This is a genomic window from Brucella sp. (assembly GCF_032066345.1).
GTDB lineage: Bacteria > Pseudomonadota > Alphaproteobacteria > Rhizobiales > Rhizobiaceae > Brucella > Brucella pseudogrignonensis.
The window spans coordinates 57,353-115,023 of record NZ_DAMBKZ010000011.1 but is presented as its reverse complement, the minus strand read 5'-3'; the positions used below and the strand labels follow the sequence as shown (position 1 = coordinate 115,023).

Here is a 57,671-nt window from a genome sequence, read left to right as displayed (position 1 = left end):
GACGATCAGGAATACAAAGCCATCGGCGAAGTCGCTCCTTGGGGTCTGACACCCGCCAATTCCTTTGCTGGCATCACCATGCGCCTTACCTCTGACCGGCGCATACTGGTTCGGCAGAACGTGCATTTCTGCCCGTCGCTGCGCCAGTCGGATGCACGGCGCCAAACAATCAAGCGTGAGCACAAACGGCTGTTCGACGAGCGTTTCCCGATGCTTTCAAACGTCGATATGGAACACACATGGACCGGCTTCATCTGCCTGTCACGCAATGGCGCTCCGGGTTTTGGGCAGATCGCCAAGAATGTTTACACCTCGCTTTGCCAGAACGGCGTCGGCATCACCAAAGGCACGATTGGCGGCATTCTTGCAGCCGACATGGCCTGCGATATCGACAATCCGCTGATCGACGACATGCTGAAGCTCGGCAGCCCGACCGAACTGCCACCACGACCATTCCTCGACATTGGCGTCCGCGCACGATTTGCCTGGGAGCTATGGCGGGCACGCGGCGAAGTATGAGCGAAACCGAGTGAGCTGAATGTTGTAACAGGCGCACAGACTGGTGCTTTTTGGCGCATTTGCAGCGATAATGCTTGCTTATTGGAGCTTTTGGGTTGTATCGGGAAAAAGACAGAGCCAGAACAATCGCAAGCAATAAAATTGCGCATGAAAAACCGGGGAATGGTTCCAAAGGCAAATGTGTTTGGAACAAACTCAAATCAAAACCGGTCGTGATTGAAACAGGTCTTTCGGACATAAGAAGGCAAATGCCTGAATGTGCGAAAGCCAGTGAATCTATGTGCCTTGAATGGTGCGTTTTCATTTTCAATGACGGCAAAGAACAAGGAATCTCAATGTGAGTCAGATCGCCTTCTGGGGTGCGGTCGAATTGGGCCTCGTCTTCTCTTTTGTCGCCATCGGCGTCTATCTGGCTTTCCGCGTGCTCGATTTCCCCGATCTGACCGTGGATGGCTCGTTTCCGCTTGGTGCGGCCGTAACAGGCGTTCTGATCCTTGCTGGCTGGAATCCATGGCTTTCCGCCGGTGTTGCGATGATTGCAGGCTCGATTGCCGGTCTGGTGACAGCGACACTCAACGTGCGCTTCAAGATCCTCAACCTGCTGGCTTCCATTCTGACGATGATTGCACTGTTCTCGGTCAATCTGCGCGTCATGGGTCGTCCGAATATCGCACTGATTAATCAGGATACGATGCTGTCTCCGTTCTTCGGTCACGGCATTCCTGAATATTATGTGCGTCCGGCCTTCCTGTTTGTGCTGGTTGCCATCACGGTATTCCTGGTCTGGCGCTTCCTCGAAAGCGACATGGGCCTTGCGATGCGTGCAACTGGCGCCAATCCGAAAATGGCCCGCGCACAGGGCGTACGCACTGATCGCCAGATTTACCTTGGTATGGCACTCTCCAATGCTCTCGTAGCGCTTGGTGGCTCGCTTTTCGCCCAGACAAACGGCTTTGCAGACGTGACCTCCGGCGTGGGTACAATCGTTGTCGGCCTTGCTGCTGTGATCATCGGCGAAACATTGCTGCGCTCACGTCTCATCCTCGTCATTCTCATTGGCTGTGTTGCCGGTTCGATCATCTACCGCATCGCTATCCAGCTCGCGCTTTCCAATGGCAGCATTGTCGGGCTTCAGGCTTCTGACCTCAACATTGCGACGGCACTTCTTGTTACCTTCGCGCTGATATTGCCGCGCCTGCGCCGCGGAGGAGCATCATCATGATCGAAGTATCCAACCTTGAGGTCATCTTCGGTCGTGGAACACCGCTGGAAAAGCAGGTGCTCAACAAGATCAATCTGACGATGGAGCAAGGCTCGTTCGTCACCGTGATCGGTTCCAACGGCGCTGGCAAATCGACAATGCTGGGCGTGCTTGCAGGCGATGTCATCCCGACCGCTGGCAAGGTTGTGATCAGCGGACAGGATGTGACCCGCAAATCCACTGCCGAGCGTGCTGGTCTTGTGGCGCGCGTGTTTCAGGACCCGCTTGCAGGCAGCTGCGGCACGCTGACGATTGAAGAAAACCTGGCACTGGCTGCATCGCGTGGAACACGCCGTGGCCTTACCCACGCGCTTAATTCCAAGCGCCGTGAGTGGTTCCGCGAACGCGTGGCAAGCCTCAATCTCGGCCTCGAAAACCGCATGCAGGATCGCATGGAGCTTCTCTCCGGCGGTCAGCGTCAGGCGCTCTCGCTAATCATGGCAACATTGGCGGGTTCAGAAGTGCTGCTGCTTGATGAGCATACGGCAGCACTTGATCCCGGCATGGCTGAATTCGTCATGGAACTGACCCGCACGCTGATTGCTGAAAACAAGCTGACAGCACTGATGGTCACGCATTCCATGCGTCAGGCGCTCGATTATGGCGACCGCACCATCATGCTGCATGGCGGCAAGATTCTGCTCGACGTAACCGGTGACAAACGCAAGACGCTCGGCGTTGAAGACCTCATCGAAATGTTCCGCAAAGTGCGCGGACAGACACTCGATGACGATGCTTTGCTGATCGAATAATATTACAAACAGCTTTGTTTCACAGCCGCCGTTCAGTTTGACCGGCGGCTGTTTCGTTTGAAAACGAATTGCGCTACTTAATCCTAATGGCGCAAAAGAAAGCACACGAAGTCGATCAGTTTATTGGAAAGCCGAGCAGCTCGTTTCCGGTTGTGCTGCTCTACGGCCCTGATAAGGGGCTGGTGAGCGAACGTGCGCGTCGATACGCGCAGGCGACCAAGCTTCCGCTCGACGATCCCTTTGCCGTCATCCGCATGGAAGCCGATGAAATCGATGCCGATCCTTCAAAGCTCGCAGACGAAGCGCGGACAATTTCGATGTTCGGCGGCGAGCGCCTCATCTGGATCAAGAATGCAGCCGGGCAAAAGAAGCTCGCGGATGCCGTGAAACTTCTGGTGAGCGAGCCGCCGCGTGAAACCTATATTCTGGTTGAAGCAGGCGATCTTAAGAAAGGCGCAGGCCTTCGCAGTGCTGTAGAGAACGGTTCTGCCGGCATGGCGTTGCCCTGCTATTCAGACGATGCGCGCGGCATAGACGGGGTGATTGACGACGTTCTAGCCGAATGGAAAATGCAGATCACCATGGACGGGCGCCAGCTGTTGCGGGCGAGCCTTGGCGGCGATCGTCTTGCCACGCGTGGCGAGCTGGAAAAGCTCTGCCTTTATGCGCGCGGCAAGGAACGAATTGACATAGATGATGTGCGGGAAGCCGTTGGCGATGTGGCCGGGCTTTCGACCGACGAAGTGGTGGATGCTGTCCTAAACGGCGATCTGTCACGTTTTGAGATGACATTTGACCGCGTCGTAAAATCAGGCACAGCACCCTTTTTGGTGCTCAACACAGCGACTCGTCAGTTCCAACAGATACAGACCCTACGCCATATCGCAGACACTGAGCGCAAAAGTGCCTCAATTGTTGTTGCATCAGCACGGCCTCCGATCTTCTTCAACCGCAAAAAGCTGATTGAAAACGCCGTCGGCCGCTGGAATGCCGACAGTCTTTCCCGTGTGATGGAGCGTCTGCAACGCGCGGTTTTGGAAAGCCGTCAGAATGCGGCATTGGCTGTGCCGATCATCCGCCAATGCTTGCTGGCGATTTCGGTAGAAGCCGTGAAACTCTCGCGCCGATAGAATTCTAACCAAGCTTATAGCATTTCCAGCAAAAGTGCGAAGCGGTTTTGCGTCGGATAATGCGTAAAAACAAACAGTTACAGCGGTTCCAACGATTCTTTCTTAACTGGAACCGCTGTAAGCTGCGGGCTTTCCTGATACTTGCGCCACAGCGAGACCAACCAGCCGCCAAAATAACCCGCTGACGCGCCAGATACGACGGCTGTAATCAATGTAAGGGATGCGTGCTCTCCCGGATAAAACGCGTTCAGCACTGCCAGCGCATATTGAGAGCAGAAGAAAATCAGATTTCTGATCAGCGGCAAAATCGTGCCTGCACGCTCGATAGTTTTGTTCTCACGATCAACCGCCAGAATGCGCGGTCCCGTGAAATATCCGACAGGTGCCAGCACAAACAGGCCCACAAACCAGGCCATCAGAAACGTGCTGAACTGATCTGAATTGCTGTCGAAATGCAAAAAGCCAACAGCGATGAAAATCACCGGCACAAACAGCATTCGCCAAACGGTCACCGTTCGTGTTTCACGCCCTTTGATCCCCGTTATGATGAGATAAGCAAGCAGGCCCCAAACATAGACAGGCGTATGAATGATAATTTGCGTCAGCATTTCCATAGAAGTGGTATCTCCCAAGCCCGGCGATCAGAAAGCAGTGTCTAAATACTACACGACTTACAAGCGCTTCGATAGAAACCGGGTACACGGACCCATTGATGACATTTCAGGACTTACAGCGGTTCCAGTTAGAAATAAATCGTTGGAACCACTGTAACTATTTGTTTTTACGCATTATCCGACGCAAAACCGCTTCGCACTTTTGCTGGAAATGCTATAATCAACAGCCTGTGAGTACCCTCACCCAATCTTGAGTTCATCACACTGCTCAATAATATTAGCTTTATTGGAAGAAACGAAATCGCAAGATTCCGGTCCCTACATATAGTTATAACTTATTGGAATAAAACAATGATTGGCTGCATTCCCCCGATTCTTCTGCTCATGCTCGGCGCAATGCTTGGCTGGCTGATCGGTGGCAATTATGGTGCGGTCTGGGGAAGCTCAATCGGCGTGATCATCGGCATCGTCCTGATGATTATCATTGTCTTTTCGCTCATCAAAGCCCGAGGTCGCTGAAGCATGTGCTGGAAAAGTTGAGGCCGTCTTCGCCGGGATTTCTATAGACTCGACTGGTTTTTTTCCCGCTACGATCCGACAACGAAGTGTCGAAAACAAAGAGATGGAACGAGCTGAGTGGACAGAATTAATCGCGACACGCTTTAACGAAAAAAACCGTGAAACAGATGATGTTTCACGGTCTCAAATACCAAGTGTCAGACGAAATAGGATCAGCTCTGCAGGCGACGGCAAATCTCGTCCAGCTGTTCGAGCGAGCTGTAGCGAATTTTGACATCGCCACCACGTTCGCGATGATTGATCTCAACCTTCATTCCAGTGACATCGGACAGCAGCTTTTCAAGCGCTTTAGTGTCAGCATCTTTCTCGATGGGCACACTCTTGCCCGGCTTTGGCTCGGTACCGTTGCGTGCCTGAGACAAGGCCTCAACCTGACGCACAGACAGGCCCTCTTTCACAACCCGCTCAGCCAGAGCGGTCGGATCTTCCATCGTGATCAGGCTACGGGCATGACCAGCCGACAAAGCGCCATCAGAGATAAAATCCTGTACGCGTTGTGGCAGTTTTAAAAGACGCAGCGTATTGGCCACATGGCTGCGGCTTTTGCCGATAACCTGGGCCAGATCGTTCTGCGTATAATCGTGATTGTCGATAAGCTGTTGATATCCCATAGCTTCTTCGACCGCGTTGAGGTCAGCACGCTGTACGTTTTCAACGATTGCAATCTCAAGCGCCACGCGATCATCAACATCGCGGATGATCACCGGGATGCTGTCGACGCCCGCGCGCTGCGATGCGCGCCAGCGACGTTCACCAGCGATCAGCTCAAAGCGATCCGGCTCGCCTGGCGCCGGACGAACCACGATTGGCTGAACGACACCGTGTTCCTTGATCGACTGCGCCAGATCTTCAAGTTCGACTTCCGAAAACATGCGACGCGGATTGCGCGGATTGCGTGTTACGAACTCAATCGGAACATTACGCTCGCTTGAAATCGGCACCTTGCGTTCTTCCGCCGGGCGGTCGATTTCACCGATCAGGGCGGCCAAGCCGCGGCCAAGGCGCTTTTTTGAAGGATCGTCGTTCATCGTCGGCAGTTCCTGCAATTGTTACGTAGTCGAATCGATAAAGTATCGCTTATCCGATACTCGCTTATTATTATGCGGCCTGAAGCTGCCGCTCACGCTGAATAACTTCGGAAGCAAGCTGTAGATAGGCCTGGCTGCCTGCACATTTCAGATCATACAGAATAGCTGGCTTGCCATGCGATGGCGCTTCCGAAACACGCACATTGCGTGGAATAACAGTACGATAGACCTTCTCGCCCATGAAAGCGCGAACGTCTTCAACAACCTGCGAAGCGAGGTTGTTGCGGCTATCGAACATGGTGAGCACGATGCCCTGAATAGTCAGTTCAGGATTAATCGTCGACCGAACCTGATTGACCGTCTGGAGCAACTGGCTGAGACCTTCAAGCGCGAAGAACTCACACTGCAGCGGAACCATGACAGAATCTGCTGCTGCCATCGCATTAAGCGTCAGAAGATTGAGTGATGGCGGGCAATCCACCAGCACATAAGAAAATTTCTCTGCAACAGCTGAATCAAAACGCAGCGCATCACGCAAGCGGCGCGTACGATCCGGCGCCTGTGCGATTTCCATTTCGATACCGAGCAAATCGAGTGTTGACGGAACGATGTACAGATTTGGAACATCGCTCTGCATGGCGGCTTCATTCACGGAAGCTTCCTGCGTCAGCACGTCATAAGACGATAATGGACGGTTCTGCCGGTCAATACCAAGCCCGGTACTCGCGTTACCCTGCGGATCAAGATCGACAATCAGCACAGTTTCGCCAATGGCGGCCAATGCGGTAGCCAGATTAATGGCAGTCGTTGTCTTGCCAACGCCGCCCTTCTGGTTCGCAATGGTTATGATCCTGGATCTCTTGTTCATACCGTCGCCCTGCTGCTTTCTGCTCTGAGATAACGAATTAATCTGCAATGCGTCGAAGATTGCTGATTTCGAGTATCACCGAAGCTTTATCGATAGCACTTTCATGTTGTACCAGATCGAAACGCCAGCCGACACGGCTTTCATCGATTTCTCTCTGGTAATCCCGACCTTTTTGAAAAAGAGCCTTTGAACCCTTGGTAAGCCAAGGCTCAGCGAGTTCGAAAAGATCGGTCAACGAGGCGAGTGCGCGGGCTGTTACGACATCCGGCACGTCAATTCTATCCCACATCGCTTCAATGCGGGCAGAGTGAATGCGCGCTGGCACAGCCAGATGGCCTGCAGCTGTACGAAGAAACGCAGCCTTTTTTCCCGCACTTTCGACCAGATCAATCGAAGCACCCTGAACTTCCTTCAGAAAGCATGCGGTTACGATACCGGGAAAGCCGCCGCCAGATCCGAGATCAAGCCATCGCTTAGCGTCGGGAGCGAGCGGAAATATCTGCGCACTGTCGAGAATATGACGGCTCCACAGGTCCGCAAGGGTAGAAGGTGACGCCAGATTAATGGCCGAAGACCACTTGCGAAACAGCTCTTCAAAGGCAATCAGCCGCTCATTTGTTTCACGTGAAACACCCGGAACAATAGTTTTCAAGCTTGAATAACGGCTATCCACAGTCATGCTACGCTTTTCCCGGCGTTTAGTTCAGCAGCAGCACGCTCACGCGCGCTATGCTTCTTAATATGCGTGATAAGCAAAGCAAGGGCTGCAGGTGTAATACCTTCAACGCGCTGCGCTTCTGCAATTGTCTCCGGCTTACGCTGCTTCAGCTTGAATTTGAGCTCGTTTGACAGGCCGGAAATAGCATCAAAGTCCAATGACGCAGGAATGAAGAGACGCTCTTCCCGCTCCATCACAGCAATATCGCTTTGCTGGCGATCCATATAGACCGAGTATTGAGCTTCGATTTCCAACGCTTCCCGCGTAATCGAATCAATGGTGTTCAGCTCTGGCCAGATAGCCTGCAGCTTCTGTAGATCAATATCCGGATAGGATAGAAGATCATAAGCCGAACGACGCACGCCATCCTGATTAAGATGGAGCTCATAACGACTTGCCTGGTTTGGTGTAATCGTGAGTTCCTTGGTCAAATCGCGCGCTGCCGACAATGCGTCCTGCCGTGCTGCGAACTTCTCGCGTCGCTCCGACCCAAGAATGCCGAGCTGATCGGCCAAAGGCGTGAGCCTTTGATCAGCATTGTCAGCACGCAAAGACAGACGGAATTCGGCGCGGGAGGTGAACATGCGATAAGGCTCGCTTACACCACGCGATGTCAGATCATCGACCATAACACCAATATAGGCTTCCGTGCGCTGAATAATAACTGGCTCGCTGCCCTCTGCCCGCTTTGCAGCATTCAGACCAGCAAGCAGACCTTGTGCGCCTGCTTCTTCATAACCGGTCGTGCCATTAATCTGGCCAGCTAGGAAAAGACCAGTCACGCGGCGCGTTTCCAGACTACGCTTCAATTCGCGCGGATCGATGAAGTCATATTCAATGGCGTAGCCAGGCTGCAACATACTCGCCTTTTCAAGACCGGGTATAGTCTTGAGATAAGCAAGCTGTACTTCCTCCGGCAGAGATGTCGAAATGCCGTTTGGATATACGGTATGATCGTCCAACCCTTCCGGCTCCAAAAATATCTGATGTCCATCGCGATCACCAAATTTGACGATCTTGTCTTCAACGGATGGGCAATAGCGCGGGCCGACCCCTTCGATAGAACCGGAATACATTGCAGATCGATGAAGATTAGCGCGAATGATTGCGTGCGTTTCAGGTGTCGTACGCGTGATACCACAATCAATCTGTGGAGTGGTGATCTTGTCGGTCATCAACGAGAATGGGACCGGGTCTTCATCTGCCGACTGCATATCGAGGCTCTGCCAGTCAATCGTTCGACCGTCGAGACGCGGTGGTGTCCCTGTCTTGAGGCGCCCGACAGCAAAACCTAAACCGCGCAAAGTATCCGACAGTCCGAGCGCCGGGTTCTCACCCATACGGCCGGCCGGGATTTTCTTCTCACCAATATGAATAAGGCCGTTCAGGAATGTACCGGTTGTCAGGACCACAGCCGCACAAGTCAGCGCGCGACCGTCACCGAGAATAACCCCGGTGATAGTTCCGTCAGTTACGCGAATATCTGAAGCGCCGCCCTCAACAACCGTCAGATTATCCTGCGCAGAAATAAGATCCTGCATCGCAAGCCGATAAAGCTTTCGGTCAGCCTGTGTGCGGGGACCACGAACGGCTGGTCCTTTACGACGATTGAGCAAACGGAACTGAATGCCCGCCTTATCTGCAACACGCCCCATCAAGCCATCAAGCGCGTCGATCTCGCGAACAAGATGGCCTTTGCCCAGACCACCAATCGCAGGATTGCAGGACATCACGCCAATTGTATCGAAGCGATGCGTGACGAGAGCGGTGCGCGCGCCTGCGCGCGCGGAAGCTGCTGCAGCTTCGCAGCCTGCATGTCCACCACCAATGACGATAACATCAAAAGCTGTCGCTTCGGCAGAACCTATGTTGTTCATACTGATGCTTCCGAATCCAATCTAGGCATTCCCAGCAAAAGTGCCATGCAGCTTTGCGTTGGATAATGCGTAAGGCAAAGAGGGAGAGCGTATCAGAAAATGTCGCCAATCGGAATCGCTCTGGAAAGCTGTCTCTTTGACATGTTTATGCTTTCAACGGAAGGGGTAACCCGACTGAGGTGCGATCAACTCTTTGATAAATTTGATACGAAACTCGACTCACGGATGAGAACGGGAGTCAATAAGCCTATGCAGATTCCACAGATGTTTCACGTGAAACATTTCTTGGGGTCGCAAGCGCTCCTCCCACTGTTTCACGTGAATCACTCATTTTCCGATGCAAAATTGCGAAAAGATAACGTCCAATATTTCCTCAACGTCGACATCGCCGGTAATGCGTCCGAGATATTGCGATGCGCGGCGCATGTTTTCAGCGCGCAATTCTAGCGGAAGATCATCTCGCTCTGCCGCTATTGAGATTTCAGAGATTGTCGATTTCAACAAATTGATATGTCTCTGGCGCGTTGGTACTGCGTCATTGATCAAGCCTATCCGTTCCTCGGCAAAGGATTGCAGGGCGTTCAACAATTGATCAAGGCCATCAGCCGTCTTGGTGGAAATTTCAAACTGCCAATCCGCAGAACCAGCAGCATTGCCAAGGTCAGCTTTGGTTCCCACGGTCCAGATATCCGCACTACCCTCTTCCAAAGTTACTGCAATCGGATTCTGCATATCCTCAAGCAATAGAACCAGATCAGCCTCGGCCGCGCGTTCGCGGGCTCGCTCAATCCCGATACGCTCGACCTGACTGGTCGTCTCACGCAATCCCGCTGTGTCCGTCACATAGACCGGGATGCCGCCGAGATTGAGTTTAACTTCAAGCAGATCGCGTGTTGTACCCGCCTCTTCCGAGATAATTGCGATCTCCCGACCGGCAAGGAAGTTGAGCAGGCTCGACTTGCCGGCATTGGGTGCACCAGCAATGACGACATGCAAACCATCCCGCAACATGGCGGCTCGTTTGCCGCTTTCAATATGGCGGGTAATTTCACTCTGCAGAGACTTGAGTTGCTCCCATACCTGCCCCGAAACGGAACCAGGTACATCGCTTTCATCAGCGAAGTCGAGTTCAGCCTCAATCAATGCGCGGGAGCGAATAAGCTTCTGACGCCACTCTGTATAAAGCTGACGCTGCGCTCCAGACGCGACCTGCAATGCAAGGCGACGCTGGCCTTCCGTCTCCGCCGCAATCAGATCGGCCAAACCTTCAGCAATCGTCAGATCCATCTTGCCATTAGTGAATGCGCGACGGGTAAATTCACCCGCTTCAGCCATTCGGGAATTCGGGAAAGTGCTGAGTTCTTCCAAGAGCTTTTCGACCACTGCAATGCCGCCATGCAGATGAAACTCCGCGCAATCCTCGCCGGTAAAGCTGTTCGGGCCCGGAAAGAAAAGTGCCAAGCCCTTATCGATCGCGTCGCCAGCGCGCGTTAGAAAAGTCTTATACGCAGCGTATCTCGGTTCAATGGTCTTTCCAAGAATCGTTTCGAGAACGAATCGAACTTGTGGGCCGGATATGCGTACCACCGCCACACCAGAAGGCAGGCGTCCACTCGACAAGGCGAAAATCGTGTCCTGAAGATGTTGCGGCTCGCTCATTTGATTTCCCGTTCTATATAGATGACTACGTGATATTCATTCGTGTCAGGAAAGAAAAGGCTTATGACTGATATCAGCAGCAACAGGCTCGGCAGAGAGCCAAGCGCTTATCTTCGTCAACATGCCGATAATCCGGTTCACTGGCAGCCATGGAGCAAACAAGCGCTGGATGCTGCACGCGAATTGAACCGCCCTATCCTGCTTTCTGTCGGTTATGCGGCATGTCACTGGTGCCATGTGATGGCGCATGAGTCTTTCGAGAACCCGGAAATCGCGGAAGTCATGAACGCGCTTTTCGTAAATGTAAAAGTCGACCGCGAAGAACGACCGGATATCGACCAAATTTATATGGCCGCTTTAAGCGCCATGGGACAGCAGGGCGGCTGGCCGCTTACCATGTTCCTGCGCCCCGACGGTAAGCCTTTCTGGGGTGGAACTTATTTCCCGCCGAGGGCGCGGCATAACATGCCCGGCTTCGTTGATGTGCTCAACGCCGTCAACAATCTCTGGCAGGGAAATAAAGAAAAAATTAACCATAATGCCGAGGCTGTATTCAATCATCTGGAAGCCCAGTTGGCCGCTCAAAGCGAAGCGCGCGCCAATGAAGTGACACGCTTTAACGAAGTCGCAGACCGCATCCATGCCATGTTTGATCCGGTACGTGGCGGCATAGATAATGCGCCCAAGTTTCCCAATGCACCCTTCATGGATGCCTTATGGCTGTCCTGGCTTTATAATCGCGAAGTTTCACATCGCGACGCGTTTCTGCTTTCTCTCAAAACAATGTTGCAAGGTGGCATTTACGATCATCTGGGTGGCGGGCTTTGCCGCTATAGCGTCGATGCCGATTGGCTGGTGCCGCATTTCGAAAAGATGCTGTATGACAATGCGCAGGTCATTCGCCATGCGACCTACGCCTATGCGGAAACGCAAGATGATTTGTTCCGCCTCCGAATCGAAGATGTTATCGATTGGTTGATGCTCGAAATGCGCCTGCCCGACGGAAGTTTTGCATCCAGTCTGGATGCTGATAGCGAGGGTGAGGAAGGCAAGTTTTATATATTCACCGATAGCGAGATTGATGCCGTCCTCGGTGATCAGGCTGAAAGATTCAAATCCTGGTATGGCGTGAAGCCCACAGGCAATTTTGAAGGCAGCAACATTCTCAATCGCATTCACGCTGTCGGCGAACCGGCAATGCTCCCGCCGGATATAGAAGCTTCGAAACAGAAGCTATTGGCTTATCGCAGCCAACGCGTCCGCCCAGGACGAGATGAAAAGGCACTCACAGACTGGAACGCTCTGGCAATTCGCGCACTGGCTGAAGCTGGGCGCAGTTTTCAAAGGCAGGACTGGATTGAATATGCCGTCACCGCTTATCGTTCAATAGGGTCATCTTTTCAGAATGGTCGCATGGCGCATTGCCGGATGGATGACGTGTTACTCTACCCTGCCCTCTCCACCGATTACGCAGCGATGATTAATGCTGCCCTGTCACTCTTTGAAGCGACAGGAGATCGAACATTCATCGTTGATGCTGTGGCACTTAAAGATGCACTAGATGCAGCCAATCGCGATGCATCAGGCAACTATCGGCTTTCGGCGCTTGATGCGGAAGATGTCATTCTCCATGCCTATGGCGATTATGACGAAGCGATCCCCAGTGCTACAAGCCAGATCATCGAAGCTTTCACGCGCCTGTTTCTCGTGACCGGTGATCTGCATCTTTATAATCAGAATGAGCGTCTGGTTGAACAAGCCATGGGCCGCGCTCTTGTCCAGCAATATGGTCAGATTGGTATTTTGAACGCTGCCCGCTTTGCAGCCGAACCCATGTCTTTAGTGATTGCCGAGGAAAGCAGTGAAGGCGAACTAAGCTTGATCGCTCAACACAATCCCGATCCACGGCGGGTCGATAAGTTCGTTCCGTTTGAAGCCGGCAAAGCGATTGAACTTCCAACAGGCGGCACCGCACACACTGATAAACCTTCAGCGTGGCTCTGTAAGGGGCAAGTGTGCCTTGCACCGGTAGAGACCCCGGCTGCACTCGAAATCCTCCTCAGAGGCCATTCTTGAGGTATTATAGCATTTCCAGCAAAAGTGCGAAGCGGTTTTGCGTCGGATAATGCGTAAAAACAGATAGTTGCAGCGGTTCCAACGATTTAATCCTAACTGGAACCGCTGTATTGATGAAACAAAAACGCCGCGCTGATTTCTCAACGCGGCGTTTTCTATTAATTGCAATCTTTGGATTACGTGTTCATCGAGTCGAAGAACTCGCCATTGCTCTTTGTCTGCTTGAGCTTGTCGATGAGGAATTCGATCGCGTCGGTTGTTCCCATCGGTGCAAGGATACGGCGCAGAACGAAAATCTTCTGAAGATCGGCGCGTGGGACGAGCAGGTCTTCCTTACGCGTACCGGACTTGAGAATATCCATGGCCGGGAAGATACGCTTGTCTGCAACCTTGCGGTCGAGGACGATTTCCGAGTTACCGGTGCCCTTGAATTCTTCAAAGATCACTTCGTCCATGCGCGAGCCGGTGTCGATCAGCGCCGTTGCGATGATGGTGAGCGAGCCACCCTCTTCGATGTTACGGGCTGCACCGAAGAAGCGCTTCGGACGCTGCAATGCGTTTGCATCCACACCACCGGTCAGAACCTTACCCGATGACGGCACAACGGTATTGTAGGCGCGTCCCAGACGGGTGATGGAGTCGAGAAGGATCACAACGTCACGGCCATGCTCGACCAGACGCTTGGCCTTTTCGATAACCATTTCAGCAACCTGAACGTGGCGCGATGCCGGTTCATCGAAGGTCGAAGAAACAACTTCACCCTTCACCGAACGCTGCATGTCGGTCACTTCTTCCGGACGTTCGTCGATGAGAAGAACGATCAGATAGCATTCAGGATGATTGGCAGTGATCGAATGAGCGATGTTCTGCAACAGAACCGTTTTACCGGTACGTGGTGGAGCCACGATCAGACCGCGCTGGCCCTTGCCGAGTGGTGCCACGAGATCGATAACGCGTGACGAAAGATCCTTCGAAGTCGGAACTTCAAGTTCCATCTTGAAGCGCTCATTCGGATAGAGCGGTGTCAGGTTATCGAAATGAACCTTGTGGCGGATCTTTTCAGGATCTTCAAAGTTGATCGTGTTGACCTTGAGAAGCGCGAAATAACGTTCGCCTTCCTTTGGACCACGGATCGGGCCTTCTACCGTATCGCCGGTCTTCAGCGAGAAGCGGCGAAGCTGGGAAGGAGAAATATAAATATCGTCAGGACCCGGGAGATAGTTGGCGTCGGCAGAGCGCAGGAAGCCAAATCCGTCCTGCAGCACTTCAACAACGCCCTCGCCGATAATTTCGACATCTTGAGCAGCAAGGCTTTTGAGGATCGCGAACATCAGTTCCTGCTTGCGCATCGCGCTCGCATTTTCGACCTCAAGCGTTTCGGCAAATGCCAGCAGCTCGACCGGGGTCTTATTTTTAAGTTCTTGTAGTTTCATTTCCTGCATGTGTGAGGAACTCTTTTGAAATTTAAGGAGAAAATGCAGTTGTTCGGAAAGGTGGGTCACTTGAGTTGTGACCGGCATCGAAGGCCTGCTGTCATGGTGGGAAGAGGACTCATCCATACCGGTTTGCAGCATGAAGAGCAAGTGTCACATAAGGTGTGTCGGTCTTTTGTTCAATAGGTAAAAGCTAGTGCGAGTCTTAGAAAATGGAAAGTGGCTCTGCTAAAAATACCCGGAGCCAAATAAAAAGCCCGGATAAATACCGGGCTTTCTTTATAAAATTTGGAAATCAGAACGGTTTCACGATCACCAGAATGACAATGAGTATCATCAGGATTGTCGGTACTTCATTGATGATTCGCCAATGCTTGGCCGATTTTGTGTTCTTGTCCTGCGCAAAAAGGCGCGTGGCTTTGGAAAGATAACCATGCAGGCCCGACAGCAGCACCACGAGCAGAAGCTTTGCGTGCAGCCAGCCACCCTGAAAACCGAAAATTTCCCAGGCCATCCAGAGACCGGCAATCCACGTTACAATCATAGCGGGATTTATGATGAAACGCAGCAACCTGCGCTCCATAACCTTGAAGGTTTCGGACGTTTCAGAGCCGGGTGCTGCGGCGCAATGATAGACGAAGAGCCGCGGCAGATAGAGCATTCCCGCCATCCAGGCGATAACAGCAATGACGTGGATCGCCTTGACCCAAAGATAAGCATCAGCTGGATTCACGTGAAACAATCCCCATAAACCGAGTACCACAACCACCAGAGCGACGATGGTACGGATCAGAGCGGCCTTACCGCTGTTTGTTTTGTCAGAAGCCACCATCAGTAGCCTCCACGAACCCGATCAATCATGCGCTGAACATTCTCAATCGGTGCCTGTGGCGTAATTCCGTGACCCAGATTGAAGATCAGTGGACCCTGCCCGAGATTTTTGAGGATCGCATCAACGCCTTCGTCCAAAGCTTCGCCACCGGCCACAACGCGCAAGGGATCAAGATTTCCCTGGATAGCGCCTTCGGTCTGAAGTTCACGCGCAAAGGAATTCGGCACAGACCAGTCGAGGCCCAGAACGTCAACCCCGGTCTTTTCGCGATAGCCCGCGTAAAGCATTCCGGCACCTTTCGGGAAACCGATGATGCGGGCTTCGGGATAAACTGCCCTCACTTTTTGCACAATGCGGGCCACGGGACGAACACAGAAGCGTTCAAAGCAATCTTCATCCAGAACGCCGGACCAGGAATCGAAAATCTGCACGGCATCCGCACCTGCATCGAGCTGTTCGATGAGATATTCGGCTGAAACATCTGCCAGATCATTCAAAAGCTTTTCAAAGGCTTCCGGGAAGCGATAGGCAAACAGGCGAGCTGGAGCCTGATCCGGTGTGCCATGACCGGCGATCATATAGGTCGCAACGGTCCAGGGAGCGCCACAGAAGCCCAACAGCGTTGTTTCCTCGGGTAACTGCTCGCGGAGCAGCCGAACCGTCTCATAGACCGGCTCAAGGCGTTTTGCGACACCTTCCGTCTCAAGCCAAAAGATTTCATCCGCATCAATCGGTGTCATCAAAGGCCCTCTTCCTTCTTCAAAGCGAAGGTCTCGTCCAAGGGCGTGAGGGACAACCAGAATATCTGAAAACAGAATGGCTGCATCAAAGCCAAAACGGCGGATAGGCTGAAGCGTCACTTCGACAGCCAGATCGGGCGAATAGCAAAGGTCGAGAAAGCTTCCGGCTTGTTTGCGTACTTCGCGATATTCAGGAAGGTAGCGTCCGGCCTGACGCATCATCCAGATAGGTGGTGGAAAGACTGCCTCACCATCCATCACTTTCAAGACCTTGCGCTTCATTGCATTCCACCCTGTTCGATCGGTTTTCGTGGTTCTGTGTGAAAGTTTTCCCGTTCGGCTTTCATAAAGAAAGGATGATTCAGGAATCTTTTGATTCTTAGAGTCTGTTGGAATCGGGGATTAAGGTTTGTCCGTCTTTTCCCCACAGTTCCTCTCGGGCCATCTCTGCCTGTGCGAACATTCACCGATAGTCTGAACAAAAGCAATGAAAACTCAAATCTTTCATTGAATATAAGGAGTTACCAATTGCCGCAGCTTTGCACAATTTGTGGATAGGCTGGGTATATCGCTAGGTTTTCCAAATGTTACGAGTCTTGTCCACAATCGCTTTTGAAAGCTTCACACATGTTGGCTCGCTGTGGATGACTTGCCAAGTTTCCCACCGCCTGCCATGGCTTGTGGATGGAGCCTCCATTTTACGCACAGTCGTCAACAGGGAGGGGAGAAAACTGTGACCAGACCGCTTTCTTACTTTCATCTTCATCTGATTTCTGATGCGACAGGAGAGACTCTCCTCGCTGCGGGGCGTGCTGCGGCCGCTCAATATGCCAATGCGCGCGCGATTGAGCATATCTATCCGCTCATCCGAACCGAGAAGCAGCTGCGCAAAGTTCTGGAGAATATCGATGCTGAACCTGGCATTGTTCTCTATACAATTGTCGATCAGAAGCTCGCGGCCATCATTGATGAAACCTGCGCCGAAATGGGCGTACCGAGCGTTTCGGTGCTCGAACCGGTGCTCAATACGTTTCAATCTTACCTGGGCGCGCCAGCACACCGCCGCGCCAGTGCGCAGCATGTGCTCAATGCCGATTATTTCCGCCGGATCGATGCGCTCAATTTCACGATGGAACATGATGATGGGCAATTGCCGCCGGATATAGAGGAAGCGGACGTCATTCTCGTCGGCATTTCGCGAACCTCGAAAACGCCCACAAGCATTTATCTCGCCAATCGCGGTATCAAGGCGACCAATGTGCCGATTGTGCTTGGCATCCCCCTCCCCGATCAGCTTTTTACCGCAAAGCGGCCGATGATCGTGGGGCTGGTTGCAACGGCTGAGCGCATTTCGCAGATCAGACAAAACCGTCCACTCGGCAATGTGCCGTCGCTTGATACCGGACTTTATACAGACCGCGTTTCAATTTCCGAAGAACTGGCTTATGCCCGCAATCTCTGTAACCGGCACAGCTGGCCGATCATTGATGTGTCGCGCCGGTCAATTGAAGAAACGGCGGCTGCTATTCAATCTCTGCTGCGCGAAGGCAGGAAGGAAGACCTGACATGACGACAAAGCTTATTCTCGCATCAAAAAGTCCGTTTCGGTCGGCACTGCTGAAAAATGCCGGCATCGAATTTTTGGCCGAAAGCGCGGATATTGATGAGCGCTCGGTTGAAGCGCCGCTTTATAAGTCGGGCGCTACGCCGGAAGACGTTGCACAGGTTCTGGCTGAAGCAAAAGCCTTGTCGGTGAGTGAAAACCATCCCGATGCGGTGGTGATCGGTTGCGATCAGACGCTTTCGCTGGGGGATGAGATTTTCCACAAGCCTGTGGATATGGAAGCAGCGCGGCGCCAGTTGCTGCAGTTTTCGGGCAAGACACACCAGCTCAACAGCGGTGTGGTTCTGGTTAAAAACGGCGAGACGCTGTGGCGCCATGTTTCAGTGGCACGAATGACGATGCGCGATCTCGATCCGGGTTTTGTTGGTCGTTATCTCGGCCGGGTTGGCGATGTTGCTCTTTCCAGTGTCGGCGCTTATCAGGTTGAAGGTCCGGGCATTCAGCTTTTCGAGAAAATCGAAGGCGATTATTTCACCATCGTCGGACTGCCGCTTCTGCCCCTGCTTGATGAATTGAGGAAGGAAAATCTGATCGATGGCTAATAAGGCATTTGTCACGGGCTTTCCGATAAAGCATTCGCGGTCGCCGCTCATTCACGGCTTCTGGCTGAAAGAGCACGGCATCGAAGGCTCTTATGAAGCCATTGAAGTGGCGCCGGAAAATTTCGCGGAATTTGCTGCCTCGCTTCAAGAAAATGGCTTTGCCGGCGGCAATGTCACGATCCCGCATAAGGAAGTGGCTTTCGCAACCGTTGACAGCCGTGATGCGGCAGCAGAGGCAATTGGCGCAGTGAATACACTCTGGATAGAGAGTGGAAAGCTCTGCGGCGGCAACACTGATGCCTATGGCTTTGCTGCCAATCTCGATGCACTGGCACCGGGTTGGGACAATGCGGATACGGCTCTGGTTCTGGGCGCAGGTGGTGCAGGGCGCGCCATCGTCCATGCTTTGCAGACACGCGGGTTTTCGCGCATCGCCATCGTCAATCGCACGTTGAGCCGCGCTGAAGAACTGGCAAGCCATTTCGGCGAAGGCGTTTCCGCTCATGGATGGGATGCGGCGCAGGCTTTGGTCAAAGATGCCGGTCTGATCGTCAACACGACATCGCTGGGCATGAGCGGACATGGTGAGCCGACAGAGTTTCCGCTTGATCTGAGTGAGGCGCAGAAATCAGCTGTCGCCACCGATATTGTCTATATTCCGCTCAAGACGCCGTTTTTGGCCAGCGCTGAAGCAGCTGGTCTTAAAACCGTCGATGGGCTTGGCATGTTGCTGCATCAGGCGGTTCCGGGTTTTGAACGCTGGTTTGGCAAAAGACCAGAAGTGACAGAAGCACTTCGTAATTATATTCTGGATGATATGAAAAAGGCTGGTGCTTTATGATCATCCTCGGACTGACCGGCTCTATAGGCATGGGAAAAACCACTGCGGCAAACATGTTTGCCGACAATGGTGTGCCGGTCTATAGCGCTGACGATGCCGTGCATCAGCTTTATTCGGGTCGGGCAGCCCCCTTGATCGAAGCCGCCTTCCCCGGAACGGTTGTGGATGGAACTGTTGACCGGACAAAGCTTTCGAGCGCTGTCCTCGGCAAACCAGAAGCGCTTAAAAAGCTCGAATCCATCATTCATCCACTCGTGCACGAAGAAGAAGCCGCTTTTCTTGCACGCGCGCGTGCTGATGGCGCCGATATCGCGCTGATTGATATTCCGCTGCTCTTTGAAACGGGTGGCCAAAGCCGTGTGGACAAGGTGGCTGTCGTTTCCGCCCCTGCCGACATTCAGCGTGAGCGTGTTCTTTCCCGCGCAGGCATGACGGAAGCGAAGTTCGAGGCCATTCTGGCCCGGCAGATGCCGGATGTTGATAAGCGTGCACGTGCGGATTTCGTCATCGATTCTTCAGGCGACTTTGACGAGACGCGGGCGCAGATCAAAGCCATCATCGCTGAATTGCGTGGAAAGCTTGCCAATCCATCCTGAGCTTCGGCTTGGCCGTGCTATAAAACATTAAATGACTTGAGAGGTTGCCATGCGTGAGATCGTTTTCGATACGGAAACCACTGGCCTTGAACGGCTGGAGGATCGCGTCATCGAAATCGGCGGTGTGGAAATGATCAACCGCTTTCCCACGGGCCGAACCTTCCATAAATTCATCAACCCGCAAGGGCGAAAGGTTCATGTCGAAGCGCTCGCGGTGCACGGCATCACCGACGAACAGCTGCTTAAAGAGCCGACCTTTGCTGATATCGTCGATGAGTTCATGGAATTTTTCGATGGTGCGAAGCTCGTTGCGCACAATGCCATGTTCGATCTTGGCTTCATCAATGCCGAATTGGACCGTCTTGGGAAACCGGAAATCGCCGTTGAACGTATCGTCGATACGCTCGCTCTGGCGCGCCGAAAACATCCAATGGGACCGAATTCGCTCGACGCGCTCTGCAAGCGCTATGGCATCGATAATTCGCACCGTACATTGCACGGCGCATTGCTCGATTCTGAAATTCTGGCCGAAGTCTATATTGAGCTGATTGGTGGCAAGCAAACCGCGCTCGGCCTTAGCTCATCCAGTAGTTCCGGTAATGATGATCGCTCGGGGAATGGCGGCAATATTGTCTTGCGCCAGCGCCCGGCACCTTTGGCACCGCGTATCAGCGATAAGGAGCGTGCAGCCCATGATGCCCTTGTTGCGAAAATGGGCGACAAGGCAATCTGGAAAAAATACGTTAGCTGAGATCGAAAAAAAACCCCGCGAGAGCGGGGTTTTCTTTTTAGGTCGTTGTAGAGATTAGCTCTTTACAGCGCTCTTTGCCTGTTCTTCGGCCATACGGCTCTGGAACATCTGCGCGAAATCGATTGGATCGATCATCAGAGGTGGGTAGCCACCATTGCGCGTGGCATCTGCGATGATCTGACGGGCAAATGGGAACAGAAGACGTGGGCATTCGATGAACAGCAGCGGAAGCATATGCTCCTGCGCGATACCCTGAATGCGGAATACGCCGCCATAGACCAGTTCCGTATTGAACAGAACGTCCTTGCCGTCGACAGCCTTGGCTTCGAGCGTCAGAACAACGTCGAAATCCGTTTCGGAAAGCGGATTGGCGTTTACGTTGACATTGATGTTGATCGAAGGAGCCTTTTCGCGCGGGCGCAGCGACAGAGGCGCGCCTGGGCTTTCAAAGGAAAGATCCTTGATGTACTGGGCCAGAATGTTGAGGGACGGCTGGGCGGTTGCGCCATTGCCGTTCTTTACTTCGCCCGCAGCGGCCTTATCGCTCATTATCGGTATGCCTTCTCTTTAATGATTTATCTTGTTGCCCAAAAAGCAGTGATGCTTGGCTAGCATGTGTGCGTAGATGAGGCAAGAAACCGTTTTTACGTTAGCATTTGAGCGATTAGTGATCTTTGCGGTCCGGATTCCACGGCGAGTTTTCATCTGGCTTTGTCGAGTAATCTTCCGGGTCCAGATCAATCACATTATTTTCTTTCCGCTCATATGGGCGATAGGCTTCCGAATAGCGTGTCGATGCCGTGGCAACCACCAGGCGATTGCGCACAAAGCGGTTCCAGACAAGATCACGGATGAAGGGCACAAAAAGCAGAAGGCCGATCGCGCTTGTGACAAAGCCGGGCACGATCAGCATGATGGCTGCGACCACGATCATCGCGCCATGCATCATTTCGCGATCTGGTACGCGTCCTGCGGCACTTTCCATGCGGATGCGCTGCAAAAGCCCGAAGCCCTGCACGCGCAGCAGAAAAAAGCCGAGCATAGCACTCAGGATGACAAGACCCAGCGTTGCCAGAACACCGATCTCACTGCCGACGATCACAAAGCCGGCAATTTCGATGAACGGCATTGCCAGCATGACGAGAGGGGCAAAAGAAGAGGACACGGCAGTTATGACCTTATGTTGGTTGATTGGTATGTGATGAAACAAACTTCATTCGCATGTTTTATTCATGTCAAAAGCAAAAAACGCTTGGCATTTTTACGCAACATGTTTTGAGGAACGAAATTGAAACTGTCTATCATGCAATATCAGATAGGTATGCGTGATCTGGATTTGAATGATCAGTCAAGCCGATCTATATGTATATGTAACGAAATTCACGACGTGAGGAGGGATTTGCAATCCCGACCCGTTAACTGGTGGCAGGCGGTATGGAATTTTTTGATTTTGGCACGATATTCTTCTTCATTGCGGCGGTGGTGATCTTTCTTCAGCTGAGGAATGTTCTTGGTCGTCGCACCGGAAATGAAAAACCGCCAATTGATCCTTATACATCCGCTCGTAATTCCGATTCCCAGACCGCAGGTGGCGAAGCCGACAATGTCGTTTCGCTTCCGCAGCGTCCCGGTGAAAAGGATTTCTCGGCAATCGACAAGGTTGCACCAGCAGGAACGCCTGTGAATGACGGCCTTCGCTCAATTCAGGCCGCTGATCCATCCTTTGATCCGGCAAGCTTCGTCGATGGTGTGAAGATCGCCTATGAAATGATCGTCATGTCTTTTGCTGATGGCGACCGCAAGGTTCTGAAAAACCTTCTGTCCAAGGAAGTCTATGAGGGCTTCGTTTCGGCAATCGATGAGCGCGAGGCACGCGGTGAAAGCGTTCGCTCGACCTTTGTCGGTATCGACAAGGCAGAGATTGCCAATGCCGAAATGAAGGGCTCGGAAGCGCATGTGACGCTTAATATCGTGAGCCAGATGATTTCTTCCACGCTCGACAAGGACGGCAACGTGGTTGAGGGCGATCAGGAAAATGTCGTCGAAATCCGTGATCTCTGGACCTTCGCGCGCGATACGCGCTCGCGCGATCCAAACTGGAAGCTTGTCGCGACCGAAGCCGAAGACTAAAGAGAGTTGACGATTCAGGGCCGCTAATTTAGCGGCCCTTTTAATTATTGACGGATGCGGCTTGTGCATAATCTGGCGAACATCATACGACCGGTCAGTTTTTCAGATTGCCCGGGCTGGGATCAGGACGATCAGGCACTCGCCTTTTCGGCCTTTCGTCGTTCAGCCGATTATGCGGAACATAATCGCTATAACAGCGGCAGCCTCGGTATCAGTTTCGAGGCGCTTATACCGGCTTTTGCCGCCGCGCGTTTGCTTGATAATCCGGATAGGGCGCAGGCCCGCGCTTTTTTTGAAGCGCATTTTGTTCCATGCCGCATCGATGCAGAAGGATTTGTGACGGCTTTTTACGAGCCGGAGGTTGAAGCATCGCGAACGCCTGATGCACATTTCACGGTGCCATTTCTGAGAAAACCTGATGATCTTGTGAAGGTCACCGATGAAAACCGTCCCCTGGGGCTCGATGCGTCTTACGCGTTCGCCCGGCAAACGCCGGACGGTGTTGTTGAATATGATGACCGCAGGACAATCGAGCAAGGCAGCCTGAAAAATCGCGGGCTGGAGCTTGCCTATGTTGCTGATCGGGTCGATGCATTTTTCGCACATGTGCAGGGCGCAGCACGGCTGAAGCTTACCGATGGCAGTTTCATGCGGATCACTTACGCAGCCAAAACCGGCCATCCATTCACCGGGATCGGGCGCATTCTGGTTGCTAGAGGCGAGATTTCTGCTGAAAGCATCTCCATGCAGACAATCCGCCAGTGGTTGAAAGATCATCCTGAAAAAGCCGATGACCTTATCTGGCAGAACCGTTCCTATATTTTCTTCCGCGAAACGGCATTTGATAGTAATGATGGGCATGACCCAAATTTAGGGCAGATCGCAGCGGCCAAGGTTCCTCTGACAGCTGGTCGCTCTATCGCAGTCGACAGGCTTCTGCATACATTCGGAACGCCTATCTTTGTCGATGCGCCAAGCGTAACGGAATTCGATCATACGCCCTTCTCCCGGTTGATGATCGCGCAGGATACCGGCACAGCGATTGTCGGCCCTGCGCGCGGTGATCTCTTTGCAGGATCGGGTGATGCAGCCGGGGAAATCGCCGGCGGTATCAAGAGCAAGGCCGATTTTTATGCGCTGGTCCCGCGCGCACTGGTCGGGAATTGATCGATGATCGATAAGAACGAAAAATCCGCAAAAGATTATCTACGGCCTGAAGATCGCATTCTCTGGGAAACGGTGGCTAAAACAGCAAAACCTCTGTCTGGAAAGAAGCCCAAGGAAGAGGAAGAGTTTCCGGATTTCAAAACGGTGATGGCGCAGGAGGCTGAGAAAAAGCCTGCGAAAAAGGCGCCCTCGTCTGCAGCTGACACGCAGACGCCGAAAAAGAAGGTCAACTCGCTCAAGGAAATGCCGATCCATGCCTTTGATCGGCCAACCCATCGCAAGATTTCCAAAGGACGTGTGGATATTGAAGCACGCATCGATCTGCACGGGCTCACACAAAACGATGCTTATGAGCTGCTCTATGGCTTCCTGCTCAGCGCACATGCGCGCGGATTGAAGCATGTGATGGTGATTACCGGCAAGGGCCGCTCTTTCGGCAGCGAAGGCGTGCTCAAGCAGGCGGTGCCACACTGGTTTTCGACGCCTTTGTTCCGGCTGCTGGTCAGCGCCTATGAAGACGCCGCGCGTCATCATGGCGGGCATGGTGCGCTTTATGTCCGCTTGCGCAGGCAGACCCAGGGCGGAGGTCTTATCCGATGACCCCCTTTGGCAAGCGGCTTCGTGATCTTCGTGAGGAACGCAACGTTACACAGAAAGAAATGGCTGCAGCGCTGCGCGTATCACCAGCCTATCTTTCGGCGCTGGAACACGGACGGCGGGGACAGCCAACCTGGGATATGCTGCAGCGCATCATCACTTATTTCAATATTATCTGGGATGAGGCAGAGGAGCTGCAAAATCTGGCAGCTGTCTCGCATCCGCGCGTGGTGATCGATACGTCCGGTCTCTCGCCACAGGCAACCGAGCTTGCAAACCTTCTGGCACGTAATATCCGCATCATCGATCGCGAGACGATCAAACATCTGACGGAAGAAATCGAGGCGGCACGCAAGCGCCGCCGTGGCCTGAAGCCGCTTCAACGTTAAATAAAAATTATACAGGCACTGTTTATAGGCTCTCGAGCAAAGGTTGCTTAAGTGTGGGGGCGCGCTTGATGGTTGCGGAAGACGGATCCTCTGTTTCGATACACCCGGAGCCGGGTAAACATATTTACGGGCTTGATATTCTTCGTCTGGTTTCTGCTATCGCAGTGATGCTGTTTCATTTCGCTTTCAGAGGTGAAGCCGCAGGAGAGTTACCTGCGGTTGATATTCCTCACTTTATGAAGAGCGTGGCCAGTTATGGCTATCTGGGGGTCAGCATCTTTTTTATTATCAGCGGCTTTGTGATCGCCTATTCGGCGGAAAGCCAGAAGCCATTCAATTTCTTGATTTCCAGATTTTCCCGGATTTATCCCACATTTCTTATCATCATGAGCGTATCCGCCCTGGTGATCTGGCTGTCAGGAAACCCACTGTTTCAAATCAGTTCCGATCAGTATCTGGCGAACATCTTCATCTTTTCGAAGCTGTTGGGGCAATCCTTTGTGGATGGTGCCTATTGGTCAATTGTACTCGAACTTATTTTCTATGGCTGGATTTTCATCCTTATTGCGCTCGGGCAGTTCCACAATATCATCCGGATAATCCCGCTCTGGCTGGGATTCTCATTTCTGAATGAATTCTATATTGGTTCAGAGCATTTGCAGAACCTTTTTATCACTGAATATAGCGGCTTCTTTGCAATGGGGATCATCTATAGCAGGTTGAGGCGACAGCGCTCATTTTATGCGGTGCTGCTGTTTATCCTCGCTGCAATCTTTGCAATCTATACCACCCTTGCTGGTGCCGAATGGGCCGAGAAAACCTATTCCATCAAGCGTTCTCCGGTGGCGATGACAGCAATTATTCTGGCTTCGATTGCAGTTTTGCTCTTACTGACAAAGCTAAATATCGGCCAAAAACATCAGAGGATGCTAGGCATTCTTGGTGGTATGACCTATGCACTTTATCTTGTGCACCAGAATGTCGGCTATATCGCCATCACCGCTTTACTGAGTAATCTCGGGCCGGTTACCGCCATTGTCATAACAATGATCGGGCTGATCCTGTTTGCTACGCTCTTCCATGTTGTTGTAGAGCGAAGGATCAACCCGATGATCAAGAAGAAATTGCTGCTTTTGGTGGACAGATCTCTGCGTTCAGAGCGCGTTTCGATCTGATCCAATCATATCTTAACTCTAAAAAAGCGCTTTCAGTTCATCGAGCTTGGTGTTGACCAGCCAGCCATAGTAATTTTCCTGCGGCATCAAAGGCTCCTGCCCGGATGCCTTGCGCTGGGTATTTTCATTGGCAAGCGCGCGGGCGCGGGCGGTCGATCCGCCGGTATTGTACAGTGTTGCTGTCAGGCCGGGGTTTTTCGAAATATCGAAATCGGCAATCTGGCGATAATCGGTGATCGACTGCTTCAGCGTTGCCGCGATGTAAGGCAGTGTCAGATCAGGGTCCATGATGGTCTTGTAAACTGTATTGCCGTTCTCGGCATTAAGCTTCGGCAGACCCGATACGCGATTGACCATGTCCGACATCTGCAGTGCGGTCAGCGGATTGATCTGGCCGAGGCCAAAGGTCTGGCCGGCATAGAACGGCTGGAAGAACACGGCGCTGAAACGATTGTTCGGATATGTCTTGCCGCCAACCGATTTTCCGCGGAACTGCTTGTTCCAGATCGTCTCGCGGCAGCTCCACAGCGAATAGCTGTCCTTGAACTTGAGGCATTCGGAAAACTCCGGACGCTTCACGAACTGGCCGATGCTTTCGCCATTATAGCCAAAGCTCACGCCCTGGTTCACATAGGACATCGCCTTGACGTAATAGGTCTGCAATCGGTCATAGACATCGACATTGTAGGTATGTTCACCAACGATCGCACCGACGATATGGATCGGATCGATGCCATAAGCCGAAGCCGTCGACTTGATCTTCGAACGCAACGAGGCGTCCTTTTTCAGAAGATTATAAATCTTGCGATACTTGGCTTCATAGGTCGTGCTCAGCTCTTTGGTGCGCTTGGCTGAGGCGCCGGGAATGGGAGGCTGTTCTGCACTGCGGTTTCCGGGCGGAACCATAACGGCTGCATAGGCGCTCTGGCAGGAGAAAGCGATGGCAAGGCAGATGCCTGCAATACGGTTCAGTCGACTGGTCATTGCGCGGAAACGGCCCCAATATGGTAAACGATCTATAAAAGTTGCCGCAAAATAAAAAACCCCCTCGATGAAGTCGAGGGGATTTTTGTCTTTCGGGATTATGGGACCCAAGCGTGACTTTCTGGTCACGTTCCTGGATCGCATCTCAGGTTCTTTACAGAATGAAACGCGAAAGGTCCGTGTTCTTGGCCAGATCGCCGATGGTCTTGCGGACATATTCCCCATCGACCTTGAAGTCCGAACCGGCCTTGTCAGGTGCATTGTAGGAAATATCGTCCAGAACCCGTTCCATCACCGTCTGCAAGCGACGCGCGCCAATGTTTTCAACCGTCGAATTGAGATCGACCGCAATGTCAGCCAAAGCATCAATCGCGTCGTCCGTAATATCGAGCTGCACTTCTTCCGTCGCCATCAACGCAATATATTGCTTGATGAGGCTGACTTCGGTTTCAGTCAGAATCCGGCGGAAATCTTCACGCGTCAGCGCGTTCAACTCCACACGGATAGGCAGACGACCCTGAAGTTCCGGCAGCAGGTCGGATGGCTTGGAAACGTGGAACGCACCCGATGCGATGAACAGAATATGATCGGTTTTAACCGGGCCATATTTCGTTGCAACAGTGGTGCCTTCAACAAGCGGCAGCAGATCGCGCTGCACGCCTTCGCGTGAGACGCCTGCTCCCATTCCGCCTTCGCGTGCTGCAATCTTGTCGATTTCGTCGAGGAAGACGATGCCGTCATTTTCAGTCGAACGCAGAGCTTCCTGAATGAGCTGATCCTGATCGAGCAGCTTGTCAGACTCGTCATTGATCAGGATTGCATAGGATTCCTTGACCGTGGTCTTGCGCGTCTTAGTACGCCCGCCCATGGCCTTGCCGAAAATATCGCCGATATTGATCATGCCGATATTGGCACCTGGCATACCCGGAATTTCGAAATTCTGGCCTGAACCTGTATCGGCAACCTCGATCTCGATCTCCTTATCGTCTAGCTCGCCGTCACGCAGCTTCTTGCGGAAGCTTTCGCGGGTGGCAGGGCTTGCAGTCTTGCCGACAAGACCGTCAAGCACGCGCTCTTCAGCATTGATGTGTGCTTTGGCCTTCACGTCTTCGCGCTTCTTTTCACGCACCAGAGCGATCGCGGCTTCAACCAGATCGCGGATGATCTGTTCAACGTCGCGGCCGACATAGCCCACTTCGGTAAATTTGGTGGCTTCAACCTTGATGAAAGGAGCGCCTGCAAGCTTGGCGAGCCGACGGGAGATTTCCGTTTTGCCAACGCCGGTCGGTCCGATCATCAGGATGTTTTTTGGCATGACCTCTTCGCGCATCTGGCCTTCCAGCTGCTGGCGGCGCCAGCGATTGCGCAGAGCTATAGCGACGGCGCGCTTGGCGTCGTTCTGGCCGATGATGAAGCGGTCAAGTTCGGAAACGATTTCACGGGGAGAAAAATTACTCATGATTATAACCCGGTTTGCCACTGCTTGATGAACTCGAACGGATGCAGCAGCATGATCACGTTGAGCGTAAGGTTGTCGCGGATGACGATAAGCGCCAGAACTTCAAAAAAGAGCGCAGTCGCGACGGTGATTTTTGTTGGCAGTTTGGCTGCGATCAGAAAGCCGATCATGGCGAAAACACTGTCGGAAACCGAATTCACGATACTATCGCCAAAATAGTCCACCGAGGACGTATTGGCGCGATAGCGCTCGATGATGAAATTCGAGTTTTCGACCAGTTCCCAGGCGGCTTCAACGCCGACTGCCACAGCAAGTCTCAAGCCCAGCGGAGCCTTTGGCGCGATGATTGTCAGAAGCCAGTAGAACAGAAAGCCATGAATGATATGCGAGAGCGTATACCAGTCGGCTATATGCTGCGAATTCTCAGACATCAGCGAACCGGACCATAATTTTATGGTGCCGCATTCGCACATGGGAATTCGTCCGTCGATATAAAGCCAGGAGGCCTGTATAACGAGAATGGCAAGGACGATCAGAGCACCTAAGCCCCAACGATGTGTCTTGGAGGTTGAGGCTTGCGCTATTGAGCTCATTCGGCGTCGAGGCTTTCAACAAGAATGCTGTGATTGGTGTAGATGCAGATATCGGCCGCGATCTCCATCGCCTTGCGGGCGATTTCCTCAGCATCCTTATCGGTATCGATCAGTGCGCGGGCTGCGGCCAGCGCATAATTGCCGCCCGATCCGATGGCCATGACGCCATGTTCGGGTTCAAGCACGTCGCCCGTACCGGTGAGTGCCAGCGTCACCTTGCTGTCGGCAACCAGCATCATGGCTTCCAGCTTGCGCAGATAGCGGTCGGTGCGCCAGTCCTTGGCGAGTTCGACGGAGGCGCGCATCAGCTGATCCGGATATTGTTCAAGCTTGGCTTCAAGGCGCTCAAGCAGGGTGAAGGCATCAGCCGTGGCACCGGCGAAACCGGCAATGACATTGCCTTTGCCGATGCGGCGCACTTTGCGCGCATTGCCCTTCATCACGGTGTTGCCGAGCGAGACCTGCCCGTCACCGGCGATAACAACCTTGTTACCCTTGCGAACGGTGACAATGGTCGTGCCGTAAATTGTCGTGGGATTATGTTCGATCATGGATCACTCCTTTGGCGGCCGATACGTTTCCATCTGGCAAACGCATAAGCCCCTTATTTGGCTCGAAGCTCGCTTCGTCGGCTCAAGAGCTAACTGAATCGGGTTTCGTTGTGAATATTTAAGAAGGGGCTGGCAAAATGCAAATGGCTAACAGCGCATTCCAATAAGTGTGAAACGGTTTTTGGGTAAAATGCGCTGTTGGGAAAACTGCATTCCAAAAAGTGTGAAACGGTTTTTGGATGAAATGCGCGCAAACAAAAGTCAGAATGTTGGGAGCATCCCTAAAACCATTGGCAAAAGCGGCCAGCTGTTCTAGAACGCGAAAAGATTTCAACAGAGGAAATGCTATGACGGCTGAAAGCGCCCGCAAAGCAAGTATCGAACGTTCAACAAAAGAAACAAGCATTGCTGTTTCTGTGGATCTGGACGGCAACGGCAAGTTCGACATTACAACTGGTGTCGGCTTCTTCGATCATATGCTGGAGCAGCTTTCCCGACATTCGCTCATTGACATGCGCGTCATGGCCAAGGGCGATCTGCATATTGATGACCACCACACAGTCGAAGATACCGGCATTGCGCTGGGTCAGGCTGTGGCGAAAGCGCTTGGTGAGCGTCGCGGTATCGTGCGTTATGCCTCGATGGATCTCGCCATGGACGACACGCTGACGGGTGCGGCGGTCGATGTTTCGGGCCGTGCCTTTCTGGTCTGGAACGTGAATTTTACGACTGCCAAAATCGGCACCTTCGATACTGAACTGGTGCGCGAGTTCTTCCAGGCTTTTGCGATGAATGCTGGCATTACACTGCATATCAACAATCACTATGGTGCCAACAATCACCATATTGCAGAATCGATCTTCAAGGCGGTGGCCCGGGTTCTGCGCACAGCGCTCGAAACCGATCCGCGCCAGAAGGATGCAATTCCCTCGACCAAGGGGTCGCTGAAGGGATAAGTCTTTTCCCGAAAGGACGTGTCATGGCGCAATTCGTCGTTCTTGAACCAGCCGGAACTCAACGTTCCGAAAAAGCGGTTTTCGTGCGCGACGGATTCTACGCCTTAGCGCTGATCCTCCCGTTTGTCTGGCTTTTGTTGCAGCGGCTCTGGTTTGAAGCCATTGCCGTTCTCGGTGTGACGATCCTGCTGGGCGTGGCAGGTTCTGCATTGGGCATCTCCAATGCAGTGCCGCTGATCACGTTGTTGTTTTCGCTTTTTGTGGCGCTGGAAGGCGTTAACTGGAAGATCGCGAAGCTAAAGCGTCAGGGTTTCGTTGAAACAGCCGTCATTGATGCGGCTGATCTGGAGGAAGCGGAAATCCGCTACTTCTACAGTCTTAAAGAAGCGGCAGAGCCAGCGACAGAAATCAAAGACTCCCTGAAGGACACCTCTGCGCCGGAATGGGCGCAGCAGCCCCCTCGTCCCACTTATTCCTCATTTGGCTCGACGATCGGATTTGTCGGTCATCGCGGAGAAAACTGAAAATGCGTGTTGCAATTATCGACTATGGTTCCGGCAATCTTCGCTCGGCCACCAAGGCCTTTGAGCGTGCCGCCCATGAGAGCGGTGTGAAAGCTGAAATCGAACTGACAGCGGATGCCGATCGCGTGGCGAGCGCGGACCGCATCGTGCTGCCGGGCGTTGGCGCTTATGCCGATTGCCGTCGCGGCCTCCATGCGGTTTCCGGCATGGTGGAAGCACTGGAAGATGTGGTTCTGAAAAAGGCGCATCCGTTTCTTGGCATCTGCGTGGGCATGCAGTTGATGTCGGAACGCGGCCTTGAAAAAGAAGTGACCGAAGGTCTCGGCTGGATCGCAGGTGATGTGCGTGAAATGACGCCGTCCGACCTGACGCTCAAGATTCCGCAGATCGGCTGGAACAGGATTCACGTGAAACATTCGCATCCGGTGTTTGACGGTATCGCTACCGGCGAGAACGGCTTGCATGCCTATTTTGTGCATTCCTATATGTTCGACGCGAAGAACAAAGCAGAAGTGCTGGCCGTCACCGAATATGGTGGCGATGTGACCGCAACGGTTGGTCGCGACAACATGATCGGCACGCAGTTCCATCCTGAAAAGAGCCAGCTGCTTGGCCTTTCGCTTATTGCCAATTTCCTGAAATGGAAGCCTTGAAGATATGATCCTTTTTCCCGCCATCGATTTGAAAGACGGTCAATGCGTGCGCCTGAAGCTTGGCGACATGGATCAGGCGACCGTTTACAATGAAGACCCTGCAGCACAGGCCAAAGCTTTTGAGGATCAGGGCTTTGAATGGCTGCATGTGGTCGATCTCAACGGTGCTTTTGCTGGCGAAAGCGTCAACGGCAAAGCTGTTGAAGCCATTTTGAAAGCGACCAAAAATCCGGTTCAGCTTGGCGGCGGTATCCGCACGCTTGCCCATATTGAAAGCTGGCTTTCCAAGGGACTGCGCCGCGTTATTCTCGGCACCGTTGCCGTGCGCGATCCGGCGCTGGTGATCGAAGCCTGCAAGGAATTTCCGGGACAGGTTGCCGTCGGCATCGATGCCAAGGGCGGCTATGTTGCCGTTGAAGGCTGGGCCGAGGCCTCCGAGCTGGGCGTGGTGGAACTCGCGAAAAAGTTTGAAGGTGCGGGCGTCGCAGCCATTATCTATACCGACATCGACCGTGACGGTGTGCTGGCTGGTATCAACTGGGATTCCACACTTGGTCTTGCCGATAGCGTTTCGATTCCCGTGATCGCATCGGGCGGCCTCGCCTCGATGGATGACATCAAACGTCTTGCCGCACCCGATGCGCGCAAACTGGAAGGTGCGATTTCTGGCCGCGCGCTTTATGATGGTCGCATTGATCCGGCAGAAGCATTGGCTTTGTTAGCCGCGTCGCCCGCAGCCGCAGAGCGGCGAGGACGCGCATCTGAAGGAACTTCAGTATGACACTCAAAGCACGCGTGATTCCCTGCCTTGATGTTAAAGACGGCCGCGTTGTTAAGGGCGTAAACTTTGTAGATCTGATTGATGCCGGTGATCCGGTGGAAGCGGCCCGCGCCTATGATGCGGCTGGCGCAGACGAACTGTGCTTCCTCGACATCACGGCGTCTTCGGACAATCGCGAGACAATTTTCGATGTCATCGCCCGTACAGCGGAACAGTGTTTCATGCCGCTGACCGTTGGCGGTGGTGTGCGTCAGGTTTCTGATATTCGCAAGCTGTTGCTTGCCGGGGCCGACAAGGTTTCGATCAACACGGCTGCGGTCAAGAACCCGGAATTTGTTGCAGAAGCCGCCGACAAGTTTGGCGATCAGTGCATCGTTGTGGCCATCGACGCCAAGAAGGTTTCGGGAGCTGGTGAGAGCGACCGCTGGGAAATCTTTACCCATGGTGGACGCCAGACGACTGGCATTGATGCAGTGGAATTTGCGCAGAAGGTGGTGAGCCTTGGTGCAGGTGAAATCCTGCTGACCTCAATGGATCGTGATGGTACCAAGGCGGGTTATGATGTGGCCTTGACGCGCGCTGTTGCTGACAGCGTGCGCGTTCCGGTGATCGCATCGGGCGGCGTTGGCAATCTCGATCACATGGTCGACGGTATCCGCGAAGGTCATGCGACGGCAGTTCTCGCAGCATCCATCTTCCACTTTGGAACCTATACGATTGGCGAAGCCAAGCGCTATATGGCCGAGGCTGGTATCCCGATGCGGCTCGATCCGGTCCGTTGAGAATATAGCTTGTCGCGGAAAAGTGGGAACCGGTTTTCCGATAACGACATGCGCAAAAAGAGTTGAAGGAATTCCGATGGCTGAGTTCACCCTTTCCGATCTTGAACGCATCGTCGCAGAGCGTGCAAATTCGACGGATGGATCGTCTTATACTGCTAGTCTCTTTGCCAAGGGTCAGACGCGGGCCGCCAAAAAGCTTGGTGAAGAAGCCGTCGAAACGGTGATTGCCGCAGTTAGCGGTGATCGCGCGGAAGTGGTCACGGAAAGCGCCGACCTGCTTTATCACCTGCTGGTGGTTCTCAAGATTGCAGATGTGTCGCTTGATGAAGTTCTTGCAGAGTTGCAACGCCGTACAGCGCAGACTGGCCTTGAGGAAAAGGCCGGTCGTCCGAAAGCATAAATGCAAACTAATCCAAAAGCTGTTAGTGCAGAATTGGCGTTGAGGGAGAGCAGCGACAATATGTGGGAAAAAGTGGACCAGCTAACGCCGTCGCGTTACTCGCCTTACCGTTTCTTTTCGGCGGAAGAGTGGGCAGGCTTTCGCGCCGACACCCCCCTCACCCTCACCTATGAAGAAGTGAAACGGCTGCGCTCGCTGGGCGATCCGATTGATCTTGATGAGGTGCGGCGCATTTATCTGTCGCTGTCCCGCCTGCTCTATGCGCATGTGGAAGCAAGCCAGCTTCTGTTTCGTCAGCGCCAGCAATTTCTCAATATGGAAGAGCGCTTCAAGACGCCTTTCATCATTGGCATTGCAGGCTCGGTTGCAGTCGGCAAATCCACGACCGCGCGTATTCTGAAAGAACTACTCGCCCGCTGGCCTTCCAGCCCGAAGGTCGATCTGGTGACGACGGACGGTTTCCTCTACCCCAACGCGGTTCTGCGTGATCAGAACATGATGGAGCGCAAGGGCTTTCCGGAAAGCTATGATGTGGGCGCGGTCTTACGTTTCCTGTCAGCGATCAAGGCCGGCATGAGCCATGTGCGCGCGCCGCTCTATTCGCATCTGAGCTATGACGTGCTGCCTGGCGAATATCAGATTGTCGACAAGCCCGACATTCTGATCTTTGAAGGCATCAATGTGCTTCAGGTCCGCGATCTGCCGGAAGACGGAAAGATGGTGCCTTTCGTGTCCGACTTCTTCGACTTCTCGATCTATATCGATGCGGAATCGGAACTGATCCACAAATGGTATATCGACCGCTTCATGCGTTTGCGTGAGACGGCTTTCGTCAATCCGCAGTCGTTCTTCCACCGCTATTCGCAGCTTTCAGAAGAAGCCGCGCGTTCCATCGGCGAAGGCCTCTGGAACAATATCAACATGAAGAACCTGCGCGAAAACATTCTTCCCACCCGCCCCCGCGCCGATATTATCCTGCGCAAAGGCAGCGATCATCTGATCGAAGAAGTGGCACTCAGAAAGATTTAAATCTCAGGAAACCAGAATGCCGCAAGTGCTGGAAATGTATCAGGTGGACGCGTTCACCAAACGTGTCTTCGCCGGAAACCCTGCGGCAGTTCTGATCCTGAAAGACTGGCTGAGCGATGCGACCATGCAGGCAATCGCTGCGGAAAACAATCTCGCTGAAACAGCTTTTGCGTGCCCTGCAGAGGATGGCTGGAAGCTCAGATGGTTTACACCGACGCTTGAGGTCGATTTCTGCGGCCATGCCACTCTGGCAACGGCGCATGTTCTGGCTTGGCACCACAAGATTGATGGTGAGCTGCATTTTCACACCCGCATAGGCAAGATCAGTGTTTCGCGCGCGGGCGACGATTATGTGCTTGATGTTCCGTCTATTGCTCCCGACCAGCTTTCCGAGCTGCCCCAGTTCATCGCACCACTGTTTGAGAATGAGAGCGGAGCCACGTTCTTCAGAAATTTCGAGAACATTTATGTGCAGCTTGAGGATGAGGCTGCGGTCAGGGCTTTCGTGCCTGATCATATCCAGATTGAAAAACTGGGATCAGTCGGCCTGGTGATTACCGCGCGAGGATCGTCGCACGACTTCGTTTCGCGTTATTTTGCGGCGGGATCGGGTATCCCGGAAGATCCGGTTACAGGATCTATCCATGCGACGCTTGTACCCTATTGGGCTCAAAAGATCGGGAAAAACAAACTGTCCGCCTATCAGGCTTCGGCCCGTGGTGGACATTTGGGATGTGAGCTGAAAGGCGACCGTGTTTTGCTCACCGGCAACGCCGTAACATTCATGAAAGCCGAGATTTATATCCCGTAAAGAATAAGGGCGCCGATTAGTTCGGCGCCCTGATCGCTTTGGATCGTTTTTGCAATCAAGCAAGCGGCGGAATGCGCAGCACCTGACCCGGATAGATTTTGTCCGGATGCGTCAGCATCGGCTTGTTGGCTTCAAAGATGATGTCGTTCTTTGCGCCCTTGCCTTTGCCATATTGAGCTTCGGCGATTTTCCACAGATTGTCGCCCTTCTTGACCGTGTAGAATACAGGTTCGGCACCGGTCGTCCCGGCTCCATCGACTTTCAGTTCCGAGGCTTCCACCTTGGAAACACCAAGCGAGTTGCCGACAGCGATAATAGCTTTTTCAAAAGCCGACTGATCCTTCACATTGCCGGTCAGGACGGCCTTGTCGCCCTGCACGCTCACCTGCACGCCATCGGTGCCGAGATTATGCGAGTCGAGTTCCTTCTTCAGATCATCGGCTTTGGGTTCATTTTCACCGAAACCAAGCTTGGTTCCGACCGACTTCACGAAATCGAAAATTCCCATGGGGCAAATCTCCCTGTTGTTGCTAAACTATTGATGCGTCGTATCAAATATCAGAACCAGAGATGAGCTAGCGCTTCTTGCAGCCAATCAATAGGCTACAAAGTACAGCTCGACGAAAATTGGTCAAGACAGGATTTTCCGGAAATTGCTCAATAAGTTCTGGCACTTAATTAGCATACTCCTTCGATAAGGCCCGCTTAACGACCAAGATTGGTGCGGGCGAGTTCGACGATTTCATCACCACGACCGCTGATGATGGCTTTGAGCATATAAAGGCTGAAGCCCTTCGCCTGCTCGGCCTTGATCTTGGGCGGCATTACCAGTTCCTGTTTGGCTGTCACCACATCGACCAGAACCGGACCATCATGAGCAAAAGCCTGCTTTAATGCCTCCGGCAGATCAGCGGATTCCTCTACGCGAAAACCTTTGATGCCGATGGCTTCCGCCATGGCTGCAAAATTCGGGTTTTCGAGGTCGGTTCCAGAGGTCAGATAGCCGCCCGCTTTCATTTCCATCGCCACAAAGCCAAGTGAGCCATTGTTATAAACAATGATCTTGGCGGGCAGATTGAGCTGCTTCAACGACAGGAAATCGCCCATCATCATGGTGAAACCGCCATCGCCGGAGAGTGAAACGACCTGTCGTTCCGGCGCTGCAGCCTTTGCGCCCAGCGCCTGAAGCATGGCATTGGCCATTGAGCCATGATTGAAAGAACCGAGCAGGCGACGCTTGCCATTCATGGTGAGGTAGCGTGCAGCCCAGACGGTAGGCGTGCCGACATCGGCGGTGAATATCGCATCTTCATCCGCAATCTCATTGACGAGGCGGGTGAGATATTGCGGGTGGATCGGCTGGCCTGGTTTTGATGGTTCTGCCAGATCATCCAATGCCTCGCGCGCTTTCGTGTAATGTGTCTTTGCAGCATCGAGGAATTTTGTGCTGCGACCAGATTTGAGCTTCGGCAAAAGGGCTGCGACTGTTTCCGACACATCGCCCGTCACGCCCAATGTGAGCGGCGCACGGCGTCCGAGCTGTGAAGGATCATTGTCGATCTGAACGATCTTTGCCTTGTCGGGATAGAAGTTGCGATAAGGGAAACTCGTGCCAAGCATCAGCAGCGTGTCGCAGTTGAGCATGGCGTGATAGCCGGATGAAAAGCCGATCAGGCCGGTCATGCCAACATCAAAGGGATTGTCCCATTCGACATGTTCCTTGCCGCGCAGTGCATGAACCACAGGCGCCTCAAGCTGTTCAGCCAATGAAACGACAGCATCATGGGCGCCAGCGCAGCCGCTGCCTGCCAGAATGGTGATCTTCTCAGAACCGTTGAGAATATCTGCGAGCTTTGCGACATCCTGATCAGACGGAACCATGCGTGGAGGCGAGATCGGCGTCCAGGTCTGCTTTGCCCCTTCAGGTGCCTGCTTGAGCGCAACATCACCCGGAATGACGATCACGGCCACGCCACGCTTACCGATGGCCGCGCGCATTGCGCGGTTCAGCACTTCGGGCATTTGTGCAGGGTTGGAAACCAGCTCAACAAAATGGCTGCATTCGCGGAACAGTTCCTGCGGATGGGTTTCCTGAAAATAGTCGAGACCGATTTCGGATGAAGGAATATGGGCTGCAATCGCCAGCACAGGTTCGCGGTTGCGGTGACAATCAAAAAGCCCGTTGATGAGGTGCAGATTGCCAGGCCCACAGCTGCCAGCACAAACGGCCAATTCGCCGGTGACAGCCGCTTCTGCCCCAGCGGCGAAGGCTGCGGTTTCCTCATGGCGAACATGCATCCAGTCGATCTTGCCAAGTCTTCTGAGGCTGTCATTCAGTCCGTTGAGGCTATCGCCCGTAACGCCCCAGATACGTTTAACACCTGCTTCGGCCAAGGTTTTAGCCAGAAGATCCGCAACAGTCATGCCCATGATTTCACCCTTTTCACAATCCTGAAGATCCAGTTAGGACTGAAGATCAAGTTAGGGCGCCGGGCGGATGTGGGAAGCCGTCAAACGGCATCAATCGATGCCGTTTGAATTGCAAAAGTTATTATGTGCAACTCTCGATGAAACGAGCGAGATAAGCATCAAATTCAGCTGGCGTTTCGCGAAATGGCGCATGTCCTGCATCGTCGATAACGTGGGTTTTGCCTTCCCAAAGATTACCGAATTTTACCTTGGAGACGAAGTCGAGTTCGACGAAAGGTTCATCGCGCCCATTGACGACTGCAATGGGAAGCTTTGCTTGAGCGACGATGTCGCGCTGGTTGCCGCCGGTGCCAGCGGCAAATTTTTCAAACATGATGCGGCGTGCGCGGCCGTCGGTACGGGCAACAATATCGAGAAGCGATGCCTCGAATGGTTCACCACAGGTGCTGCGTGCGTAAGAATCCACGTCGCGCTCGGAAAAGACTTCCTGTCCGGCAAGCGCCATGTCTGGCCCGCTCTTGAACCCCTGCCCCACTTCCTCGCGCGCTACGGGTGGCGTTCCGGTAATCATAAGGCCACGCATTTCAGGATAACGGGCAATCATCTCGATACCGATATGGCCACCGAGCGACCAGCCGAAAACGACAGCATCGGCAATGCCGAGCTGTTGCATGACTTCCGTCATCGCATCCGCATAGCCTTCCATCGAATAGCTGCGATCGGGATCAATCGCATCGGAAGATTTGCCATGGCCCGGAAGATCAGGTGCTATCACGCGCCATTTTTTGCCGATCTCGCCTTCGAGCTGTGGTGCGAAAATTGCGCCCGAACTTGAATTGCCATGGATCATCAGAAGGGGAGCGCCCTCGCCTTCGCTTTCACGCACAGCAATGCGGCCATGGCTGGTTTCAAGCTCGTGATAATTGATTGTCATGTTGTCTGTTCCCAAAATGCGAATGGTATATTTGTTTTTACGCGCATCCCGAAAACCGGTTCCCACTTTTCGGGATGCGCTTAATCGTAAGAAACCTTGCCGCGGCCCTTCTTGATGTCCGAGCGTCCGGATTTAGCCTTGAGACGGCGTTCAATCGAGCCTTTTGTAGGCTTTGTTTTCCTGCGCGGTGGCGGTGGCGGAACTGCTGCCTCCTGGATCAGCGCAATCATCCGCTCGCGGGCGTCTTCGCGATTGCGCTCTTGTGTGCGGAAGCGATTGGCCTCGATCAGTATGTCACCGTCCTTGGTGCCTTTCTGACCGGCAAGCTTGAAAAGACGGGAAAGTACATCTTCAGGCAGGCCGGAGCGTGCCGCATGAAAGCGCAGCTGCACGGCGGTCGAAACCTTATTGACGTTCTGACCACCGGGACCAGACGAGCGGATAAAGCTCTCCTCCAGATCGTCCTCGTGGATCGTCAGGCGGTTGGTGATACGGATGATAGAGCGGCTTTCTTCCATGAGGACGAGTGATACACCGCTTTGTATCTATTGCAAAAAAGAAAAACCCGGCCTTTCAGCCGGGCTTCCCCTCCTCCTCAGGATTTCAATTTTGCTTATTCAGCAGCAATTTGCGTTGCTGGCGCTGCATCGCGTACATCATGATCGACATGGCTTTCGAATTTTTCGAAATTGTTCACGAACATATCGACAAGTTTTTGCGCCTGTGCGTCGTAAGCTGCCTTGTCAGCCCAGGTCGAACGCGGATCGAGAATGGACGTATCCACGCCCGGCACTTCAACCGGCACGGCGAAGCCGAAATTCGGATCAGTACGGAATTCCGCATTATTGAGCGAACCGTCGAGCGCTGCTGCAAGAAGCGCACGGGTAGCCTTGATCGGCATACGCTTGCCGGTGCCATAAGCGCCGCCGGTCCAGCCGGTGTTGACCAGCCAGCAATCGACCTTGTGCTCAGCAATTAGCTTGCGCAGCAGGTTGCCGTATTCCGATGGATGACGCGGCATGAATGGCGCACCAAAGCAGGTCGAGAAAGTTGCTTCAGGCTCGGTCACGCCCTTTTCCGTACCGGCAACCTTGGCGGTATAGCCAGACAGGAAGTGATACATGGCTTGAGCAGGCGTGAGCTTGGCGATCGGAGGCATGACGCCGAAGGCATCAGCGGTAAGCATGATGATGTTCTTTGGCTGACCGCCCTTGCCCGTCGATGATGCATTCGGGATGAAGTCGAGCGGATAGGCGCAGCGGGTGTTTTCGGTCAGCGAGACGTCATCGAAATCCGGCTGGCGGTTTGCGTCCAGCACGACATTTTCCAGCACAGTGCCGAAGCGCTGCGTGGTTGCGTAGATTTCCGGCTCGGCTTCTGCCGAAAGACGAATGGTCTTTGCATAGCAGCCGCCTTCGAAATTGAAGACGCCATCTTCGCCCCAGCCGTGCTCGTCATCGCCGATCAGCGTGCGGGTCGGATCAGCCGAAAGCGTGGTCTTGCCAGTGCCGGACAGACCGAAGAAGACAGCCGTGTCGCCGTTCGGGCCTTCATTGGCAGAGCAATGCATTGGCATGACGCCCTTGGCAGGCAGAAGATAGTTGAGCGCGGTGAAGACCGACTTCTTCATTTCACCAGCATAGGAAGTGCCGCCGATCAGCACGATCTTGCGGGTAAGATCGACCGCGATCACCGTTTCGGTGCGCACGCCATAGCGCGCAGGATCGGCCTTGAAGGAAGGCAGATCGATAATGGTCATTTCAGGCACGTAAGAAGCAAGCGCTGCTTCTTCAGGACGGATCAGCAAGTTGCGGATGAACAGCGAGTGCCATGCATATTCAGTGACAACACGCGCGTTGATCTTATTGTCTTCGTCAGCGCCGCCGATGAGATCCTGTACGAAAAGCTCCTTGCCCTTCGCATGTTCGATGAAATCGGCATAGAGAAGCTCGAAAGCCTCAGGCGTCATTGGCTTGTTGTTGTCCCACCAGACCTGATCTTCGGTGTTTGCATCGCGAACCACGAATTTGTCTTTTGGCGAACGGCCAGTGTGCTGGCCCGTTCTAGCAACAAGGGCTCCTTGTGCTGAAAGCTCTGCTTCGCCACGGCGAATAGTCTCTTCATAAAGCCGGGCCGGTCCAAAATTATAAAAGACTGCGGACAGTTCCTTCAATCCTGAAGTGGCAATGGAAGCGGCAGTATTGTGAATGCCGATCTCTTTCATGGTCTCTCCGCCATCTGGTTCTAAAGTTTGTTGGCCCGGTTCATTTTAATCCGGGATGGCAGTCAGAAACAGATTAATTAAATCAAATCAAATATTTAATCGATTTAAAAAAATTGAAACTTTTTTAAATCGTTTAATCTTCACGTTATCGGGTGTATTTTTGATGAAGAACAATTGTCGATTGCATTAACCAAGGAAAAGGAATCGCAGCAGGGCATGGATGGTTAGTTGAGCGGCTGCCACATTTTGTACCTAATTTGTACTGCACAAGCGGCATGACTATTATACTATTGATTTGTCAGGCAGCTGGAACCACTTCTTAGGTGAACTGACAAAGAGAATTTGCAGACGAGACGCCAGAAGGCGTTCGGTTATTTCTGCCGCTGCCGTGATCGGGGCGGTTTAAAAAGGAGAAGGTCCGCATGAAGGAAGCTTCGGCAACGCAGACAATTGCGCTGGTCGACGATGACCGCAACATTCTGACCTCCGTTTCCATTGCTCTGGAGTCGGAAGGCTATCGCGTGGAGACCTATACCGATGGGGCTTCCGCTTTGGATGGCCTGATGGCGCGTCCACCGAACCTTGCAATCTTTGATATCAAGATGCCGCGCATGGATGGTATGGAACTTCTGCGCCGCCTGCGCCAGAAGTCTGATCTTCCGGTCATCTTCCTGACGTCCAAGGACGACGAAATTGATGAATTGTTCGGCCTCAAGATGGGAGCTGACGATTTCATCACCAAGCCGTTCTCGCAGCGTCTTCTGGTCGAGCGTGTGAAGGCCGTGCTGCGCCGTGTTGCAGCGCGTGATGGCACCGCAAAGCCGACCGGCCAGCAGGCCAAATCGCTGGAACGTGGACAGCTGGTCATGGATCAGGAACGCCACACCTGCACCTGGAAAGGTGAGCCGGTAACGCTTACTGTGACCGAATTCCTCATCCTTCATTCGCTTGCACAGCGCCCCGGTGTTGTGAAAAGCCGTGACGCGCTGATGGATGCGGCTTATGATGAGCAGGTCTATGTGGATGACCGTACCATCGACAGCCACATCAAGCGCCTTCGCAAGAAGTTCAAATCGACCGATGACGATTTTGAGATGATCGAAACGCTCTATGGCGTCGGTTACCGCTTCCGCGAAGCGTAATATGAAGTTATGAGAGCGCCGGGCCATTAGAGGCCCGGAGGCTTATTAGAGCATTTCCAGCAAAAGTGCGAAGCGGTTTTGCGTCGGATAATGCGATAAAAACAAAGAGATCGAGCATTCCCCATGATTCATTCTGAATAGGAAATGCTCTAAGAAAGTAAGATTGAAGCGACATGGTCGCCGAAACCCGGAAAGACAGTGCCGTTACCATGAGAGAACGTAGGGCGCGGCGGCAACGTTCGCTTTTCCTGCGTCGTCTTTTTGCGCCCTTCAGCCGGTTTCTGGGTCAGTTTCTCTTCTCAAGCCTGACGCGCCGTATTCTCTTCCTCAATCTTGCAGCCCTTGCCGTGCTTGTTTCCGGCATTCTTTATATGAACCAGTTCCGCGAGGGGCTGATCGACGCCAAGATCGAAAGCTTGCTCACGCAAGGCAAGATCATTGCGGCAGCTATATCTTCATCCGCAACGGTTGATACCAATTCGCTGATGATCGACCCGGAAAAGCTTCTGGAGCTTCAAGCGGGACAAAGCATTACGCCCTCGCCCGATTCTCCGGATAACTGGGAATTCCCGATTAATCCGGAAAAAGTTTCCCCGATGCTGCGCCAGCTGATTTCACCGACCAGTACGCGCGCCCGCATTTACGATCATTACGCCAACCTTCTGCTGGATTCCCGCTCGCTCTATGCCCCGGCTTTCGCGTCTGGCGGTCCGGTTTTCCGTTATGATCTGCCAGCAATTGAAGAAGATGAACCGAGCGCCTGGGAGCGCTTTACCGGTTGGTTCTCACGTCTGTTTTATGGCGGCGGTCTGCCGCTTTATCAGGAACAGCCAGGCGGTAATGGTCTTGCTTATCAGGAAATCGTTCGTGCGCTGACCGGCTCTCCGCAAACAGCACAGCGGCGTAACCAGCAGGGCGAATTGGTCGTTTCGGTGGCAGTGCCCATCCAGCAGTCACGCGCTATTCTGGGCGTCCTTTTGCTTTCGACCGAAGGTGACGATATCGACAAGATCGTGCAGGGCGAACGCATGGCCGTTTTCCGGGTCTTTGGCGTTGTGGCCGCGGTCATGGTTATCCTGTCGCTGTTTTTGGCGTCGACGATTGCAAGCCCATTGCGGAAGCTGGCGGCTGCCGCCGACCGTGTGCGTCTTGGTGTTAAGAGCCGTGAGGAAATTCCGGATTTCTCCGAACGTCAGGACGAAGTGGGGCATCTTTCGACCTCTATCCGCGCAATGACCGACGCGCTTTATACGCGCATCGAGGCGATTGAGAGTTTCGCAGCTGATGTGAGCCACGAGCTGAAAAACCCCCTCACCTCGCTGCGCAGTGCCGTTGAAACGCTGCCGCTCGCCAAGAACGATGATTCGCGCAAACGCCTGCTGGATGTGATCCAGCATGATGTGCGCCGCCTGGATCGCCTGATTACCGATATTTCTGATGCCTCGCGTCTGGATGCAGAGCTCGCGCGCGAACATTCCGACCGCGTCGATATGAAGACGCTGCTCAACAGTCTGGTCAATGCTGCGCGCGAAGTTCGTCGCAACAAGGTTGGTACAGAGATTGTATTCAATACGGGCAAGTTCCCGGCGGGCAAGAAGGGCTTCTTCGTTGCCGGTCACGATCTGCGTCTGGGACAAGTCATCAGCAACCTGATCGAAAATGCGCGTTCTTTCGTGCCGGAAGATACGGGCCGCATTGAAGTTACCCTGACTGGTGAAGGTGGCCGTTTGCGTGTTCTGGTCGAAGATAACGGCCCCGGTATTCCGATTGAAAATATCGAGCGTATTTTCGAGCGCTTCTATACTGATCGCCCCGCATCGGAAGCTTTCGGCCAGAATTCGGGTCTTGGGCTGTCGATCAGCCGCCAGATCATTGAAGCTCATGGTGGTACGCTGACAGCAGAAAATATCATTGATGCGGATGATCCGGATCAGATGAAGGGCGCCCGCTTCATCGTCGATCTTCCGGCTAGCGCGTAATTTCGACATGACACCCGAACAGGAAAAAAGCGGTCTCCATGCAACAACTGTTCAGTTGCAGGGACGCGGTGTCATGCTGATGGGAAAATCCGGTGCCGGAAAGACAGAACTCGCCCTCACCCTGATTGAGCGCGCCAAGATGCGCGGCGATCAGGCTTGTCTTGTTGCCGATGATCGCACGCTTCTGCATGTCGAGGGTGAAAGACTTGTCGCGAGTGTTCCCGATGCGCTCGCCGGAGGGGTTGAGATTCGCGGTGCAGGTCTGTTCACTGTTGCTTATGTGAAACAGACGCCGCTTGATCTTGTGGTCATGCTGGTTGGACGCGATGAAGCCGAGCGTTATCCCAGCGGCGAAAAATGGCAGTTTGACGATATCGAGGTGCCGCGCCTCTTACTGCCTGCGCTGTCGTCAAATGGCGATTCCAACGCGCTTTCCCGGGCTATAGAGGCCAGTCTCTTCTACAAGACTTGGCCGTGACAATTCGAATGATTATATAATTCATAAGAATCCAAAAGACGTGCCTAACGCTGCGGCATTTTGCTTTTTTCAAGGCAGAGCTGAAATTTTTCACTTGATATCAAGATTTGCCCTGCCAAGATGCACAACTCGTCGGCTAGAGGCCGGCAGGGTTTTTGTGCCATCTGCGCCTTTGGCGGGTTCAAGCGGCGGGTACACGACAGGAGCTTTTAAAGTATGATCGGACTCGTGCTTGTTACGCACGGAAGGCTGGCCGAAGAGTTTCTCCATGCGGTTGAGCATGTGGTTGGCCCGCAAGACAATTTCGAGACCGTATGTATCGGTGCCGAAGATGACATGGAACAGCGTCGTCGCGATATTGTCGATGCCGTTGATCGTGCCGATAATGGCAGAGGTGTCATCGTTCTGACGGATATGTTCGGCGGCACACCGTCGAATCTGGCTATTTCGGTGATGGAAGAAGGCAAGATCGAGGTGATCGCTGGTGTGAACCTGCCGATGCTCATCAAGCTTTCAAGTGTTCGTATTGGTGGAGACATCAAGACGGCACTGCGCGAAGCGCAGGATGCGGGGCGTAAGTACATCAATGTTGCAAGTCAGGTTCTGACAGGAAAGTAGTCCATGCATCCAACCGTAGCCGTTACCGGCGAATACGATGCCGATAGCGCCTTGTCCCGGTCTTTCGAGATCGTCAACAAGCGCGGTCTTCACGCCCGCGCATCGGCCAAATTTGTGCAGCTCGTCGACGGTTACAACGCTCATGTCCGCGTTAGCAAGGACGGAATGACTGTTGGCGGCACGTCGATCATGGGTTTGATGATGCTGGCAGCCTCCCCGGGCTGTTGCATCGACGTTCGCGCATCAGGCGAACAGGCTGACGCCGTGCTCGATGCGCTTCAGACACTTATTGCCGATAAGTTCGGTGAGGAATGCTGAGGCTCCAGCCGTTCCGCTGCTTCTCAATCAATTGATATAGACACATAAAGATTTCTTTATGTTGCGTTGTGCTGTGCGTGCTGATCTGCTAATCAGAACGCCAGCCGAAGCCCTTTCGCATCCTTTTGGGCTTCTAAACAAATTTGATTGGAGCAGATGATGACCGCAAGTCAGGATTTTGTCGTCAAGGATCTCGGTCTTGCCGATTGGGGCCGCAAGGAACTCGATATTGCTGAAACCGAAATGCCGGGCCTGATGGCCGCGCGCGAAGAATTCGGCAAGTCGCAGCCGCTCAAGGGCGCGCGCATCTCCGGTTCGCTGCATATGACGATCCAGACCGCCGTGCTGATCGAAACACTGAAGGCGCTCGGCGCCGATGTGCGCTGGGCTTCCTGCAATATTTTCTCGACGCAGGATCATGCAGCGGCAGCGATTGCAGCCACCGGCACGCCGGTTTTCGCCATCAAGGGCGAAACGCTTGAAGAATATTGGACCTATACCGACAAGATCTTCCAGTGGACGGATGGCGAACCATCCAACATGATCCTCGATGATGGTGGCGATGCTACCATGTATATCCTGATCGGCGCGCGCGCAGAGGCTGGCGAAGATGTTCTTTCCAAGCCTGAAAGCGAAGAAGAAGAAGTTCTGTTCGCGCAGATCAAGAAGCGTATGGCTGAAACGCCTGGCTTCTTCACACGTCAGCGCGATGCGATCAAAGGTGTGACCGAAGAAACCACCACGGGCGTCAATCGTCTTTACCAGCTGCAGAAGAAGGGCCTCCTGCCCTTCCCGGCAATCAACGTCAATGACAGCGTCACCAAGTCGAAGTTCGACAACAAGTATGGCTGCAAGGAATCGCTGGTTGACGGCATCCGTCGCGGTACAGACGTCATGATGGCTGGCAAGGTTGCTGTCGTTTGTGGCTATGGCGACGTTGGCAAAGGCTCGGCTGCATCGCTCGCTGGTGCCGGTGCCCGCGTGAAGGTCACGGAAGTTGATCCTATCTGCGCGCTTCAGGCTGCAATGGACGGTTTTGAAGTCGTAACACTCGATGACGCAGCTTCGACCGCTGATATCGTGATCTCGACGACCGGCAATAAGGACGTCATCACGCTCGATCATATGCGCAAGCTGAAGGATATGGCCATCGTCGGCAATATCGGTCACTTCGACAATGAAATTCAGGTTGCAGGACTGCGTAACCTGAAATGGACCAACGTGAAGCCACAGGTCGATCTGGTTGAATTCCCGGATGGCAAGCGCATCATCCTTCTCTCGGAAGGCCGCCTGCTCAACCTCGGCAACGCAACCGGCCATCCAAGCTTCGTTATGTCGGCTTCCTTCACCAATCAGGTTCTGGGCCAGATCGAACTCTTCACGCGTACCGACGCGTATAAGAATGAAGTCTATGTCCTGCCAAAGCACCTCGATGAGAAGGTTGCACGCCTGCATCTCGACAAGCTCGGCGCCAAGCTGACTGTGCTTTCTGAGGAACAGGCCGCATATATCGGCGTAACGCCGCAGGGCCCATTCAAGTCGGAACACTACAGGTATTAATTACCCGTTAACCATACTGCTACATCTTGTAGGTCGGGCATCTTTACGTTGCCCGGCCTTTATTTTTGCGTGCAACACGCTTCACGCGGATTCACGGTGAGGGTATTGTGAAGACGAATCAATGTGTTTTGACGGGTGTTTGCGTTGGGCGTTTTTTGCCGGTTCAGGCGAAAGACGGGCGACCTATTCATCCTCGAAACATGTCTGGCTTTCAGCATTGTGGCGATGCGAGAGAGCTGGAATGAAGAATTTTGAAATACGGGAGTCCTCTTTTTGAGAATGCTTCCGGGCGGCGGAGACAAGGGAAATATGCCAGAGACCGGCTCAACGGGGAGCTTGCGGAGCAAATCCGCATACAGCGCAGGCAGGCACCTGAAAGCATCGCTTTCATTGGCTGCAAGCCCTCTCAAACGGGTTGTTCTCAAGGCTTCAGTTTCCTTTGCCGCACTTGTTGCGGCTGTTCCGGCATTTGCACAAGGCGCTGAAAATTCGGCACGTATCGAATTGCCTTTCGGTGGCAGCGTTGGTGCTTTTGAAGTCATCCAGTTTTCGATGTTTTTGGGCGCCATGGGCGCAGCCCTGCTCTCGGCTGGCTGGCTTATCCGCGACCGCTCAAAAATTGCGCATCAGAACAATGATTTGCGCTCGCGCCTCTCGGATATGAATCTGACCGCGCAGCGCAATGAAGCGTTGCTTAATCTCAAAGATCAGCGTGCAGTTGTCTGGGATGCCCATGGCGCGCGTGCCGATGTGGTCGGGCAACTGCCGTTTGATAGCGGCGCGCCACAGGATCGCTCGCATTTCCTCGCTTTTGGTCGCTGGCTGCGTCCGCAATCGGTTGCCGAGCTTGAACGCGCGGTTTCTGCGCTGCGTGAGCAGGCCCATGCTTTCGATCTGACGGTCGAAACCAGCAATGGCACCCTGCTCGACGTCTATGGCCGCACTTCGGGTAGCTTTGCTATCGTGCGTTTCCTTGGTCTTCAGGGCGTGCAGGCCGAGCGTGCAGCGCTTCAGGCACAGAACCGCGAGCTATCAGAAAAACTGGCTTTGTTGCGTCATCTGCTCGACCGTCTTGAACAGCCGGTCTGGGTGCGTGGCACCGACGGGCGTATGGAATGGGTCAATGCCGCCTATGCGCGGGCTGTGGATGCTGTAGACGGCACACAGGCAACGTCCGAGCGTCGCGAGCTTTTTGGCGCGCAGGCCCGTCAACGTCTGGAACGTGATCGGTTTGCAGAGCCTGATCTATATGAAAAACTGCCTGCCGTCGTGCGTGGCGACCGCCGCATTTTCGATGTGACGGATGTGAGTGCGGAGGCAGGTTCTGCCGGTCTGGGCTTTGATCTCAGTGAAGTCGAGCAGATCCGCGAAGAATTAAGTCGTACATTGAAGAGCCATGCTGAGACGCTCGATCAGCTTTCAACCGCTGTGGCGATCTTCGATCCGGATATGAAGCTGCAATTCTTCAATCAGGCTTTCGTTTCGCTCTGGTCGCTCGATACGGCCTGGCTTGAGACACATCCGAGCAATACGCTGCTGTTTGATCGTCTGCGCTCGGAAGGCAAGCTGCCGGAACAGCCGGAATGGCGCAAATGGAAGGATTCCATGCTTGCGGCCTACCGCGCTGTCGAGCCGGAGGAACATATGTGGCATCTGCCGGATACCCGTATCCTGCGCGTGGTTGCCAATCCGCATCCGCAAGGCGGCGTGACGTGGTTCTTCGAGAACATGACCGAGAAGTTCGAGCTTGAAGGTCGTTACAACACGCTGATCAAGGTGCAGGGCGAAACGCTCGACCATCTTGGAGAAGCCGTCGCCGTGTTCGGCTCCGATGGCCGTTTGCGCCTGTCCAATCCGTCTTTTGCCGACCTCTGGTCGCTGCCTGCAGCCATCACCGTTGAAGGCACGCATATCTCAACCATTTCCAAGCTCTGCGGCCAGCGTGGCGGCGATGGCATCTGGGACGATTTCGTTTCCTCTGTCACCGGCTTCCTGGATGAGCGCAACGGGCGCATGGGGCAGGTTGAACTTGATGACGGTGTGATCCTTTCCTATGCGGTGGTGCCACTGCCGAAAGGTCAGACGATGCTCACCTTCATCGATGTCACCGATACGGTGCGCGTTGAACGGGCGCTCAAGGAAAAGAATGAAGCTCTGTCACTTGCCGATCAGATCAAGAACGACTTCGTGCAGCATGTGTCCTACGAGCTGCGTTCGCCGCTGACAAACATCATCGGCTTTACCGAATTGCTACAGACACCGGCCTTTGGCTCGCTCAATGAGCGCCAGCTGGAATATCTGGATCACATCGGCACATCGTCTGCTGTACTTCTAACCATCGTCAACGACATTCTCGATCTGGCAACGGTCGATGCAGGCATCATGCAGCTCGATATCGATGATGTCGCGGTCATGGATGAAATCTCGGCTGCGGCAAAGCGTGTGAGTGAGCGTCTGCAGGAGCATGACATCGCGCTCAATGTCGATATTGCCGATGACGTGGAAACCTTCAGAGCCGACGCCAATCGCGTGCGTCAGGTGCTGTTCAATCTCCTGTCCAACGCCTCCAATTATGCACCGGAAGGTTCCACTGTTTCGCTGCAGGTTGTCCGCGAAGGCACGGATATCCTGTTTGCCGTGCATGATGACGGTCCGGGGATGCCGGGCGATGTGCTTGACACGGTGTTCAAGCGTTTTCAAGCCTATCAGAACGGTGGTCGCAGACGCGGGGTAGGCCTCGGACTTTCCATCGTGAAGAGCTTTGTCGAACTGCATGGCGGTCGCGTGGAAATTGAAACCGGCGCAGATATCGGAACAACCGTTATTTGTCGCTTCCCGGCGGAAGCGCGCAGCTTCCGTGTTGCCGCCGAATAAGGTAAACGGGGCTTTATGAGCACCCCAATCAGTAGCCCGATAACCCGTCTTGAATTGTTCCTGCCCGATGAGGCTGCGACCAAACGCTTTGGCGAGGATTTCGCCTTGGCGCTGGTAAAAGGCGATCTCGTTACTTTATCGGGCGATCTTGGCGCCGGTAAATCCTCGCTCGCACGCGCCGTCATTCGCGCGATTGCCGATGATGAGGGGCTTGAGGTGCCAAGCCCGACATTCACGCTGGTGCAGAGCTATGAGGCGCTGCGCTTGCCCGTCGCTCACGCTGATCTTTACCGGATTTCGCATGGCGAAGAGCTGGATGAGCTGGGACTTGTCGAGTTTCTCGAAGATGGTGTTGTGCTGTCCGAATGGCCGGAACAGGCGGAAGGTTTTCTGCCAGAGCCGAGCTTTGCCGTCACATTAACCCACGAAGGGGCAGGGCGGCGCATCGCAATTAGCGGGACAGACGCTGCGATTTCGCGTCTTGAGCGCACGCTGAAAATCCGCAATTTCCTGGAAAAAAACGACCGGGCAGGGGCCACGCGCCGCTATTTGCAGGGCGATGCTTCACCGCGCAAATATGAGATTATCGACAGTGCGCACGGCGTTGAAGTCCTGATGAATGCGCCTGCGATGCCCTACGATCCGCCATTGCGCAACGGCAAGTCCTATCGCCAGCTTGCGCATATTGCAGAGAATATTCAGGCTTTCGTGGCCATTGATGATCTGCTTGCGAAAAATGGCCTGCGCGTGCCGCAAATGCGCGCTATTGATATTGATGCAGGACTGCTGATCCTCGAAAATCTCGGGCTTGAGGGCATCAGGGCTCCATCGGGTGAGCCTGTGGCTGAACGCTATGAAGCGGCTGGACGGTTTCTTGCGCATCTTCATGGGGTTCAGTGGCCGGACCATGCACCTGTTGCAGGCTATCCAGATCACATTATTGCACCTTTTGATCGTGATGCGATGATCATGGAAGTGAGCCTTGTCGGGCAATGGTATGCGCCGCGCATGATGGGCCGCAAGCTGACTGATGCAGAAGCGCAGGCTTATGAAGGGGCATGGGACAAAGTTCTCGATGCTATTGCTGATTGTGAGAAAAGCCTGCTGCTGCGCGATTATCATTCGCCAAACCTGTTCTGGTTTGAGGATGCGCAAAGCGCAAACAAGATTGGCACAATCGACTTTCAGGACGCGATGATCGGCCCTGCAGCCTATGATGTCGCGTCGCTGGCACTTGATGCTCGCGTGACAATTACGCCGGAGCTCGAAAAGGCAGTGGTGGATGCTTATTGCGATGAACGCCGCAAGCTTGGCCATGTGTTTGACGAAGCAGCTTTCCGCATGGCCTATGCCGCCATGGGTGCGCAGCGCAACGCCAAGCTGCTGGGTCTGTTCGTGCGACTTGATGAACGTGATGGCAAGCCGCATTATCTCGCGCATCTGCCCCGCATTCACGACTATCTTAGCCGCGTCCTAAAGCATCCGGTCATGGCGCCGGTCGCCCGCTGGTTTGATGATCTCGCATTGCTGGAGAAACAATGACACGTCCTGATACAGCGATCATGCTTGCAGCAGGTCTTGGCAAGCGTATGCGCCCGATCACCGAAACCATGCCCAAGCCACTGGTTAAGGTTTCCGGCAAGCCGCTGATCGATTGGGGCTTGGATGCGCTGGCGGGTGCAGGCGTTGAGAATACAATCGTCAATGTTCATTATTTAGCCGACCAACTGATCGACTATCTTGGCAGTCGCTCAAAGCCGAAAATCACGATCTCCGACGAGCGTGATCTGCTGCTCGATTCTGCAGGTGGTATCGTGAATGTGCTGCCACAGCTTGGGGGTAAGCCGTTCTACGTACTCAATGCCGATACATTCTGGGTTGGTGATGAGGCGCAGCCGAATATTTCGGCGCTGGCGCATGTCTGGGACGATGCCTGCATGGATATTCTTCTCATGACGGCGAGGCTCGATCAGGCAACAGGTTTTGAAGGCAAGGGCGATTTCGTTGCAGATGAAGAGGGCCGCTTGCGCCGTCTGCGTGATGTCGTAGGCTATCCGGTCATCTATGCCGGTGCAGCAGTCATTCATCCGCGTATTTTTGCCAAAGCCGAGCCGGGTGTTTCATCGCTCAACCGCTATTTTGATGAAGCCATTGCAGCCGGACGTCTTTATGGTATGCCCATGACCGGGCATTGGCTTACGGTGGGAACACCGGAAGCAATTGGCGAGGCGGAGGCTGTGCTTTCCGCAATTGCGTAAGGAGAGCATGGCGGAATGACCATTACGAGGCCGAAGCTTTTTTCCATTCCATCCGGCACAGCTTTTCTACCGGCCTTTGCCAAGGCACTTCTGGAAGGTCGCCTGATTGAAGGCTTTCCGGGTGATGCCTCTGATCCGCTGGCATTAGCGAACGCGACTATCTATGTGCCGACGCGCCGTGCAGCGCGTGCGCTTCGTTCCATTCTGGTCGATATGAATCCGGCTAAATCTGCGATCCTTCCGACCATTCGCCCGCTGGGTGATGTGGACGAAGATGCGGCTTTTTTCAACGCAGCCACAAGCGGCGTATTCGATCTTAATCCGCCAATTGGCAAGGCTGAACGGCTGTTGCTGCTGGCGAGGCTTATTCGTCCATGGCGTGAATCGCTGCCTGCGCATGTGCGGGCGTTGTTTGGCGTCGATGATGTTTCGGTTCCCGCAACAACCTCTGACGCGATTTGGCTTGCGCGTGATCTGGCTGGCCTGATGGATCAGGTCGAAACCGACAATGCCAAATGGAGTGAGCTTGCCAGCATTGCGCCCGATGACCTTGCCGACTGGTGGCAGGTCACGCTCGGCTTTCTCGATATTGTCACGAAACTCTGGCCGGAAATTCTGGAAGAGCGCAAGCTGTCCAATCCGGCAGCGCACCGCAATGAACTGATCTGGGGTGAGGTGCGGCGACTGCGCGATCATCCGCCGCAAGGGCCTGTGATTGCGGCTGGTTCCACAGGCTCCATTTCCGCGACTGCCGAGCTCGTTTCAGTCATCGCCCGACTGCCGCAAGGTGCTGTGGTTCTGCCGGGACTGGACCGTGATCTTGATGAAGGCGCTTGGAACCTGCTGGGGGCTTCGGATGATAATCCGTCCACCTTTGGCCATCCGCAATATGGTCTCCACAAGCTGTTGCAGGCTATTGGCGTATTACGCGAAGATGTCGAGCATATCGAAGATATGCCGGTTAACAAGCGCGTGTTGGAGCGTGTGGTCAGCGAAGCACTGCGCCCGGCGGAAACCACTGATGCATGGAGCCTGCTCAACCGCGATGCGGATATGCAGCCCCAAAGATTGCTGCAATCGGCTCAAAAGATCGATCTGATTGAAACCGCCAATGAGCGTGAGGAAGCGCTGGCAGTGGCCCTGGCGCTGCGCGATGCGATCAGTGATGAAAACAAGACTGCAGCATTGGTTACTGCCGATAGAAATCTCGCGCGCCGCGTGGTGGGCGAACTCGCCCGCTTTGGCATCGACGCCGATGATTCCGGCGGTCGCCATTTGCGCGATATCGAAACCGCGACGCTGATGCGTCTCATGGTCGAAACGGTGTTCAACCCCGGCGATCCGGTGGCCCTATTAGCGCTGGTCAAGCACCCGATGCTAAGGCTTGGCGGTAAGCGCATTGACCGGCGACTGGCTGCGGAAACGCTTGAACTGGTGGCGTTCCGGGGCGGTACGGGCAGGGCATCGATCATCGATCTTCCCGCCTTTTTCGATCGCCGCATGGAAGAAAGCGCCAACCAGTCATGGCAACCGGCATGGCACGCGACTGTTACGCCTGACATGATCGAGGCGGCGCGCGCGCTTTGCGTGAGCCTGTCGGAAGCTGTTGCGCCGCTTGCACCTTTTGCCACCATTAACCGGCGAACGGATATTGGCGAGATTACACGGGCAACTGTGGAAGCGCTGGAAAACCTGGCGCGTGATGAAAGCGAAAGCGTCACGCGTTATTATTCCGGCGAGCATGGCGAGAAGCTGGCTTCATTTCTGCGTCAGCTTGTGGCGAGCGAAGCGGGACTGGACTTTGAGGCTATTGAATGGCCCGCAATTCTTGAAGCTCTGATGTCGGGCGAAACCGTCAAGCCGCATCCGGGTGGCCATCCGCGCGTCTTCATCTGGGGTGCGCTGGAAGCGCGTTTGCAGACCATGGATACGTTGGTGATCGGTGGTCTCAACGAAGGCACATGGCCCGCCAAGACGCGCAACGACCCGTTCATGTCGCGCCCTATGAAGGCAATGATCGCGCTTGATCCACCTGAGCGCCGTACCGGCCTTGCAGCACATGATTTTCAGATGGCGCTTGGCATGGATCATGTAGTGCTTTCACGTTCGCAGCGTTCTGATAATGCGCCGACGATTCCGTCGCGTTGGTTGCAGCGGCTTGAAACGGTGCTGGGTTCAGACGTGACCAAGGATATGCGCTCGCGTGGGCAACGTTTCATCCATTGGGCGCGTGAAATCGATCAGGCGCCTGATGTGCCTTTTGTCAAACGCCCGGAACCGGCACCACCTGTAAGCGCGCGGCCCAAGCATTTTTCAGTCACGGAAATTGAAACCCTGCGTCGCGATCCTTATGCGATCTTTGCCAAAAAAATTCTGAAGTTGCGTCCGCTGGAGCCGCTGATCCGCGATCCGGCAGCCGCAGAACGTGGAACGCTTTTTCACGACATTCTTGGACATTTCACAGAAGAGGGCATCGATCCGCTGGCACCGGATGCAGCAACGCAACTTGAAGAATTTGGCCGACATTTCTTTGGCGAAATGGATCTGCCCATTGAGATCGAAGCAGTCTGGTGGCCGCGTTTTACCGCACTTATTCCGCAATTCCTCGAATGGGAGCGGGAACGCGCGTATAATGTTCAGACCCGCTTTGCCGAAATTTCGTCGGATAAGCGCGAGGTCGAAAGTCTTGGCATCACCCTGTCGGGCCGCGCTGATCGTATCGATCTGATGCGCGACGGAACTGCGGAAGTGATCGACTATAAGACCGGCTCCACGCCATCGCCACGACAGGCGCATGTCCTCTTGTCGCCACAGCTGGCGCTTGAAGCCGCTCTTCTCGTGCGCGGTGCGTTCCGCGAACTGGGGTCGGTTCGCGCGTCTGATCTGACCTATGTGCGCTTACGGGCAGGCGGCGAGGTGAAGCCGGAATCGATTTTGAAGATCGGTCGGCCACCATCTGAAAAGACCGCGCCCGCCCTTGGCGAAGAGGCTTGGCAACGATTGGCGCAACTGCTTGCTGAATATCAGAATCCGGCTAAGGGTTATCTTTCCCGCGCGCTTCCTTTTCGTGAGACAGATTTGACTGGCGATTATGATCATCTTGCACGCGTGTTGGAATGGTCCGCTGGTGGTGATGCTGGCGGAGAGGGCGGCGAATGAAAAAACAACGTGTCATTCCAAAGGAAACCATCGACGCGCAGGCCAGTGCCGCCAATCCGCTGGCCTCTGTTTGGGTGTCGGCCAATGCCGGTTCGGGTAAGACTCACGTTCTGACCGAGCGCGTTATCCGGCTGCTGCTCGAAGGCACTGATCCGTCAAAAATCCTTTGTCTCACCTATACCAAGGCGGCAGCAGCTGTCATGCAGAACCGCGTCTTTGCGCGATTGTCCGAATGGGCAATGTTGCCGGATGAGGATCTGGCTGACAGGCTTATCAAGCTCGAAGGCAGGCGTCCGGGAGCGACACGGCTTGCGGTGGCACGCAGGCTTTTTGCGCGCGCGCTTGAAACGCCGGGCGGGTTGAAAATCCAGACCATCCACGCATTCTGCGAAGCGATCCTGCATCAGTTCCCGCTTGAGGCGAATATTGCAGGCCACTTCGAGATGATGGACGATCTCATGCAGGTGGCTCTTGTCGGCGAAGCGCGACGCACCCTGCTTGAGACCGCACATGGCGGCGGCGATCCGGAACTGGCAAACGCTTTTGCTGATGTCATGCAGGCAGCAGGCGAGATGGGTTTGCAGGCACTGCTTGATGAAGCTGTGGGTCGCCGCAACGGCTTGCAGCAATACATTTCGGCGCTTGGTAATGCGGATGAGCGCAGCGAGACTTTGCATAGGCATTTCCGTTTCCGGCCAGACACGCGCGAATCCGATTTGCTGGATGATATGTGGCCGGTGCCGGAATTTTCAGACGATGCACTCGATCTCATTTTGTCGATCCAGAAGGGTGCGGCACGCGCACATGATTTTGCGTTGCAGCTCAAGCAATATGACAAGGTCAAGAGCAGCTTCGACAAGGAAGCCGTTCTGCGCGCTTCCTTCCTGAAAGCCACCGGCGAAGCAAAATCCGGTTCCTATGTCGGCTCGGCTGCGGTCAAAAAGCTGCTGCCGGATTTCGAAGAAGATTTTAATGCCGCAGCAATGCGTGTTGAACTCGGTCTCGACAAGATCAAGGAACTGCGGCTTATCCGGCTAAATCTGGCCGGGCTCACACTCATTGATAATCTCCTGCAGCGCTATCATGATTTGAAGCGCAAGCGCGGCCTGCTTGACTTTGAAGACCTGATTACCCGCACGGTGGCGCTTCTGGCGCGTGATGGGGCGGGGCAATGGGTACAGTATAAGCTTGATCGCGGCATTGATCATATTCTTGTCGATGAAGCACAGGATACCAGCCCCGATCAGTGGCAGGTTATCCGTATGTTGTCGGAAGAGTTTTTCTCGGGCCTCGGTCAGCGCAACGTGCAGCGTACGCTGTTTGCCGTCGGCGATGAAAAACAGTCGATCTACTCGTTTCAGGGTGCAGTGCCGGAAGACTTTGCTGCACAGGGCAGGGCGGTCAGCCTCAGGGCTGCCGATGCAGAACTAAAATTTGAGCGCGTCAGCCTCAACTTCTCGTTCCGTTCAGCGCCGGATGTGTTGCAGGCCGTGGACGAAGTTTTTGCTCGTCCCGAGGCCAATCGTGGCTTGTCAGGTGCCACTGTTCACTCTGCCATTCGCGATAATGAGCCGGGCGAGGTGGAAATCTGGGATATGCTGACGCCGGAAGAGGTGGAGGAGCCCGACGACTGGCGCGTGCCGGTCGATCATTTGCAAGCTCCAGCTATCAAACTCGCCGAACAGATTGCAGCAACCATTCGCTACTGGCTTGATCGCGGCGAAACCATTCCGGGCCAGAACCGCAAACTTGCGCCGAAAGACATTATGGTGCTGGTTCGTAAGCGCGATCAGTTCATGCCAGCACTTTCTCGCGCACTCAAAGAGCGCCATGTGCCGGTGGCTGGTGCCGACCGGCTCAAGCTTACAAGTCACATCGCCATTCAGGATTTGATGGCGCTGGGGCGTTTCGTTTTGCAGCCGTCAGATGATTTGTCATTGGCCTCGCTTCTCAAAAGCCCGCTATTTGGCTGGGATGATGACAGGCTGTTTGCGCTGGCCAATCCGCGCAAGAGCGGCGAAACGCTGTTTGAGCGCCTTTACCATGCATCCCTTGAAGAACCTGCATTGATCGGTGTGCATAAGACGCTGAGCCGTTGGCGCAATATGGCCGACACCATGCCGATCTTCGAGTTCTATGCGCGAATCTTAAGTGCCGATGGCGCAAGGCGTAAGCTTCTGGCGCGGCTTGGACCGGAAGCAGGCGATATTATCGACGAATTCCAGAACTACGCGCTTTCGGCTGAACGCGCTGGTCTGCCGGGTATGCAGGCATTT

Annotated in this window: 55 protein-coding genes (2 of these 55 running past the window's edge); 35 read left to right on the top strand and 20 right to left on the bottom strand. The window is 53.9% G+C overall.

All coding sequences use genetic code 11. The features are described 5' to 3' along the window. The 4 genes from RT142_RS15015 to holA form a co-directional block, all read left to right on the top strand. Nucleotides 1–519, top strand: the final stretch of a protein-coding gene (locus RT142_RS15015; protein WP_313029624.1) for an FAD-dependent oxidoreductase. It extends 801 nt beyond the left edge of the window; only the last 519 of its 1,320 coding nucleotides appear in the window; its start codon lies beyond the left edge, outside the window; its stop codon occupies nt 517–519. A 337-nt stretch (nt 520–856) separates the two neighbouring features. Then, nucleotides 857–1,741, top strand: coding sequence for an ABC transporter permease (locus RT142_RS15010; protein WP_024898468.1), 885 nt, complete (start codon nt 857–859; stop codon nt 1,739–1,741). Then, nucleotides 1,738–2,532, top strand: a complete 795-nt coding sequence (locus tag RT142_RS15005) for an ABC transporter ATP-binding protein (RefSeq protein ID WP_007872386.1) — start codon at nt 1,738–1,740, stop codon at nt 2,530–2,532. The genes RT142_RS15010 and RT142_RS15005 overlap by 4 nt, the downstream gene beginning before the upstream one ends. Nucleotides 2,533–2,618: 86 nt before the next feature. Next, on the top strand, nt 2,619–3,662 hold the full coding sequence (gene holA / locus RT142_RS15000) for a DNA polymerase III subunit delta (RefSeq protein WP_313029694.1): 1,044 nt from the start codon (nt 2,619–2,621) through the stop codon (nt 3,660–3,662). A 77-nt stretch (nt 3,663–3,739) separates the two neighbouring features. Here the strand turns inward: holA and RT142_RS14995 are convergent, their stop codons facing one another. Beyond that, a complete protein-coding gene (locus tag RT142_RS14995; protein ID WP_207441616.1) occupies nt 3,740–4,276 on the bottom strand; it encodes a DUF6622 family protein in 537 nt (178 codons plus the stop codon). 351 nt (nt 4,277–4,627) lie between these two features. On the opposite strand from RT142_RS14995, the gene RT142_RS14990 reads away from it, so the two are divergent. Further along, on the top strand, nt 4,628–4,795 hold the full coding sequence (locus tag RT142_RS14990; RefSeq protein WP_153223073.1) for a hypothetical protein: 168 nt from the start codon (nt 4,628–4,630) through the stop codon (nt 4,793–4,795). A gap of 212 nt (nt 4,796–5,007) precedes the next feature. Here the strand turns inward: RT142_RS14990 and RT142_RS14985 are convergent, their stop codons facing one another. The 5 genes from RT142_RS14985 to mnmE all read right to left on the bottom strand — a co-directional run bounded on the left by RT142_RS14985 (nt 5,008) and on the right by mnmE (nt 11,005). After that, on the bottom strand, nt 5,008–5,883 hold the full coding sequence (locus tag RT142_RS14985; protein ID WP_064322222.1) for a ParB/RepB/Spo0J family partition protein: 876 nt from the start codon (nt 5,881–5,883) through the stop codon (nt 5,008–5,010). 70 nt (nt 5,884–5,953) lie between these two features. Beyond that, nucleotides 5,954–6,751 (bottom strand): ParA family protein, encoded by a 798-nt coding sequence (locus RT142_RS14980; protein ID WP_007872399.1) that lies wholly within the window; start codon nt 6,749–6,751, stop codon nt 5,954–5,956. 37 nt (nt 6,752–6,788) lie between these two features. Beyond that, nucleotides 6,789–7,430 (bottom strand): 16S rRNA (guanine(527)-N(7))-methyltransferase RsmG, encoded by a 642-nt coding sequence (rsmG, locus tag RT142_RS14975; protein WP_064322224.1) that lies wholly within the window; start codon nt 7,428–7,430, stop codon nt 6,789–6,791. After that, nucleotides 7,427–9,337, bottom strand: coding sequence for a tRNA uridine-5-carboxymethylaminomethyl(34) synthesis enzyme MnmG (mnmG, locus tag RT142_RS14970; protein ID WP_112804717.1), 1,911 nt, complete (start codon nt 9,335–9,337; stop codon nt 7,427–7,429). The genes rsmG and mnmG overlap by 4 nt, the downstream gene beginning before the upstream one ends. 336 nt (nt 9,338–9,673) lie before the next feature. Then, a complete protein-coding gene (mnmE, locus tag RT142_RS14965; RefSeq protein ID WP_207441518.1) occupies nt 9,674–11,005 on the bottom strand; it encodes a tRNA uridine-5-carboxymethylaminomethyl(34) synthesis GTPase MnmE in 1,332 nt (443 codons plus the stop codon). Between the two features lie 63 nt (nt 11,006–11,068). Between mnmE and RT142_RS14960 the strand changes: the two genes are divergently transcribed. Then, complete coding sequence (locus RT142_RS14960; protein WP_313029618.1) at nt 11,069–13,081, top strand: thioredoxin domain-containing protein; 2,013 nt, start codon at nt 11,069–11,071, stop codon at nt 13,079–13,081. Nucleotides 13,082–13,257: 176 nt separating this feature from the next. Here RT142_RS14960 and rho read toward each other — a convergent pair whose 3' ends face one another. The 3 genes from rho to hemE all read right to left on the bottom strand — a co-directional run bounded on the left by rho (nt 13,258) and on the right by hemE (nt 16,368). After that, nucleotides 13,258–14,523: a transcription termination factor Rho gene (gene rho / locus RT142_RS14955; protein ID WP_024898458.1), complete on the bottom strand. Its 1,266-nt coding sequence runs from the start codon at nt 14,521–14,523 to the stop codon at nt 13,258–13,260. 286 nt (nt 14,524–14,809) lie between these two features. Continuing rightward, a complete protein-coding gene (gene hemJ / locus RT142_RS14950) occupies nt 14,810–15,346 on the bottom strand; it encodes a protoporphyrinogen oxidase HemJ (RefSeq protein ID WP_112804478.1) in 537 nt (178 codons plus the stop codon). After that, on the bottom strand, nt 15,346–16,368 hold the full coding sequence (gene hemE / locus RT142_RS14945; RefSeq protein WP_079212460.1) for a uroporphyrinogen decarboxylase: 1,023 nt from the start codon (nt 16,366–16,368) through the stop codon (nt 15,346–15,348). Before hemE ends, hemJ begins: the two co-directional genes overlap by 1 nt. A gap of 451 nt (nt 16,369–16,819) precedes the next feature. Here hemE and RT142_RS14940 point away from each other — a divergent pair, with 451 nt between their 5' ends. Genes RT142_RS14940 through dnaQ form a run of 5 tightly spaced genes read left to right on the top strand, consistent with a single transcriptional unit; the run spans nt 16,820 to nt 20,440 of the window. Further along, nucleotides 16,820–17,656, top strand: coding sequence for a pyruvate, water dikinase regulatory protein (locus RT142_RS14940; RefSeq protein WP_007872421.1), 837 nt, complete (start codon nt 16,820–16,822; stop codon nt 17,654–17,656). Then, nucleotides 17,653–18,252: a Maf-like protein gene (locus tag RT142_RS14935; RefSeq protein WP_313029614.1), complete on the top strand. Its 600-nt coding sequence runs from the start codon at nt 17,653–17,655 to the stop codon at nt 18,250–18,252. Before RT142_RS14940 ends, RT142_RS14935 begins: the two co-directional genes overlap by 4 nt. Next, nucleotides 18,245–19,093, top strand: a complete 849-nt coding sequence (locus RT142_RS14930; RefSeq protein WP_313029612.1) for a shikimate dehydrogenase — start codon at nt 18,245–18,247, stop codon at nt 19,091–19,093. The genes RT142_RS14935 and RT142_RS14930 overlap by 8 nt, the downstream gene beginning before the upstream one ends. Then, on the top strand, nt 19,090–19,689 hold the full coding sequence (gene coaE, locus RT142_RS14925) for a dephospho-CoA kinase (protein WP_064322232.1): 600 nt from the start codon (nt 19,090–19,092) through the stop codon (nt 19,687–19,689). The genes RT142_RS14930 and coaE overlap by 4 nt, the downstream gene beginning before the upstream one ends. Before the next feature lie 49 nt (nt 19,690–19,738). Further along, complete coding sequence (gene dnaQ, locus RT142_RS14920; protein ID WP_313029608.1) at nt 19,739–20,440, top strand: DNA polymerase III subunit epsilon; 702 nt, start codon at nt 19,739–19,741, stop codon at nt 20,438–20,440. A 54-nt stretch (nt 20,441–20,494) separates the two neighbouring features. On the opposite strand, the gene secB is transcribed toward dnaQ, so the two are convergent. Together secB and RT142_RS14910 are read right to left on the bottom strand one after the other, a co-directional pair. After that, a complete protein-coding gene (secB, locus tag RT142_RS14915; protein WP_007872432.1) occupies nt 20,495–20,989 on the bottom strand; it encodes a protein-export chaperone SecB in 495 nt (164 codons plus the stop codon). A 115-nt stretch (nt 20,990–21,104) separates the two neighbouring features. After that, nucleotides 21,105–21,605 (bottom strand): FxsA family protein, encoded by a 501-nt coding sequence (locus tag RT142_RS14910; RefSeq protein ID WP_007872434.1) that lies wholly within the window; start codon nt 21,603–21,605, stop codon nt 21,105–21,107. Nucleotides 21,606–21,874: 269 nt separating this feature from the next. Between RT142_RS14910 and RT142_RS14905 the strand changes: the two genes are divergently transcribed. The 5 genes from RT142_RS14905 to RT142_RS14885 all read left to right on the top strand — a co-directional run bounded on the left by RT142_RS14905 (nt 21,875) and on the right by RT142_RS14885 (nt 25,898). Then, a complete protein-coding gene (locus RT142_RS14905) occupies nt 21,875–22,570 on the top strand; it encodes a Tim44/TimA family putative adaptor protein (protein ID WP_007872435.1) in 696 nt (231 codons plus the stop codon). Between the two features lie 54 nt (nt 22,571–22,624). After that, nucleotides 22,625–23,737, top strand: coding sequence for a murein transglycosylase A (locus RT142_RS14900; protein WP_007872437.1), 1,113 nt, complete (start codon nt 22,625–22,627; stop codon nt 23,735–23,737). Between the two features lie 3 nt (nt 23,738–23,740). After that, entirely contained in the window at nt 23,741–24,337 is a 597-nt protein-coding gene (locus tag RT142_RS14895) for a Smr/MutS family protein (protein ID WP_007872439.1), read from the top strand. Continuing rightward, nucleotides 24,334–24,723 carry a helix-turn-helix domain-containing protein gene (locus tag RT142_RS14890; RefSeq protein ID WP_007872441.1) on the top strand — a complete coding sequence of 130 codons (390 nt, stop codon included), beginning with the start codon at nt 24,334–24,336 and terminating at the stop codon, nt 24,721–24,723. Before RT142_RS14895 ends, RT142_RS14890 begins: the two co-directional genes overlap by 4 nt. Nucleotides 24,724–24,791: 68 nt before the next feature. Then, entirely contained in the window at nt 24,792–25,898 is a 1,107-nt protein-coding gene (locus tag RT142_RS14885) for an acyltransferase (RefSeq protein WP_313029602.1), read from the top strand. Between the two features lie 18 nt (nt 25,899–25,916). Here RT142_RS14885 and RT142_RS14880 read toward each other — a convergent pair whose 3' ends face one another. From RT142_RS14880 to hslV, 4 genes are all read right to left on the bottom strand, one after another. Continuing rightward, entirely contained in the window at nt 25,917–26,882 is a 966-nt protein-coding gene (locus RT142_RS14880) for a DUF1402 family protein (protein WP_112804719.1), read from the bottom strand. 154 nt (nt 26,883–27,036) lie between these two features. Next, nucleotides 27,037–28,341, bottom strand: a complete 1,305-nt coding sequence (gene hslU / locus RT142_RS14875; protein WP_200635667.1) for an ATP-dependent protease ATPase subunit HslU — start codon at nt 28,339–28,341, stop codon at nt 27,037–27,039. 2 nt (nt 28,342–28,343) lie between these two features. Next, nucleotides 28,344–28,934: a DUF2585 domain-containing protein gene (locus tag RT142_RS14870; RefSeq protein ID WP_007872450.1), complete on the bottom strand. Its 591-nt coding sequence runs from the start codon at nt 28,932–28,934 to the stop codon at nt 28,344–28,346. Beyond that, nucleotides 28,931–29,485, bottom strand: a complete 555-nt coding sequence (gene hslV / locus RT142_RS14865) for an ATP-dependent protease subunit HslV (protein WP_007872451.1) — start codon at nt 29,483–29,485, stop codon at nt 28,931–28,933. Before hslV ends, RT142_RS14870 begins: the two co-directional genes overlap by 4 nt. A gap of 347 nt (nt 29,486–29,832) precedes the next feature. Between hslV and hisB the strand changes: the two genes are divergently transcribed. From hisB to RT142_RS14825, 8 genes are all read left to right on the top strand, one after another. Continuing rightward, the gene (hisB, locus tag RT142_RS14860) at nt 29,833–30,441 is read left to right on the top strand and encodes an imidazoleglycerol-phosphate dehydratase HisB (protein WP_007872453.1); all 609 of its coding nucleotides are present in this window, start codon (nt 29,833–29,835) and stop codon (nt 30,439–30,441) included. Nucleotides 30,442–30,464: 23 nt separating this feature from the next. Next, complete coding sequence (locus RT142_RS14855; protein WP_200635665.1) at nt 30,465–30,965, top strand: DUF2628 domain-containing protein; 501 nt, start codon at nt 30,465–30,467, stop codon at nt 30,963–30,965. A gap of 2 nt (nt 30,966–30,967) precedes the next feature. Further along, nucleotides 30,968–31,618 carry an imidazole glycerol phosphate synthase subunit HisH gene (gene hisH / locus RT142_RS14850; RefSeq protein ID WP_007872457.1) on the top strand — a complete coding sequence of 217 codons (651 nt, stop codon included), beginning with the start codon at nt 30,968–30,970 and terminating at the stop codon, nt 31,616–31,618. 4 nt (nt 31,619–31,622) lie between these two features. Further along, on the top strand, nt 31,623–32,399 hold the full coding sequence (hisA, locus tag RT142_RS14845) for a 1-(5-phosphoribosyl)-5-[(5-phosphoribosylamino)methylideneamino]imidazole-4-carboxamide isomerase (protein ID WP_064322239.1): 777 nt from the start codon (nt 31,623–31,625) through the stop codon (nt 32,397–32,399). Further along, entirely contained in the window at nt 32,396–33,181 is a 786-nt protein-coding gene (gene hisF / locus RT142_RS14840; protein ID WP_007872463.1) for an imidazole glycerol phosphate synthase subunit HisF, read from the top strand. Before hisA ends, hisF begins: the two co-directional genes overlap by 4 nt. A 76-nt stretch (nt 33,182–33,257) precedes the next feature. Further along, complete coding sequence (locus RT142_RS14835; RefSeq protein WP_113496163.1) at nt 33,258–33,581, top strand: phosphoribosyl-ATP diphosphatase; 324 nt, start codon at nt 33,258–33,260, stop codon at nt 33,579–33,581. A 60-nt stretch (nt 33,582–33,641) separates the two neighbouring features. Beyond that, nucleotides 33,642–34,610, top strand: a complete 969-nt coding sequence (gene coaA, locus RT142_RS14830; RefSeq protein WP_007872468.1) for a type I pantothenate kinase — start codon at nt 33,642–33,644, stop codon at nt 34,608–34,610. Nucleotides 34,611–34,626: 16 nt separating this feature from the next. Then, nucleotides 34,627–35,421 (top strand): PhzF family phenazine biosynthesis protein, encoded by a 795-nt coding sequence (locus RT142_RS14825; RefSeq protein ID WP_313029594.1) that lies wholly within the window; start codon nt 34,627–34,629, stop codon nt 35,419–35,421. Nucleotides 35,422–35,476: 55 nt separating this feature from the next. On the opposite strand, the gene lysM is transcribed toward RT142_RS14825, so the two are convergent. The 5 genes from lysM to RT142_RS14800 form a co-directional block, all read right to left on the bottom strand. Then, on the bottom strand, nt 35,477–35,929 hold the full coding sequence (gene lysM / locus RT142_RS14820; protein ID WP_007872476.1) for a peptidoglycan-binding protein LysM: 453 nt from the start codon (nt 35,927–35,929) through the stop codon (nt 35,477–35,479). A gap of 197 nt (nt 35,930–36,126) precedes the next feature. Then, on the bottom strand, nt 36,127–37,851 hold the full coding sequence (gene poxB / locus RT142_RS14815; RefSeq protein WP_153223069.1) for a ubiquinone-dependent pyruvate dehydrogenase: 1,725 nt from the start codon (nt 37,849–37,851) through the stop codon (nt 36,127–36,129). A gap of 121 nt (nt 37,852–37,972) precedes the next feature. After that, nucleotides 37,973–38,785, bottom strand: coding sequence for an alpha/beta fold hydrolase (locus RT142_RS14810; protein ID WP_105519065.1), 813 nt, complete (start codon nt 38,783–38,785; stop codon nt 37,973–37,975). A gap of 80 nt (nt 38,786–38,865) precedes the next feature. Beyond that, a complete protein-coding gene (gene arfB / locus RT142_RS14805) occupies nt 38,866–39,303 on the bottom strand; it encodes an alternative ribosome rescue aminoacyl-tRNA hydrolase ArfB (protein WP_007872484.1) in 438 nt (145 codons plus the stop codon). Between the two features lie 95 nt (nt 39,304–39,398). Then, nucleotides 39,399–41,009 (bottom strand): phosphoenolpyruvate carboxykinase, encoded by a 1,611-nt coding sequence (locus RT142_RS14800; RefSeq protein WP_007872487.1) that lies wholly within the window; start codon nt 41,007–41,009, stop codon nt 39,399–39,401. 422 nt (nt 41,010–41,431) lie between these two features. Here RT142_RS14800 and RT142_RS14795 point away from each other — a divergent pair, with 422 nt between their 5' ends. From RT142_RS14795 to addA, 11 genes are all read left to right on the top strand, one after another. After that, nucleotides 41,432–42,151 (top strand): response regulator transcription factor, encoded by a 720-nt coding sequence (locus RT142_RS14795; RefSeq protein ID WP_007872489.1) that lies wholly within the window; start codon nt 41,432–41,434, stop codon nt 42,149–42,151. 173 nt (nt 42,152–42,324) lie between these two features. Beyond that, complete coding sequence (locus RT142_RS14790; protein WP_064322243.1) at nt 42,325–44,130, top strand: stimulus-sensing domain-containing protein; 1,806 nt, start codon at nt 42,325–42,327, stop codon at nt 44,128–44,130. 7 nt (nt 44,131–44,137) lie between these two features. After that, nucleotides 44,138–44,608 (top strand): HPr kinase/phosphorylase, encoded by a 471-nt coding sequence (locus RT142_RS14785; RefSeq protein WP_064322244.1) that lies wholly within the window; start codon nt 44,138–44,140, stop codon nt 44,606–44,608. 216 nt (nt 44,609–44,824) lie between these two features. Further along, nucleotides 44,825–45,226, top strand: coding sequence for a PTS sugar transporter subunit IIA (locus RT142_RS14780; protein WP_007872512.1), 402 nt, complete (start codon nt 44,825–44,827; stop codon nt 45,224–45,226). 3 nt (nt 45,227–45,229) lie between these two features. Then, complete coding sequence (locus RT142_RS14775) at nt 45,230–45,544, top strand: HPr family phosphocarrier protein (protein WP_064322245.1); 315 nt, start codon at nt 45,230–45,232, stop codon at nt 45,542–45,544. 159 nt (nt 45,545–45,703) lie between these two features. Continuing rightward, a complete protein-coding gene (gene ahcY / locus RT142_RS14770; RefSeq protein ID WP_007872530.1) occupies nt 45,704–47,104 on the top strand; it encodes an adenosylhomocysteinase in 1,401 nt (466 codons plus the stop codon). Nucleotides 47,105–47,413: 309 nt separating this feature from the next. After that, a complete protein-coding gene (locus RT142_RS14765) occupies nt 47,414–49,978 on the top strand; it encodes a PAS domain-containing sensor histidine kinase (RefSeq protein WP_007872535.1) in 2,565 nt (854 codons plus the stop codon). Between the two features lie 15 nt (nt 49,979–49,993). Further along, complete coding sequence (gene tsaE / locus RT142_RS14760; RefSeq protein ID WP_210346694.1) at nt 49,994–51,520, top strand: tRNA (adenosine(37)-N6)-threonylcarbamoyltransferase complex ATPase subunit type 1 TsaE; 1,527 nt, start codon at nt 49,994–49,996, stop codon at nt 51,518–51,520. Beyond that, nucleotides 51,517–52,236 carry a nucleotidyltransferase family protein gene (locus tag RT142_RS14755; RefSeq protein WP_112804492.1) on the top strand — a complete coding sequence of 240 codons (720 nt, stop codon included), beginning with the start codon at nt 51,517–51,519 and terminating at the stop codon, nt 52,234–52,236. The genes tsaE and RT142_RS14755 overlap by 4 nt, the downstream gene beginning before the upstream one ends. Nucleotides 52,237–52,251: 15 nt before the next feature. Beyond that, nucleotides 52,252–55,395 carry a double-strand break repair protein AddB gene (gene addB, locus RT142_RS14750; protein ID WP_313029581.1) on the top strand — a complete coding sequence of 1,048 codons (3,144 nt, stop codon included), beginning with the start codon at nt 52,252–52,254 and terminating at the stop codon, nt 55,393–55,395. After that, nucleotides 55,392–57,671 carry the 5' portion of a double-strand break repair helicase AddA gene (gene addA, locus RT142_RS14745; RefSeq protein WP_313029578.1) on the top strand. It continues 1,251 nt past the right edge of the window, so 2,280 of the gene's 3,531 nt are visible here — the first part of the coding sequence; it begins with the start codon at nt 55,392–55,394; its stop codon lies off the right edge, out of view. The genes addB and addA overlap by 4 nt, the downstream gene beginning before the upstream one ends.

Coding starts and splice junctions, on each gene's coding strand:
- RT142_RS15005 (WP_007872386.1), top strand. CDS start 1,738: ATGATCGAAGTATCCAACCTTGAGGTCATCTTCGGTCGTGGAACACCG.
- holA (WP_313029694.1), top strand. CDS start 2,619: ATGGCGCAAAAGAAAGCACACGAAGTCGATCAGTTTATTGGAAAGCCG.
- RT142_RS14995 (WP_207441616.1), bottom strand. CDS start 4,276: ATGGAAATGCTGACGCAAATTATCATTCATACGCCTGTCTATGTTTGG.
- RT142_RS14990 (WP_153223073.1), top strand. CDS start 4,628: ATGATTGGCTGCATTCCCCCGATTCTTCTGCTCATGCTCGGCGCAATG.
- RT142_RS14985 (WP_064322222.1), bottom strand. CDS start 5,883: ATGAACGACGATCCTTCAAAAAAGCGCCTTGGCCGCGGCTTGGCCGCC.
- RT142_RS14980 (WP_007872399.1), bottom strand. CDS start 6,751: ATGAACAAGAGATCCAGGATCATAACCATTGCGAACCAGAAGGGCGGC.
- rsmG (WP_064322224.1), bottom strand. CDS start 7,430: ATGACTGTGGATAGCCGTTATTCAAGCTTGAAAACTATTGTTCCGGGT.
- mnmE (WP_207441518.1), bottom strand. CDS start 11,005: ATGAGCGAGCCGCAACATCTTCAGGACACGATTTTCGCCTTGTCGAGT.
- RT142_RS14960 (WP_313029618.1), top strand. CDS start 11,069: ATGACTGATATCAGCAGCAACAGGCTCGGCAGAGAGCCAAGCGCTTAT.
- rho (WP_024898458.1), bottom strand. CDS start 14,523: ATGCAGGAAATGAAACTACAAGAACTTAAAAATAAGACCCCGGTCGAG.
- hemJ (WP_112804478.1), bottom strand. CDS start 15,346: ATGGTGGCTTCTGACAAAACAAACAGCGGTAAGGCCGCTCTGATCCGT.
- hemE (WP_079212460.1), bottom strand. CDS start 16,368: ATGAAGCGCAAGGTCTTGAAAGTGATGGATGGTGAGGCAGTCTTTCCA.
- RT142_RS14935 (WP_313029614.1), top strand. CDS start 17,653: ATGACGACAAAGCTTATTCTCGCATCAAAAAGTCCGTTTCGGTCGGCA.
- RT142_RS14930 (WP_313029612.1), top strand. CDS start 18,245: ATGGCTAATAAGGCATTTGTCACGGGCTTTCCGATAAAGCATTCGCGG.
- coaE (WP_064322232.1), top strand. CDS start 19,090: ATGATCATCCTCGGACTGACCGGCTCTATAGGCATGGGAAAAACCACT.
- dnaQ (WP_313029608.1), top strand. CDS start 19,739: ATGCGTGAGATCGTTTTCGATACGGAAACCACTGGCCTTGAACGGCTG.
- secB (WP_007872432.1), bottom strand. CDS start 20,989: ATGAGCGATAAGGCCGCTGCGGGCGAAGTAAAGAACGGCAATGGCGCA.
- RT142_RS14905 (WP_007872435.1), top strand. CDS start 21,875: ATGGAATTTTTTGATTTTGGCACGATATTCTTCTTCATTGCGGCGGTG.
- RT142_RS14900 (WP_007872437.1), top strand. CDS start 22,625: ATGCGGCTTGTGCATAATCTGGCGAACATCATACGACCGGTCAGTTTT.
- RT142_RS14895 (WP_007872439.1), top strand. CDS start 23,741: ATGATCGATAAGAACGAAAAATCCGCAAAAGATTATCTACGGCCTGAA.
- RT142_RS14890 (WP_007872441.1), top strand. CDS start 24,334: ATGACCCCCTTTGGCAAGCGGCTTCGTGATCTTCGTGAGGAACGCAAC.
- RT142_RS14885 (WP_313029602.1), top strand. CDS start 24,792: ATGGTTGCGGAAGACGGATCCTCTGTTTCGATACACCCGGAGCCGGGT.
- RT142_RS14880 (WP_112804719.1), bottom strand. CDS start 26,882: ATGACCAGTCGACTGAACCGTATTGCAGGCATCTGCCTTGCCATCGCT.
- hslU (WP_200635667.1), bottom strand. CDS start 28,341: ATGAGTAATTTTTCTCCCCGTGAAATCGTTTCCGAACTTGACCGCTTC.
- RT142_RS14870 (WP_007872450.1), bottom strand. CDS start 28,934: ATGAGCTCAATAGCGCAAGCCTCAACCTCCAAGACACATCGTTGGGGC.
- hslV (WP_007872451.1), bottom strand. CDS start 29,485: ATGATCGAACATAATCCCACGACAATTTACGGCACGACCATTGTCACC.
- hisB (WP_007872453.1), top strand. CDS start 29,833: ATGACGGCTGAAAGCGCCCGCAAAGCAAGTATCGAACGTTCAACAAAA.
- RT142_RS14855 (WP_200635665.1), top strand. CDS start 30,465: ATGGCGCAATTCGTCGTTCTTGAACCAGCCGGAACTCAACGTTCCGAA.
- hisH (WP_007872457.1), top strand. CDS start 30,968: ATGCGTGTTGCAATTATCGACTATGGTTCCGGCAATCTTCGCTCGGCC.
- hisA (WP_064322239.1), top strand. CDS start 31,623: ATGATCCTTTTTCCCGCCATCGATTTGAAAGACGGTCAATGCGTGCGC.
- hisF (WP_007872463.1), top strand. CDS start 32,396: ATGACACTCAAAGCACGCGTGATTCCCTGCCTTGATGTTAAAGACGGC.
- RT142_RS14835 (WP_113496163.1), top strand. CDS start 33,258: ATGGCTGAGTTCACCCTTTCCGATCTTGAACGCATCGTCGCAGAGCGT.
- coaA (WP_007872468.1), top strand. CDS start 33,642: ATGTGGGAAAAAGTGGACCAGCTAACGCCGTCGCGTTACTCGCCTTAC.
- RT142_RS14825 (WP_313029594.1), top strand. CDS start 34,627: ATGCCGCAAGTGCTGGAAATGTATCAGGTGGACGCGTTCACCAAACGT.
- lysM (WP_007872476.1), bottom strand. CDS start 35,929: ATGGGAATTTTCGATTTCGTGAAGTCGGTCGGAACCAAGCTTGGTTTC.
- poxB (WP_153223069.1), bottom strand. CDS start 37,851: ATGGGCATGACTGTTGCGGATCTTCTGGCTAAAACCTTGGCCGAAGCA.
- RT142_RS14810 (WP_105519065.1), bottom strand. CDS start 38,785: ATGACAATCAATTATCACGAGCTTGAAACCAGCCATGGCCGCATTGCT.
- arfB (WP_007872484.1), bottom strand. CDS start 39,303: ATGGAAGAAAGCCGCTCTATCATCCGTATCACCAACCGCCTGACGATC.
- RT142_RS14800 (WP_007872487.1), bottom strand. CDS start 41,009: ATGAAAGAGATCGGCATTCACAATACTGCCGCTTCCATTGCCACTTCA.
- RT142_RS14795 (WP_007872489.1), top strand. CDS start 41,432: ATGAAGGAAGCTTCGGCAACGCAGACAATTGCGCTGGTCGACGATGAC.
- RT142_RS14790 (WP_064322243.1), top strand. CDS start 42,325: ATGGTCGCCGAAACCCGGAAAGACAGTGCCGTTACCATGAGAGAACGT.
- RT142_RS14785 (WP_064322244.1), top strand. CDS start 44,138: ATGACACCCGAACAGGAAAAAAGCGGTCTCCATGCAACAACTGTTCAG.
- RT142_RS14780 (WP_007872512.1), top strand. CDS start 44,825: ATGATCGGACTCGTGCTTGTTACGCACGGAAGGCTGGCCGAAGAGTTT.
- RT142_RS14775 (WP_064322245.1), top strand. CDS start 45,230: ATGCATCCAACCGTAGCCGTTACCGGCGAATACGATGCCGATAGCGCC.
- ahcY (WP_007872530.1), top strand. CDS start 45,704: ATGACCGCAAGTCAGGATTTTGTCGTCAAGGATCTCGGTCTTGCCGAT.
- RT142_RS14765 (WP_007872535.1), top strand. CDS start 47,414: ATGCCAGAGACCGGCTCAACGGGGAGCTTGCGGAGCAAATCCGCATAC.
- tsaE (WP_210346694.1), top strand. CDS start 49,994: ATGAGCACCCCAATCAGTAGCCCGATAACCCGTCTTGAATTGTTCCTG.
- RT142_RS14755 (WP_112804492.1), top strand. CDS start 51,517: ATGACACGTCCTGATACAGCGATCATGCTTGCAGCAGGTCTTGGCAAG.
- addB (WP_313029581.1), top strand. CDS start 52,252: ATGACCATTACGAGGCCGAAGCTTTTTTCCATTCCATCCGGCACAGCT.